At 57.6% G+C, this 57,671-nt stretch carries 48 protein-coding genes (2 of these 48 running past the window's edge); 26 read left to right on the top strand and 22 right to left on the bottom strand.

All coding sequences use genetic code 11. From position 1 onward, the window contains the following. The 7 genes from BLR44_RS11620 to BLR44_RS11590 all read left to right on the top strand — a co-directional run. Nucleotides 1–378, top strand: partial view of a radical SAM protein gene (locus BLR44_RS11620; RefSeq protein ID WP_089681977.1) — the 3' portion only. 1,023 nt of this gene lie to the left of the window's left edge; the window shows 378 of its 1,401 coding nt (coding positions 1,024–1,401); its start codon lies off the left edge, out of view; it ends in the stop codon at nt 376–378. After that, nucleotides 375–644, top strand: coding sequence for a hypothetical protein (locus BLR44_RS11615; protein ID WP_089681975.1), 270 nt, complete (start codon nt 375–377; stop codon nt 642–644). The genes BLR44_RS11620 and BLR44_RS11615 overlap by 4 nt, the downstream gene beginning before the upstream one ends. A 135-nt stretch (nt 645–779) precedes the next feature. Beyond that, nucleotides 780–1,049, top strand: a complete 270-nt coding sequence (locus tag BLR44_RS11610) for a hypothetical protein (RefSeq protein WP_089681972.1) — start codon at nt 780–782, stop codon at nt 1,047–1,049. A gap of 127 nt (nt 1,050–1,176) precedes the next feature. Beyond that, nucleotides 1,177–1,440 (top strand): hypothetical protein, encoded by a 264-nt coding sequence (locus tag BLR44_RS11605; RefSeq protein ID WP_143017244.1) that lies wholly within the window; start codon nt 1,177–1,179, stop codon nt 1,438–1,440. A 72-nt stretch (nt 1,441–1,512) separates the two neighbouring features. Further along, nucleotides 1,513–2,037 (top strand): dCTP deaminase, encoded by a 525-nt coding sequence (gene dcd, locus BLR44_RS11600; protein WP_089681968.1) that lies wholly within the window; start codon nt 1,513–1,515, stop codon nt 2,035–2,037. Between the two features lie 313 nt (nt 2,038–2,350). Next, nucleotides 2,351–5,158 (top strand): PAS domain-containing sensor histidine kinase, encoded by a 2,808-nt coding sequence (locus tag BLR44_RS11595; protein ID WP_176956005.1) that lies wholly within the window; start codon nt 2,351–2,353, stop codon nt 5,156–5,158. 72 nt (nt 5,159–5,230) lie between these two features. Beyond that, nucleotides 5,231–6,394, top strand: a complete 1,164-nt coding sequence (locus BLR44_RS11590; protein WP_245706037.1) for a formylglycine-generating enzyme family protein — start codon at nt 5,231–5,233, stop codon at nt 6,392–6,394. 12 nt (nt 6,395–6,406) lie between these two features. Here BLR44_RS11590 and BLR44_RS11585 read toward each other — a convergent pair whose 3' ends face one another. Both BLR44_RS11585 and BLR44_RS11580 read right to left on the bottom strand, forming a co-directional pair. Then, a complete protein-coding gene (locus tag BLR44_RS11585; RefSeq protein WP_089681962.1) occupies nt 6,407–7,354 on the bottom strand; it encodes an ADP-ribosylglycohydrolase family protein in 948 nt (315 codons plus the stop codon). A gap of 10 nt (nt 7,355–7,364) precedes the next feature. Continuing rightward, entirely contained in the window at nt 7,365–7,688 is a 324-nt protein-coding gene (locus tag BLR44_RS11580) for a low molecular weight protein tyrosine phosphatase family protein (protein ID WP_089682808.1), read from the bottom strand. A 77-nt stretch (nt 7,689–7,765) separates the two neighbouring features. On the opposite strand from BLR44_RS11580, the gene BLR44_RS11575 reads away from it, so the two are divergent. From BLR44_RS11575 to BLR44_RS11560, 4 genes are all read left to right on the top strand, one after another. Continuing rightward, on the top strand, nt 7,766–8,452 hold the full coding sequence (locus tag BLR44_RS11575; protein WP_089682806.1) for an NUDIX hydrolase: 687 nt from the start codon (nt 7,766–7,768) through the stop codon (nt 8,450–8,452). An 81-nt stretch (nt 8,453–8,533) separates the two neighbouring features. Then, on the top strand, nt 8,534–10,528 hold the full coding sequence (locus BLR44_RS11570; RefSeq protein ID WP_089681960.1) for a TonB-dependent receptor: 1,995 nt from the start codon (nt 8,534–8,536) through the stop codon (nt 10,526–10,528). After that, on the top strand, nt 10,516–11,178 hold the full coding sequence (gene pnuC / locus BLR44_RS11565) for a nicotinamide riboside transporter PnuC (RefSeq protein ID WP_089681958.1): 663 nt from the start codon (nt 10,516–10,518) through the stop codon (nt 11,176–11,178). Before BLR44_RS11570 ends, pnuC begins: the two co-directional genes overlap by 13 nt. Then, on the top strand, nt 11,153–12,145 hold the full coding sequence (locus BLR44_RS11560; RefSeq protein ID WP_089681955.1) for an AAA family ATPase: 993 nt from the start codon (nt 11,153–11,155) through the stop codon (nt 12,143–12,145). The genes pnuC and BLR44_RS11560 overlap by 26 nt, the downstream gene beginning before the upstream one ends. A gap of 17 nt (nt 12,146–12,162) precedes the next feature. Here the strand turns inward: BLR44_RS11560 and BLR44_RS11555 are convergent, their stop codons facing one another. Further along, a complete protein-coding gene (locus tag BLR44_RS11555) occupies nt 12,163–12,912 on the bottom strand; it encodes a LuxR C-terminal-related transcriptional regulator (RefSeq protein WP_089681953.1) in 750 nt (249 codons plus the stop codon). Between the two features lie 593 nt (nt 12,913–13,505). Between BLR44_RS11555 and BLR44_RS11550 the strand changes: the two genes are divergently transcribed. Then, nucleotides 13,506–14,213, top strand: a complete 708-nt coding sequence (locus tag BLR44_RS11550; RefSeq protein WP_089681951.1) for a sensor histidine kinase — start codon at nt 13,506–13,508, stop codon at nt 14,211–14,213. Continuing rightward, nucleotides 14,210–14,866 carry a response regulator transcription factor gene (locus BLR44_RS11545; protein ID WP_089681948.1) on the top strand — a complete coding sequence of 219 codons (657 nt, stop codon included), beginning with the start codon at nt 14,210–14,212 and terminating at the stop codon, nt 14,864–14,866. Before BLR44_RS11550 ends, BLR44_RS11545 begins: the two co-directional genes overlap by 4 nt. Nucleotides 14,867–14,869: 3 nt before the next feature. Here the strand turns inward: BLR44_RS11545 and BLR44_RS11540 are convergent, their stop codons facing one another. The 7 genes from BLR44_RS11540 to BLR44_RS11510 all read right to left on the bottom strand — a co-directional run bounded on the left by BLR44_RS11540 (nt 14,870) and on the right by BLR44_RS11510 (nt 24,856). Next, nucleotides 14,870–15,424, bottom strand: a complete 555-nt coding sequence (locus BLR44_RS11540) for an NADAR family protein (RefSeq protein ID WP_089681947.1) — start codon at nt 15,422–15,424, stop codon at nt 14,870–14,872. Between the two features lie 16 nt (nt 15,425–15,440). Then, nucleotides 15,441–17,018, bottom strand: a complete 1,578-nt coding sequence (locus tag BLR44_RS11535; RefSeq protein WP_089681945.1) for a reverse transcriptase family protein — start codon at nt 17,016–17,018, stop codon at nt 15,441–15,443. 281 nt (nt 17,019–17,299) lie between these two features. Next, a complete protein-coding gene (locus BLR44_RS11530; protein ID WP_089681944.1) occupies nt 17,300–18,961 on the bottom strand; it encodes a hypothetical protein in 1,662 nt (553 codons plus the stop codon). Then, on the bottom strand, nt 18,951–22,076 hold the full coding sequence (locus BLR44_RS11525; RefSeq protein WP_176956003.1) for a WGR domain-containing protein: 3,126 nt from the start codon (nt 22,074–22,076) through the stop codon (nt 18,951–18,953). Before BLR44_RS11525 ends, BLR44_RS11530 begins: the two co-directional genes overlap by 11 nt. A 194-nt stretch (nt 22,077–22,270) precedes the next feature. Further along, nucleotides 22,271–23,161, bottom strand: a complete 891-nt coding sequence (locus tag BLR44_RS11520) for an alpha/beta fold hydrolase (protein ID WP_089681940.1) — start codon at nt 23,159–23,161, stop codon at nt 22,271–22,273. A gap of 179 nt (nt 23,162–23,340) precedes the next feature. Further along, entirely contained in the window at nt 23,341–24,042 is a 702-nt protein-coding gene (locus BLR44_RS11515; RefSeq protein WP_089681938.1) for a DNA alkylation repair protein, read from the bottom strand. A gap of 4 nt (nt 24,043–24,046) precedes the next feature. Then, nucleotides 24,047–24,856 (bottom strand): MBL fold metallo-hydrolase, encoded by an 810-nt coding sequence (locus BLR44_RS11510; protein WP_089681936.1) that lies wholly within the window; start codon nt 24,854–24,856, stop codon nt 24,047–24,049. A 159-nt stretch (nt 24,857–25,015) separates the two neighbouring features. Here BLR44_RS11510 and BLR44_RS11505 point away from each other — a divergent pair, with 159 nt between their 5' ends. After that, nucleotides 25,016–25,549 (top strand): hypothetical protein, encoded by a 534-nt coding sequence (locus tag BLR44_RS11505; protein ID WP_143017243.1) that lies wholly within the window; start codon nt 25,016–25,018, stop codon nt 25,547–25,549. 2 nt (nt 25,550–25,551) lie between these two features. On the opposite strand, the gene BLR44_RS11500 is transcribed toward BLR44_RS11505, so the two are convergent. The 4 genes from BLR44_RS11500 to BLR44_RS11485 all read right to left on the bottom strand — a co-directional run bounded on the left by BLR44_RS11500 (nt 25,552) and on the right by BLR44_RS11485 (nt 28,737). After that, nucleotides 25,552–26,421, bottom strand: a complete 870-nt coding sequence (locus BLR44_RS11500) for an LEA/WHy family protein (protein ID WP_089681932.1) — start codon at nt 26,419–26,421, stop codon at nt 25,552–25,554. 108 nt (nt 26,422–26,529) lie between these two features. Further along, on the bottom strand, nt 26,530–26,934 hold the full coding sequence (locus BLR44_RS11495) for a hypothetical protein (RefSeq protein WP_089681930.1): 405 nt from the start codon (nt 26,932–26,934) through the stop codon (nt 26,530–26,532). A 197-nt stretch (nt 26,935–27,131) separates the two neighbouring features. After that, nucleotides 27,132–28,124: a hypothetical protein gene (locus BLR44_RS11490; protein WP_089681928.1), complete on the bottom strand. Its 993-nt coding sequence runs from the start codon at nt 28,122–28,124 to the stop codon at nt 27,132–27,134. A 1-nt stretch (nt 28,125) separates the two neighbouring features. After that, nucleotides 28,126–28,737, bottom strand: coding sequence for a DUF6915 family protein (locus tag BLR44_RS11485; RefSeq protein ID WP_089681926.1), 612 nt, complete (start codon nt 28,735–28,737; stop codon nt 28,126–28,128). A 182-nt stretch (nt 28,738–28,919) separates the two neighbouring features. Between BLR44_RS11485 and BLR44_RS11480 the strand changes: the two genes are divergently transcribed. The 4 genes from BLR44_RS11480 to BLR44_RS11465 all read left to right on the top strand — a co-directional run bounded on the left by BLR44_RS11480 (nt 28,920) and on the right by BLR44_RS11465 (nt 33,476). Then, the gene (locus BLR44_RS11480) at nt 28,920–29,876 is read left to right on the top strand and encodes an HNH endonuclease (RefSeq protein WP_089681924.1); all 957 of its coding nucleotides are present in this window, start codon (nt 28,920–28,922) and stop codon (nt 29,874–29,876) included. Between the two features lie 345 nt (nt 29,877–30,221). After that, complete coding sequence (locus BLR44_RS11475) at nt 30,222–31,994, top strand: SpoIIE family protein phosphatase (RefSeq protein ID WP_089681922.1); 1,773 nt, start codon at nt 30,222–30,224, stop codon at nt 31,992–31,994. Nucleotides 31,995–32,100: 106 nt separating this feature from the next. Next, nucleotides 32,101–32,613: a GreA/GreB family elongation factor gene (locus tag BLR44_RS11470; RefSeq protein WP_089681920.1), complete on the top strand. Its 513-nt coding sequence runs from the start codon at nt 32,101–32,103 to the stop codon at nt 32,611–32,613. A 113-nt stretch (nt 32,614–32,726) separates the two neighbouring features. Beyond that, nucleotides 32,727–33,476: an acyl-CoA desaturase gene (locus BLR44_RS11465; protein ID WP_089681918.1), complete on the top strand. Its 750-nt coding sequence runs from the start codon at nt 32,727–32,729 to the stop codon at nt 33,474–33,476. Between the two features lie 58 nt (nt 33,477–33,534). On the opposite strand, the gene BLR44_RS11460 is transcribed toward BLR44_RS11465, so the two are convergent. Both BLR44_RS11460 and BLR44_RS11455 read right to left on the bottom strand, forming a co-directional pair. Next, nucleotides 33,535–35,070: a T9SS type A sorting domain-containing protein gene (locus BLR44_RS11460; RefSeq protein ID WP_176956002.1), complete on the bottom strand. Its 1,536-nt coding sequence runs from the start codon at nt 35,068–35,070 to the stop codon at nt 33,535–33,537. Nucleotides 35,071–35,170: 100 nt separating this feature from the next. Next, nucleotides 35,171–36,157, bottom strand: coding sequence for a c-type cytochrome (locus BLR44_RS11455; RefSeq protein WP_089681914.1), 987 nt, complete (start codon nt 36,155–36,157; stop codon nt 35,171–35,173). A gap of 497 nt (nt 36,158–36,654) precedes the next feature. Here BLR44_RS11455 and BLR44_RS11450 point away from each other — a divergent pair, with 497 nt between their 5' ends. The 4 genes from BLR44_RS11450 to BLR44_RS11435 all read left to right on the top strand — a co-directional run bounded on the left by BLR44_RS11450 (nt 36,655) and on the right by BLR44_RS11435 (nt 42,935). After that, nucleotides 36,655–37,818 carry a 3-dehydroquinate synthase gene (locus tag BLR44_RS11450; RefSeq protein WP_089681912.1) on the top strand — a complete coding sequence of 388 codons (1,164 nt, stop codon included), beginning with the start codon at nt 36,655–36,657 and terminating at the stop codon, nt 37,816–37,818. 60 nt (nt 37,819–37,878) lie between these two features. Further along, nucleotides 37,879–39,105, top strand: coding sequence for a metabolite traffic protein EboE (eboE, locus tag BLR44_RS11445; protein WP_089681910.1), 1,227 nt, complete (start codon nt 37,879–37,881; stop codon nt 39,103–39,105). Nucleotides 39,106–39,220: 115 nt separating this feature from the next. After that, entirely contained in the window at nt 39,221–40,594 is a 1,374-nt protein-coding gene (locus BLR44_RS11440; protein ID WP_089681908.1) for an alkaline phosphatase family protein, read from the top strand. Between the two features lie 322 nt (nt 40,595–40,916). Beyond that, complete coding sequence (locus BLR44_RS11435; RefSeq protein ID WP_089681906.1) at nt 40,917–42,935, top strand: ATP-binding protein; 2,019 nt, start codon at nt 40,917–40,919, stop codon at nt 42,933–42,935. 42 nt (nt 42,936–42,977) lie between these two features. Here the strand turns inward: BLR44_RS11435 and BLR44_RS11430 are convergent, their stop codons facing one another. Then, the gene (locus BLR44_RS11430; protein ID WP_245706036.1) at nt 42,978–44,138 is read right to left on the bottom strand and encodes an endo-1,4-beta-xylanase; all 1,161 of its coding nucleotides are present in this window, start codon (nt 44,136–44,138) and stop codon (nt 42,978–42,980) included. Between the two features lie 70 nt (nt 44,139–44,208). After that, nucleotides 44,209–45,240 carry a LacI family DNA-binding transcriptional regulator gene (locus BLR44_RS11425; protein ID WP_089681902.1) on the bottom strand — a complete coding sequence of 344 codons (1,032 nt, stop codon included), beginning with the start codon at nt 45,238–45,240 and terminating at the stop codon, nt 44,209–44,211. Nucleotides 45,241–45,460: 220 nt separating this feature from the next. Here BLR44_RS11425 and BLR44_RS11420 point away from each other — a divergent pair, with 220 nt between their 5' ends. After that, a complete protein-coding gene (locus tag BLR44_RS11420) occupies nt 45,461–45,868 on the top strand; it encodes a hypothetical protein (protein WP_143017242.1) in 408 nt (135 codons plus the stop codon). A gap of 20 nt (nt 45,869–45,888) precedes the next feature. Here BLR44_RS11420 and BLR44_RS11415 read toward each other — a convergent pair whose 3' ends face one another. After that, entirely contained in the window at nt 45,889–48,390 is a 2,502-nt protein-coding gene (locus BLR44_RS11415) for an ABC transporter permease (RefSeq protein ID WP_089681898.1), read from the bottom strand. 217 nt (nt 48,391–48,607) lie between these two features. Here BLR44_RS11415 and BLR44_RS11410 point away from each other — a divergent pair, with 217 nt between their 5' ends. Then, a complete protein-coding gene (locus tag BLR44_RS11410) occupies nt 48,608–49,366 on the top strand; it encodes a glycosyltransferase family 2 protein (protein WP_089681896.1) in 759 nt (252 codons plus the stop codon). 111 nt (nt 49,367–49,477) lie between these two features. Here the strand turns inward: BLR44_RS11410 and BLR44_RS11405 are convergent, their stop codons facing one another. The 3 genes from BLR44_RS11405 to BLR44_RS11395 all read right to left on the bottom strand — a co-directional run bounded on the left by BLR44_RS11405 (nt 49,478) and on the right by BLR44_RS11395 (nt 53,591). Continuing rightward, nucleotides 49,478–50,542 (bottom strand): purine nucleoside permease, encoded by a 1,065-nt coding sequence (locus BLR44_RS11405; RefSeq protein ID WP_089681894.1) that lies wholly within the window; start codon nt 50,540–50,542, stop codon nt 49,478–49,480. Continuing rightward, nucleotides 50,539–52,122 carry a hypothetical protein gene (locus BLR44_RS11400; RefSeq protein ID WP_089681892.1) on the bottom strand — a complete coding sequence of 528 codons (1,584 nt, stop codon included), beginning with the start codon at nt 52,120–52,122 and terminating at the stop codon, nt 50,539–50,541. The genes BLR44_RS11405 and BLR44_RS11400 overlap by 4 nt, the downstream gene beginning before the upstream one ends. Nucleotides 52,123–52,193: 71 nt before the next feature. Next, nucleotides 52,194–53,591, bottom strand: coding sequence for an NCS2 family permease (locus BLR44_RS11395; RefSeq protein WP_089681890.1), 1,398 nt, complete (start codon nt 53,589–53,591; stop codon nt 52,194–52,196). A 339-nt stretch (nt 53,592–53,930) separates the two neighbouring features. Between BLR44_RS11395 and BLR44_RS11390 the strand changes: the two genes are divergently transcribed. Together BLR44_RS11390 and BLR44_RS11385 are read left to right on the top strand one after the other, a co-directional pair. Further along, on the top strand, nt 53,931–57,215 hold the full coding sequence (locus BLR44_RS11390) for a TonB-dependent receptor (RefSeq protein WP_089681888.1): 3,285 nt from the start codon (nt 53,931–53,933) through the stop codon (nt 57,213–57,215). Between the two features lie 232 nt (nt 57,216–57,447). After that, on the top strand, nt 57,448–57,671 hold the start of the coding sequence (locus BLR44_RS11385) for a hypothetical protein (RefSeq protein ID WP_143017241.1). The gene runs 487 nt beyond the window's last position; 224 of the gene's 711 nt are visible here — the first part of the coding sequence; its start codon is at nt 57,448–57,450; its stop codon lies off the right edge, out of view.

Below are 57,671 nucleotides of genomic sequence, written 5' to 3'. Positions count from 1 at the left end.
TACGTCGATCCGCAGCTTCTGCTGGAAAGTGGCCGCAACACCATCGTCTACGAACAGGACCCCGAGCTGCACGCGCGCGTCCTCCGCATCTTCAGCACGGGCAGCCCGGTCGACGGCCTCGCCGACGATTTCGAGTCGCTGCTGTGCTGCCTCCCGCTGGTGCAGGCGCCGGGCCTGAGTTACAGCAACTTGTTCCGCGTCATCATCATGCAGTTCATGGACGCGTGGGATTTCGACGTGCGGGCCATCAAAAAGTCGTGCGTCCACATCGCCCATCCCGATGGGCGGATTATCCCCTTCGAAACGATGAACCTCTTCTACCGCAACGACCGCGCGCAAGTCCTGGCCACCTCCCGCCAACCGGTGATGCGGGTATGAAGATGCGTAATGCGGGCGAATCGGCGGGCTGGGGATTGATTCTGGTCGTGGTGTATGCGCTTGTCAGCGGAGGAATGTCATTCCTGAAAAGAGAAGGGATGCGGGGAGCGATAATTTGGTTCACGAACCTCTTGATCCTGCATACGCTTATTTGTGTCGTGGTGAGCGTCATCAGCTTTGCCATTGGAAAGAACCAAATTGGAAAAGACTGGCTCCTGCATACGCTTGTGGGTGGCTCGGTTTGTCTGGGAAGCACACAACTATAACCGCAAGGCTACTTTTGCGATGCTGAAGAGTAGTTTCAAGATCTCTCCCGGTGGTCGAGATGACAAAATAGAGGCTGTCATCTCGAACGCTCGTGAGAGATCTTTTTTCATCATTCCATAAAAGAGTCTTAGGTGATGAAGAAAGCGGGTCGGTATACCGGATACAGTCTGCTGATGCTGTTGGGGTACATGTTTGTCGGCTTCGCACTGACGGGCGGCTCACCAACGGGAGCCGTGTTGGTAGGAGGGGCGCTGACGATCGTGCATGCCGTCTTCGGATTCCTGACTTCGCTCGGCTACTTTGCGCAGAAGAAGCCTGACCAAGGAAAAGCGATGTTGCTCAGCACGTTGGTGATGCTTGTGATCGGCGTTTCTTTGTGCCTGGGTGGCGGCACGTTAGGGTAGCGTATTCCAACTCCTCTCACAACGTTGTGCGGGGCAAAGCGTCAAAAGAACATATCTCCAAACAACCGCTTGCTTTTTTGCGTTACCGGAATGGATCTTGTAGCTCATTTGATTGGTTCGACCTTGTATGAAAAGAGCGGCCCGTTTTAGTGGCATCAGCCTGTTGGCCATGTTCCTGTGGGGGGGCATCGTGTACCTGAGTTCGGGCAGCATTCCCGATGCGGCGGCGGGCATCGGCATCTTCGTGGTACTTTTTACGTTGGGCGGGCTGATTGCCTCGCTGATTTTGTTCAGCCTGAAACGCCGGGAGTCGGCCCGGGCCATGCTGCTCAGCATGCTGGTGGTGCTGATCGTGGGCTTTTCCGTGTGCCTGGGCGGCCTCAGTTTGTGACCGGCGTCGGTCCTATTTTTTCGGGCCGTGCGGGATGCGTATGTTTGCCCGTTCAAATGACCCCGCTTGCCCATGATCCTCTCCGGTAAGGAAATTCAGAAACGCCTCGATCGCGACATTTTCATCGATCCCTACAGCCCGGCCCAGCTCAACCCCAACAGCTACAACCTGCGGCTGCATCATAAAATGCTGGTGTACGAACGCGGTGTGCTCGACATGAAAAAGCCCAACCGGGCGCAGGAAATCACCATTCCCGAAGAAGGCCTCGAACTGGAGATGAACCGGTTGTACCTGGGGCGCACCATCGAACACACCCGGACCGAAGGGCTGGTGCCCATGTTGGAAGGGCGTTCGTCGGTCGGGCGGCTGGGGCTGTTTGTGCACGTCACGGCCGGCTTCGGCGACGTGGGCTTCTCCGGGTTCTGGACCCTCGAAATCTTCTGTGTGCAGCCGATTCGCATCTACGCGGGCATCGAAATCTGCCAGATCTATTACCACACCCTGGAGGGCGACTGGGATAGTTACAAAAGCGGAAAATACCAGAACAACGAGGGTATTCAACCCAGCCTGCTCTACAAAGACTTCGAAGGGAAGTAGACCGGTAGAATGGGTTGTGAGATAAATCGTATCTTACGGTCGATGCAACGGCATCGGAGTGCGTCGACGTAGCTCCGAATAGGTTTCGACGCGCCGGAACCCCGGTGACCCCGGCGGTTCTTCGCGGGCTGGCAGAATAATGATCGTTTGTTGCAGCGCAGGGTTCGTATCGCGCCGCCAAATCGCTATCTTTCTGACTAGGGTGCACACGCCATCGGGGCGTTGCCATGCTACCGGCATGCCGGGATCAGGTCGGATTTGTTTCTGTCTGTGCGGTTTTGCATCAAGCCACCAAACCCAAGTTCTGCTTCTCATGGATTCGTTGGAAAAAAAGTCAGAGACCGATCCCAATGCATTAGCGCAGAAAGTGCAGGCACTCACCGAAGCGCTGGCACAGGCCGAAGAGCAGCGCCTGCTGCTGGCGAAAGTTACCAACGACGTGCTGTGGGAGTGGGACCTGGACACCGATCTGGTGACGTGGAACGAGCACATCCGTACGCATTTCGGCTATCCGTGGGAGGTGGTGGGCACACGCCTGGATGCCTGGGCCGATTGCATCCATCCGGACGATCACGAACGCCTGGTGGGCAGCATCTATGCCGCGCTGGAACGCGGCGAAGAGCGCTGGGAAGGCAGCTACCGCTTTCGCCGTGCCGATGGTGCCTACGTGTTTGTGCAGGACCGGGGCTATATCGTTCGGAATGCGGCGGGAAAAGCCGTTCGGATGCTGGGTTCCATGCGCGACGTCAGCCAGGAACAAAAGTCGCGCCTGACGATTACGGCCGTGCTGGAAGAATACCAGTTTATGGCCGATCACATGCCACAGATGGTCTGGCGTACCTTGCCGAATGGCGACCACGATTATTTCAACCAGCGCTGGTACGAATACACGGGCCTGACTTACGAGCAATCGATGAAGGAAGGCTGGTCGCTCGTGCTCCATCCCGACGACTACGAGCGGACCCTGCACGTCTGGCACCATTCGCTACGCACCGGCGACCTGTATCAGATCGAGTACCGTTTTAAGCGTGCCGACGGCACCTACCGTTGGTTTCTGGGGCGGGCACTTCCTTTACGCGACCACGCGGGGCGCATTGTGAAGTGGTTTGGGACCTGCACCGACATCGAAGACCAGCGGCGCGCCAGCGAAGCGCTGCAACTGAGCCAGCAGCGGGAACGCGAAGCCCTCGCCGTCGCCGAAGCCGAAAAGCAGAAGCTACACAACCTGATTGCCGTCGCCCCGGTCGGCATGGCCCTGTTGCGTGGCAAGGAGCTGGTCTTCGACATGGCGAACGATTCGTTCCTGCAGATCTTCGGGCGCTCGCGCGACATCCTGGGGCAGCCGGGGCGGGACGCTTTTCCCGAAATCAGCGGGCAGGGCATCTTGCAGACGCTCGAACGGGTTTTTGTCAGCGGGCGGGCGCAAACGGGGCGCGAGTTCAAAGCCCTGATCGACACCAAAGGCACCGGCGAACCGGAAGAGAGTTACTACGATTTTGTGTTTCAGCCCTTGCGCAACGCCGCCGGTGCGGTCGAAACGGTCCTCATTACCGCGTTGAACGTTTCGCAGCAGGTCCGGGCGCGTAAGGCCATCGAGTCGAGCGAGCAGCACCTCCGTAGCGTATTCAATTCCATGTCGCAGATCGCCTGGACCGCCTCTGCCGGGCAGGACGGCATCACGTTTTTCAACGAGCGCTGGTATCAGTACACCGGCCTGAGCGAAGCCGAGAGCCTGGGCATGGGGTGGATGAGCGTACTGCATCCCGAAGATGTTTCCATGATTCAGGTGCGCCGGACGAGCGGACGCCTGGACGGTACGCCCTACGAGATGGAAAACCGCTACCGTCGCCACGACGGCGCATACCGCTGGCATTTGTCGCGGGTAGTGCCCAACCGCAACGACGAAGGCAAGGTCGAGTTCTGGGTAGGTACGGCCACCGACATCCACGAGCAGAAAATGCTGGCGCGGGCGCTGGCCGAAAACGAAGCCCGCCTGAAAGCCATGTTCGAACAGACCGTCACGGGCATCCTCCTGCTGGACTTCAACATGCGCATCCTTGACGCCAACGAACGGTTCTGTCAGATTGCGGCCCGCCCGCTGGACGAGCTGCGGACCTGTTCCTGGCAAGACATTTCGCACCGGAGCGACCTGATTCGTAACATGGACCTTTTCCGGAAGCTCTCGCAAACCGGAGAAGCCTTTATTGCTGAGCAACGCTGCATACGCCCCGGGGGCGAGGAGGTCTGGATTTCGAACAACGTCTCCATCCTGAAGAAGAAGGACGGTGTGCCCAGAAGCTTTATGTGTGTGTGTCAGGACATTACGGCGCAAAAACGGCTCGAACAGGCCCGGCAGCAGCTTTCGCAGGAACTGGCCTCCGCCACCGAAGAAGTTTACGAAAGTAACCGCGAGCTGAGCCAGACCAACGCGCAACTGGTGCGCATCAACGCCGATCTGGACAATTTTATTTATGCCGCCTCGCACGACCTGAAAGCGCCGATCAACAACATCGAGGGGCTGATGCGCTCGCTGATCCACCGGCTGTCGCCAGAGATTCTGGGTACGGCGCGCGTGGCGCAGATCCTCAGTGCCATTGGTTTGTCGATCGAACGCTTCAAACGTACCGTGACCGACCTGACGGAAGTCGCCAAGCTGCAAAAGAACGAGGAAGTCAACAGCCAGATCGACCTGGCGTCGCTGATCGAAGAGGTGCGCCTCGACCTGGCCCATGCCCTCGAAGACGCACCAGGGACACTGGAGGTGGACGTAGCCGCGTGCGAGGCTCTTTACTTTTCTCGGAAAAACCTGAAGAGCATTGTCTACAACCTGCTGTCGAATGCCATCAAGTACCGTTCACCGGAACGCCCAGTGCACATTCTGGTGAAGAGCTGGCAGGAAGAGAAGCACGCCGTTTTGTCGGTTACCGACAACGGGTTGGGCATGGACGATACGCAGGAACAGAAAATCTTCGGGATGTTCAAGCGGCTGCACAGCCACGTCGAAGGCTCGGGCGTCGGGCTGTACATCGTGAAAAAAATTATGGAAAACGCCGAGGGGTGGATCGAAGTGTCCAGCGAAGTCGGGGTAGGCACCACCTTCCGGGTGTATTTTAAGCAATGACCGGCGTCCTCGTGCCGTTCCCTGCAAAATCCATTACTTTTAGCGGAACGGTTTAGTCAAGCATACGCGCAAATGATGTCGCTCTTTCGGAGGAGGCGTACCGCCCGTCCCACTTTTTTCTACGGTGCAACCCTAACGCTGCTGGTGCTGGCGGGGTGCCAGTCGGCTGAGGAGTCGGCGGCCGCCCGGTCGCAACGGGTCGCGGCCGATACCATCACCTGCACGAGCAACCTGCCCAGCCGTTTTGCTACGACCCCCGTCGCGAGTCCTATCGGTACCGACGCCCAAGTGGCCGCTTCTGCCGAAGGCATGGTGCTGATTCCGGGCGGAACGTTTGCCATGGGAGCCGACAACAACCAGGCCCGTCCCGACGAATTTCCTAAGCATTCGGTGGCCGTAGATTCGTTTTGGATGGACGTGACCGAAGTCACCAACGCCCAGTTCCGTGCTTTTGTGGAAGCCACCGACTACGTCACCACCGCCGAACGCAAACCCGACTGGGAGGAGCTCCGGAAGCAGTTGCCGCCCGGCACGCCCAAGCCGCCCGATAGTGTGCTGGTCGCCAGTTCATTGGTCTTCACCGCCCCGACACATCCTGTGAGTCTCAACAACTATGCACAGTGGTGGCAGTGGCAGCCCGGTGCCGACTGGCAACATCCTGAAGGGCCGGGCAGCAGCATCGCAGGCAAAGACGACTACCCGGTCGTACACGTCTCGTGGGACGATGCCCAGGCTTACGCGCGGTGGGCGGGCAAACGTCTGCCGACCGAAGCCGAGTGGGAGTGGGCCGCCCGCGGCGGATTGGAGGGCGCCGTTTATCCCTGGGGAAACGAGCATGTGGAGGCCGGTGTGTCCAAAGCCAACACCTGGCAAGGGCGCTTCCCCGATCAGAATACCGAAAAGGATGGATTCTACACGGCCGCCCCGGTCAGGTCGTTTGCGCCCAATGGGTACGGCCTCTACGATATGGCCGGAAACGTTTGGGAGTGGTGCCAGGATTTTTATCGGCCCGACTATTACCAAACGCTTCAGCAACGGGGCACGGTGCACAATCCGCAGGGGCCCGCCCAGAGTTACGACCCACAGGAGCCGACCGTTCCGAAGCGCGTCCAGCGTGGCGGCTCGTTCCTCTGCCACGACTCCTACTGCAGTTCGTACCGCGCGTCGGCCCGCATGAAATCCAGCCCCGATACCGGGCTGTCGCATGCCGGTTTCCGGTGTGTTCGCGACAACTAAGAGTGCGCCGATTCAGGCGTGGTGCGCCTGCACTAATTGCTTCAACAGCGGCTCGAACAGGTCACGGCCGCGAAGCTGTTGTCGCCAGCGTTCGGGAATGCCCTGCCAGCCGTATTGAATGCCGGCGATGCCCCCGGCTACACATGCCGTGGTGTCGGTGTCTCGTCCCAAGCTGATCGCGTTTTTGACCACCGCTTCGTACGAATGACCGGTTTCAACGGCCCAGCGGGCCGACCGCAGGCAATCGACTACGTAACCGGAACCGGAGCCGTCGGGCGGATCGTGAGGACGGACGTGCCAGGCAAGTTGTTCCCAAGCGAGCGAATCGTCCCCATAATGTTGATGCAGGGTTGCAATGACTTCGTGCCAGGGATCGGTCGCCTCCTGCAACAACCGTCGGGCCCAGAGGCAATACAGAGCACAACATACCTGCGCCCGCAGGTGCCCGTGCGTCACCAGCGACTGGCGCTCTGCCTGCCGAATCAGGTCAAGATCGCTGCCCCGGTGCCAGAGTGCCAGCGGCAACACCCGCATGAGCGATCCGTTGCCGTTGGCCATCTCGTCGCGAGGACCCGCCAGTGCCGGCGGTGTACCGGAACGCAAGGCCTGCAGCGCCCGGCTGGTCTGGATACCAATGTCGAATACTTCTCCATCGACCGCCAGGTAGCCCCAGTCCTGCCAGTTGAGCAGTCGTCGCCCAAAATCGTCCAGGTCCAGCTCGTGGCAGTGGAGGAGGGACGCCAGCAGCGCCAGAGCCTGCGCACCATCGTCCGACCACGTGCCGACGGGAACGCGGGCGTGAGCACGCTGAAAGTCGGCGGGTGGTGTCATGTCCAGTTGCTCCCGTGGCGGTAGCGCCGAAGGCGCGTGAAATTCGTAGGGAACGCCCAGGGCATCGCCCACCAACAGGCCCCAGAGGCCCCCGGCCAGGCGGTCAGGGATAGAAAGAGAAACAAGCATTGTGAAGGAGTTAGCGGAGAAGCGGCGGCACTTTGCGCCGCAGCAGGTGAATCAGATCGGGGTCCATGTACGCGTATCGGTCGGGAATGTCGAGGCAACGCACGCGCTTCCCGCGCAGGTGCGTACGGAATCGCTGCGCAAGTTTGCGGCGGTGCATCGACTCCATCACGATCACGACGTCGGCCCAGGCCAGGTGCTCGGGCGTCAGTTGCTCTTCCGCATCGGGACTCAGGCCGGCCGAAGCCGTTTGTAGGTCCGGTTCTTCTGCGAAAATTCGTTCGGCCGTTGGGCTCCGCAGGCGATTGCGGCTGCACACAAAAAGTACGTTTTTCATCTTGGACATCCGTGCGGCAAAGCAAGTGGCTGCCGCATTTGCGTACAAAGTACGGAAAAGTTCTTTACTTTCGGCACATGCCAGAGAATCAATCCATTCGGGTATCGGTCGATGCGGTCGTGTTCGGCTATACCTCGCGCGAAGGGCTGTCGGTCCTACTCATCAAGCGCAACATTCCGCCTTTTCGCCATGCCTGGGCGTTGCCGGGAGGACTGGTGCACAACGAAGAGTCGCTGGAGGAGGCCGTGACGCGGGAGTTGCAGGAGGAAACGGGCGTCTCGATTCGCTATCTAGAGCAACTGTACACGTTTGGGCAACCCGACCGCGACCCTCGGAACCGTGTGGTATCGGTGGCCTACTTCGGACTGGTACGGCCCGATGCGTTTCGCTTACAGGCCGCGACGGACGCCAGTGAAGCCGCCTGGTTTCCGATGAAGTCGCTGCCCGCCCTGGCGTTTGACCACGCTACGATCGTGGCGACGGCGCTGGAGCGGTTGCGGGGAAAGCTGACTTACGCGCCCGTAGGTTTCGAATTGCTGGATAAGACCTTTCCCTTTTCGGAGCTGGAAAAACTCTATCAGACCGTGCTGGACCGGCCCATCGACCGGCGGAACTTCAAAAAAAAGATCCTGAAACTGGGTTTGCTCGAAAAGACGTCCGAAAAGCAGCGTCACGAAGGCTCCGGCCGGCCGGGCGATTTATACCGCTTTCATGCGGAGCGGTACCAAGCACTTCAGCACCAGGGATTTACGTTCGAAATCTAAATTTATTTGTGTGAAATTGACGCAAAAATTGTGAGATACGAAGAAAAGAACTTTTATTTGTGTTGATAATACGCAAATAAAATGATGAAGTTTACGATGATATGTTGGCTGGGGTGGGGGATGGTGGGTTGGGCCCAAACGGCGGCGGTGGTCACCCCGGCCGATACCCTGAAAGAAGTGACCGTTTCGGCCGATTACAACGCTTCGCGCGAGACACCGATCACGTTCCAGAACCTGAATTCCAACGAAATTAACCAACGCTATTACGGTCAGGAACCCGCCCTGATGCTGACCCAGACGCCTTCTGTAACGGCGTATTCTGATGCGGGAAGTGCGTTGGGCTATGCGTATTTTCGGTTGCGTGGGCTGGACCAGACGCGCCTGAACATCACCCTAGACGGTGTGCCGCTGAACGAACCGGAAGACCAGGGCGCTTATTTTTCCAACTATCCTGACTTGCTCAACTCGGTGCGGCGCATGCAGGTGCAGCGCGGGGTGGGCACGTCGCAAAACGGCGCGGCCAGCTACGCCGGAAGCCTGCAACTGGAGTCGCCTTCGTTGTTCGGAACGGCCGGGGGCGAAGTGGGTGCCGGGTACGGCTCGTTTCAGACCTACCGCGTGTACGGCAAGTACCAGACCGGGGATCGGAACCAGACGGGGGCCTACGTACGGGCTTCGTACCTCCATTCTGACGGTTACAAATACCATGCGGGCAACACATCGGGGTCGGTATTCTACAGTGCAGGTCACTACCGGGGGCGCCACAGCTGGAAGCTGACCGGCTTCACCGGACGGCAGGCCAACCAATTGGCGTGGATCGGCGTGCCGAAAGAAGTCGTTGCACAAGATCCTCGTACCAATGCCAACAGTCGGCAGGAAGACGACGCTTTTCTGCAATCGTTGCTGTACCTGCAACATGGCTATCGGGTTGGCGAGCACGGTACCTGGAAATCGTGCGTTTACTACAATTACCTCGACGGTAACTACGATTTCGACCTGAATAATTTCCTGGGCCTGCCTGCAACCGATGCGCTGTACAACTACGCCTTCCGATCGCACTTCGCCGGGGTGTTCAGCAACTACACGGTCGAGAAAACGAAGTACCAGTGGGTGAGCGGTTTCCACGCCAACACGTACGTGCGGCGGCACCTCGGCTCAGAAACGAACTCCGGCACGTTGTACACCAATCGGGGCTTCCGGCAGGAGGTTAGTGGGTTTAGCAAGTTGGTGTACCGGCTGCCCCACTGGACCCTGTTTGGCGACTTGCAGCTGCGTTATACCGATTTCGTTTACCGGGGCGATGTCGCCGTGGCGCCCCTGCGCTGGACCTTCCTGAATCCGAAGTTTGGGGTAACGCGCAATCTGGGCGCAGCCACGTTGTACTACAGCCTGGGGCGCACGGGCCGCGAGCCGACGCGCAATGACTTACTGAACGGTGAAGACAACTTGCTGGCCGATTCGCTGGGGCAGCCGCTGTTGAACATCGTTTCGGCCGAGTACGTCGTGGATCATGAACTGGGCCTGCGCCTGCCGTATGCCAAGGGGCATCTGCAGACCAACCTGTATTACCTGTCGTTTCGGAACGAAATTGTGCTGAACGGTCAGTTTGGACCCAATGGATTGCCGCTGCACAGCGACGTGGCGCGCAGTTTTCGCAGCGGGCTGGAAGTTGAAGCGACTTATCGCCTCGGACGGGTTTGGGAGCTGGCCCACCAGTCGACGTTTTCGTACAACCAGATCCGGGAAGGAGAAGCACGAGTGGCACCGGTACTGACGCCGCAAGTGCTGGTCAATCAGGAACTTCGCTTTGCTCAAGGGCCCTGGCAGGCCGGGCTGCGCATGCGGTACCAGGGCACTTCCTACCTGGATTTCGCTAACGAAGAGACGTTACCCGCCTTCGTGACTTGGCATGCCGAGGCGGCGTACCGGTGGGGGGCCTGGCAGGTGCGTCTGCGCGTAAACAACCTGACCAATGTTCGGTACTTTAGCCACGGTTACATCGACTGGAGCGGCACCCCACGCTATTTTGTGCAGGCACCGCGCCATTGGTACAGCTCAGTGACATGGAACTTCTGAATACGCTTACGGACGTGCAAGCCCCTCTGGTGGACGTGTGGGGTTATCCCTTGAGCTTTATCGAACTGGTGGGGACAGTTACGGGGCTGGTCTCGGTGGTGTATGCCGCCCGCGCTCAGGTGCTGACGTGGCCGTTCGGGGTGGTCAACGTGCTGGCGTTTATGATTATTTTCTATCAGGTACACCTGTACTCGGATATGCTGTTGCAGGTGTACTTCCTGACGGTGACACTCTATGGATGGCAGCAGTGGCAGAAGAAGAAAGCCGATTCCGTCCGAATCGCCTGGCTTTCGGCAAGGCAACAGGCACTTGCCGGGGCGATGGTGGTGGGGGGAACCCTGCTGTTGGGAGCGGCGATGCAGCGGGTGCACGTGTGGCTGCCGCAGTGGTTCGTGCAGCCGGCTGCTTATCCCTGGGCCGATGCGTTTACAACCAGCGCGAGCGTGGTGGCGACAGTGCTACTGGCTCGCAAACGATTGGAAGCGTGGGTGTTGTGGGTGTTGGTGGATGCCGTCAGCTGCGTGCTCTACTTTCAAAAAGAGATACGCCTGATGGCGCTCGAATACGTAATCTTTCTGCTGATCGCTTTGTACGGCGGTGTGCAGTGGTACCTGATGCTACACGATGAAACACGGGTTCGTTTTCGGTAAGTTTCTGCCTTTGCACCGGGGGCATCTGGCCCTGATGGATTTTGCTCGCGTGCGCTGTGCGCGGCTGACCGTTGTGGTGTGTGCCAGCGACCGGGAGCCGACGGCGGGCGAACTTCGTCGGGACTGGGTGGCGGCGTCGATGGCGGCGCATCCGACGGTCGACGTGAAACTGTTCTCGTATGCCGAAGCGGAATTGCCGAACACGTCGGTGTCGTCATGGGAAGTGTCGCGCCGGTGGGCGGCAGCGTTCCAGGTCCTTTTGCCCGAAGTCGACGGCGTTTTTACGTCTGAGCCTTACGGCGATTACCTGGCCGAATGGATGGGCATCGTGCACGTGCCGTTCGATCCGCCCCGCAATCAGGTACCAGTGTCGGCCTCGCTCATCCGAACCGCTCCAATGCAGTACTGGGAGTTTCTGGCACCTGCCGCCCGACCCTTCTTCGTACGAAAGGTTGCGGTGGTCGGCACCGAATCGACCGGAAAGTCGACGTTGACGGCACAGTTGGCGCATCATTTTCAAACGGTCTTTGTGCCGGAAGCCGGTCGCGACTTGGTGCCGCAGACACGCGAATGTCGGTGGAGTGACCTGGACGCCATTGCGGTGGCGCAGGCGCAACGCATTCAACAAGCGCTGCCCGCAGCGCGGCGGGTTCTTTTCAGCGATACGGAACTGCTCACCACTAAGTCGTACGCCCGGTTCTTGTTCGGGTGTACGCTACGGGTGGCAGGCTGGGTGAAAGAGTCAAACAAGTTTGACATGTACCTCTACCTGAGCCCTGACGTTCCCTTCGTGCAGGACGGCACTCGCCTGAGTGCGTCTGATCGCCTGCGGCTGGATGCTTCGCATCGTGCCCAATTGGCGGAAGAAGGGGTGGACTATCGGGTGATCCAGGGCGCGTGGCCGGATCGGTTCCAACAGGCCGTCGGGTGGGTAGAAAAAAGTTTGCTGCCTAGCAAGGCTCCATAGCGTCGTATTTCATTCACTCAAATAATCTCGTGGGCAACGGCATAGCGTACCAGTTCGCCCATCGTGCGGCTTTGTGTTTTCTCAAAAAGGTGTTGCCGGTGTTTGCTGACCGTGTGAAAGCTGATCGAAAGCCGATCGGCAATCTGTTTGCTGCTGTAGCCTTCCGCAATCAGGGTCAGGATCTCTTTTTCGCGGCGGCTGAGTTTCTCAAGTGCATCCATTTCGTCCTGGGCTGAAAATACTTTATGACACCCGTGCTCGTGCGAGCGTACGGTGGCGGTCAAACTCTTTTTCGGTTTCCAGTGCGTAATGTCCGTGCACACGCCCAACTGGTGCGTGATGTTGCCGTCTCCGTTGATGGCCAACACGGAGTTCTGCTCTAACAGCCGCACGTACGTGCCGTCGGCTTTGCGCAGGCGGTAGTCGTATTGAAAACGATACGCCGCCTGTTGGTGGCTCGGTACGGTGCCGAGTACCGTCGCAATGCGGGCTTTTAAGGCCAGCAGCGGCTGGACATCCTGCGGATGCACCAATTGCCAGGCAAACGAGGCACCGCCCTCCCGGAACTGCTCGTGGCTATACCCCAGAATCGACTCCACGTTGCGACTCAGAAACGCGAACGTTCCTGTTTCGACCTGGAGCACCCAAGCCAAACACGGACTGTCTTTGAGCAGTAACCGCAAGGCTGAAAGAGGAACGGCCTGCGGTTGCTGCCAGAAACGAGTCATGTCTGGAAAACGGGCGAACGAATGGGCCACGGTTTTCATAATGACAATGCACGTAAATTCAAAACGGATCTTCCTTACTCCTTGGCAAAAGTCAACATCTTAGGGGGTTACTTCCAACAATGAAGTACTCTTTTTGCGGGGGGATTTTTCAGGCCAGGTAGCGTAAAACTACGCCCGAGTTAATGGGATTTTCCCGGGCGTGTTGCCGGAAATACGCTCGGAAGCCCGTTTTATCTTCGTAATCGAGGAATAGGACGGAGAAGGGCGGCGGCCCACGAAAGCGGCTGTGGTGCGAAATAGGGAGTCTAGGGAAAATCTAATAATTTAAGGGCAGGCCATTGGGTAACTACTGAGCTGGAAAACCGTAGACGCTACCAACACAGATGGAGTATCTCGGTAGCACAACCGCCGAAAATGTCATGTAACTACTGGTCGGGTTAGGTGGCAGTTTTCAGCGCCGTGTCCAGTGCTATCGATTTTTATCTGAGGCGATCTACTCTCTGACAGGTAGAGGAGCTTGCTATACCTCTCCCGAAAACAATTCGTACGCTCGGTGAGCGGTTGCCGCCGTTTGCCCAATCCGTTCGCTCCACGAGCATTTATATCCTAGCCTGCTTTCCTATCCTTATCGTATGACTCGAACTTCCTCTTTCAACCCAGCTTCCGACAACGAGCATCTTCTTCAGCGCGAGATTCTGAAAACCCACCTGGAGATGCAAGCGCATACGTTCCAGGCCCTGACCAAAGAAATTCACGATAACATCGGTCAGCTTTTGTCGCTTACCCGTCTGCACGTCAGTACCATCAAAGGTGCTACGCCCGAACTGTTCGATCAAAAAGTGGGGACCTGCAAGGCGTTGCTCGACCGCGCCATCGAAGATTTGCGCAGCTTGTCGACGCCCTTGGGAAGCGCGTTCGTGGCAGAGCATACACTGTCGGAATCTGTACAGGCACAACTGGAAACCATCCGCAAAACCGGCGTCTGCGAAACCAGTCTCCGCGTAACGGGCCAAGCGGTTGACGCGCTTGAGGCCTCACGCAAGCTGCTGGCTTTTCGAATTGTGCAGGAGGCCCTCACCAACGTGGTCAGCCACGCACAGGCTACCCACATCGTAGTGACCATACACCATACCGACGATGGCATAACGCTGACGCTGGAAGACGACGGCGAAGGATTTGAAGCCGACCAATTGACTCATCGCACCTCGCCTGCGGACGACACCGGCATTGGAGCGATGCAGTACCGGGCCGCTTTGATTCAGGCTGATTTTTCGCTGCAGAGTCGCCCGGGCGAGGGGACACGGGTCTATTTGCGCATTCCCTACCCTGTTGTGTCATGATCTCGACCACACAGACCACCACCCACGTTGTGCTGGTAGACGACCACCTGTTGTTCCGGAAAGGCATGGTCGAACTGGTGAACGGCTTCGCCGGCTATCAGGTCGTGGGCGAAGCAAGCAACGGCCGGGAGTTTGTGCAGCAGCTTTCTCCCCAGAACTTACCCGACATTCTGCTGCTCGACATCAGCATGCCCATTATGGATGGATTTGAAACCGCCCGTTGGATGGAGCAGCGGTACCCGGAGGTGAAGATTCTGGCCTTGTCGATGCACAACGATGAAGAGACGATCCTGAAGATGCTGAAAGCGGGGGTCAACGGTTATGTGTTAAAAAATGCCGATCCCGAAGAGTTGCAGGCCGCTCTGCAAGCGATAGACCAGGAAGGGACGTACTATTCGTCGCATGTTACGCAAGTGTTGTACAACAACTTGGTGCGGAAGAAAGAGGTGCAGGTGGAACTGAACGAACGCGAAGTCGAATTTTTGAAGCTGGCCTGCACGGAATTGCCGTACAAGTCGTTTTCGCCGCTGTTGCAGGTGCACCCCCGCGTGGTGGAAGGTATCCGGGAAGGGTTGTTCAAAAAACTGAACGTGACTTCGCGCGTAGGGCTGGTGATCTACGCCATCAAACACGGTATTTATACCATCGAGTAACCGCTACGCAAGCCGATCGCGTACCTCCATCAGCGCATAACCCAATAGATTCAATCCTTGCCACTGGTGCGGCTGTGCAGCGCGTGGGTCGTCGCCGGTGAGGCCAATGCCCCAGATGGAATCGACCGGGCTGGCCTCGACCAGAATGCGTTCTTTTGTCGCCACAAGGAACTCACGCAGCGGTGGGTGCTGGCTGAATTTCGCCAGGTTACCGGCGACTACAATGTCGAAACGGTGTTGTTGCCAGACCGTATCGGCATAATTCCGCACCTGTCGGCCTAACTTTTTTACTTGATGAGGATGCGTAGCTTCGAGGATTTGCGCCCGCACGTCTTCGTCGCCGAACAAACGCGCCTTTTCTGCCATCATGTAATGTTCTGCCGTTAGGTAAGTGATGCCTTCGACTTCGAAGGGCGCGGACCACCACTGGCTGAAACACTCTTTCCCGAGGGTGCCGTCTTTGCGCGGTTGATGTCCCCAGAAAAACAGGTACTTGGGTTGGTATCCTTGTGCAAGCGCCTGGAGCAGCTCGGCTTGGCTACGAATGGGGGTTGACATGGCTCGAAAGGTAAAACTACCAGAATTTCCACCAGGGCTTTTTGGCGGCGGGTGGCTCTGGAATTGCGTTGACATTGCCGGAGTCCGTGGATGCTTCCGAAGACGACGCCTCCGAGGAAGCGGTTTGCAACCACTTGCCCGACCGGGCCGGATAAGTTTTCCGGGGACGTTTTTTGAAGTGAGGCGCTACCGTGGCGATGATCCGGGCCACGCGCTCCTGCAGCGCTTTACCTTTCTCAGGATCGACCATCGCGACGAAGTTGGCATACCCGTGGATGGCGGCCACTACGTCGGGCGACGTGCCCCAGCGCTTGCCGGCAATCCCGTCCTTTTCGATCTGGAACAGCAGCGCCCGGAAGCGACGCAGGGTCGCGCGGTCTACGCCCGGTTTTTCGTTCACGACAATGCCAGTGACTTCCTGCTTGCTGCCCTTCCGCATGACGCGGCTTTTATCCGGATGTACCTGAAAGCCTTCTTCTTCCACAATGCGGTGCAGCATCACGCGTAGCGTATTGATGTGCTTCATACCCTCCGCATCGGCCGAGAACGTCAGGTCGTCGGCGTAGCGGGTGTAGGTAAAACCAAGTTTTGTAGCCAAGCCCGTGAGGCGTCGGTCCAGACGGAGGCAGATCAGGTTCGTCAGGGCCGGGCTGGTCGGGGCACCTTGCGGCAGGTAGCGTTCGCCGTTGGCGACGTAGTACGTTTGTCCGTCGAGCGTCACCTCGTCCGTATCGGGTTCGGTGCAGAGCAGCGCGAGCGGCGTAGCGATGGCTTCGGCGTACCCTAACGCGCAAAACAGCCCTTTGATGCGGGTATACGTCAGCGTCGGAAAGAAATCTTTCAAATCAAAGTTGAGTACCACCTGTCGACCGACGTGCGGCCTCGCGTTGCTGACGATCGAACGTCCTGCGCAAAAGCCGTGTACCGCTTCGTGGACCGGCAGCAGTTGCAGGAGGTGGTGTAGCACCCAGTATTGCGCGTCTTTTAGGCGCGGCATGGGGGCCGAAATCAGCCGTTGTCCACCCGTTTTTTTTGGCATGGTAAACCGCTGGTAGTGCGTCAGGGTCGAGACGGGGCGGTTGTAGGCCAGGAATCGTAATGCGTTGACCGTAATGCCCATGTCTTCGGCGAGGGCTTTCGCGTTTTCGAACCGGGGCAGCTGGTAATGCTGGAGCTTTTGCGCATCGTCGTCCGTTTGCGACAGACCGCCTGAAACCCCTTCACCCAGGTAAAGAATTTCGTGCGTTTTGCGCTGCTCCCAGGCGGCCTGCCGGGCCTGCCGTTCCCGTTCGCGTCGTTCTTTGGTTTCTTTCCGCTTCTGGCGCGATTCCGCCATCCGTTTCTTCCGGAGTTCTTTCAGCATCCGCACCCGGTCTTCCATCTTGCGGCTCTGCTCGACGAGCGGTTGCAACTCCTGTTGCAGTGCTTGCTGCTTTTCCAACAGCGCTTGCGGAATCGGGGGAATGCCTTGGCCTTTCGGCCAGAAGCCCATGCGGGCCATTTCGCGGAGCGTTACCGCTTCGCGCGACGACTGACGGACCTGATCGTAAAGTTCCTGACGGGTGCGGGGTTGCGGGGGCGTTTCTTCAGCCATGAGTGGAAAAAGCAGTGACGCGAGCCTACCTTCGAACATTCTGGGGACGGGAGCACTCAACTCAAGGCTGGTACACTACTACCCCTACGCATTGAGTTCCCGGAAATCACACTGCAATCAGGGGTAGTAGTGTACCAGCCACCGTCAAGAGTGTGCCTGTGATGCGAGCGAAAGCTACGTGCATGGACGGCGATCCACCGCCCGGGTTGCAAGGTGTGGAGGCTGCGTCACTGCGGGTTCAAATTGTTTTGATTTTCAGAAGTATACAAGTGGAAAAAGCGCTAATTCATCGACATCGGCGAATACCACCCTTTCCGTTGTTGCGCTAGCCTCAGGGCCAGCATATGGCCACAAGGGCCCTGATACAGCTTATTTTGCTGATAGAAGTTACATGTGCATTCGGCCGAGGTGATGCGCTCGTCCCGGTCGAGGTGCAGTTTCGGATGAAACGTCCGCCGTCTGTCCTCCACCCGCCCGACCAGCTGCAGCCCTTCGTCCGTACGATTTTCGGTGGTAATCAGCACCTTACCTTCCTGCACCAGTCGTGAGGCTTCTTCTTCGCGCGGATTCGAAAACCGCAATTGATCAAGGGCCAGCGGTTCCTGACTCAGTTCCCGCACGCGGTAGACGCCTTTGTTCAGATCGTAGATGACGCGGCCCGCCTGCGTGTAAGCCGCCAGCGCACCTTCCACCACGCGGTTCTCTAACCCAAGACGTTGGCTCAACGCCGTCGAAGTGCCGTACCACTCTTTTTTCAGCGCCTGGAAAATCTTTTCTTTCGTCACCAGATCGACCTGCGTTCGCGGCGCGAGCAGGTCGAAGTTCCCCGCCTGCGACCAGTCGTTGGCCGTCCAGCCCGAAAGTCCCAGCGTGAACTGAAGATCGCCCAGGTCGGCCTGGTAGAACGAAGGCATGCCTGTGCCAAGGAGATGGACGGTAAACTTCCGGGCCACCGGAACTAACCGCTCCAGAATCAGAAGCCGTCGGCGGCCCCACACGCGAATATTGTGCGCCTCGCTGCCGGTATAAATGGAGCGGGGGCATGTGATCTCCAGGTTCCAGGGCTCCAGCAGTAATTTCACTGGCTCACCGGGCGTCAGTAGGTAGCGGAGCGAACGCGGACCTATCTTTTCTTTCTGGCGACGCAGCACAAAGCACAGGTTGTGGACGTCCATCGGGTGCAGGTCGACCTGAATCATGGGCATCGTCATCGCCGAGCTTACTTGCAGAAAGCCACGCACCCAACTGTCGGGCAGGTCGATCTTGACCTCTGTAAAGGCATCTTCGTTCGTGGTTTGCACCACAAACCCGTTCGGGTCGATGTGTAGTTTGGTCTCTTTGTAGTCGCGGATCTTCTGAAACTCGTTGTACAGCGCCGCCGAGTAGTCGATGTTGGTCGTGCCACAGGCAAACTCCTGCATGTCGCGGAACACCTCGAAGTTGCAACTCAGCTTGCCGTAGCTCGATTCGTCCTGGCTGAAACACTCGAAAAAGACTTCGTCGGGATGGACCGTGATGACCGGATCGAGCACGAACCAGAGGTCTTTGTCGCGTTGGTAGATGTACTGGAAAAACTTTTGCCGGGCGTCGTAAAACGGCTTACGGATCTTGTGCATCGCTTCGTGAACCGTGCCCAACTGCTCGCGCAACCCCTGAATTTGTGCGCGCAACTCGCCCCGCCCCGCCATCAACTCTTCCAGCTGAGCGATTTCCTGTTGTGCGGCCCACGCCTTGTAGTCGGACTTGTCTCTCGGATGAAAGCGCAGGTCGGAAACGACCACGTGGTGCAGCGCCGACATGGCCTCCCGAAACGCGATGGGTTGGGCCAGTTTGCCCGAAAAGAACGTCGGCGGACGGTAGAGGTCGGGCGTAAACTGCATGTCGACCGACCGGGCCTGGCTGGTTACGGACGATTGCCCCAGGTATTTATGTTCAAACTGCATGATCAGAGGAATAGGTACGAACAGAACGAATGGAAAGCGGTTGCTCCAGATCGGGATACGCCTGGCGCAGGTCGCGTAAAATTTGCAGGCACGCGGCTTTGTCGGCTACGGCCATCGTGAGGGACTGGCGCGTGATGAGGGGCGCGATGATCTCGGCGGCCGCCCGGCTTTTGAGCGCTTCGGCTTTCAAGAAGGCGAATACGTCGCGCTTGGCCCGGCCGCTGCGGTTGACTTGCGAAAGCACGGTCTGAAAATAGGGCGTGAGTGTTTCCAGCACATCGGGTTTCCCGGCGGCGTAGTCTTCAAGGTACTGTGTTGCCTGCTGTTGCAAGGCCGGGGCGGGGTGCTGACTCAGTTGCACCAGATACGTCTGTCCGTCTTCTTTCTTAAAGTACTGATCGAGCAGCTTCCGACCGAACGCTTGCACGTCGGGCCGAGTGCTATCACAAACGGAAACCAGCAGCTCCGGTGTCCAGGTCGCTTCATCGAAATGCTGCTCGAAGTAGGCAAAGCCGAACTGCCGGGCATCCTCCCACGATGCATCGAGCAGCCGTAACGCTTCGGCCGGTTGTGTTTTCATGCGGTCGGTCTGCGCTTCGAATTGCGCCCCCACCCACTGGCGAACGGACAACATCTCGTGGTTGGCCAGCCGGACCAACTGCCGTACCGAAAGCGCCTCGCCCCGGAGCGTGGTGCCCAGCAACTGTGCACCCAATCGTTGTGACGTCGGGCGGCGGGAGGTGAGAAATTCCCAGGCCGTTTCCGGGCTGAGCTGTCGTAACGCTTCGGGCAGTGCCTCCTGTACCAGCGTCAGCAGGTCGTCGTGCAGTCCTTCATAGGTTTCTTTCCGGCGCAAGAACGGCAGCAGTTGCTCCAGTAGGGTGGTGCCAAAGTCGGGGTGACCGGCTGCCAGCCGTTGGACGATGGGCCGTACGGCTTCGCGTACTTCCGGATAGGGAGCCGTGGCAAAGGCCAGCAGCAGGTTCGGTGCGGCCAGCAGTTCGTCGTCGGTCTGTTTGCCGAACAGCGCCACGCCTACCTGACGTACGGCGGCGTGCGGCGAACCGGTCAGGGTGCCTAACAACTCCGGGGGCAGGTCGCTGACCGGCGTCTGGTGAATCAGTAGAATGCGTCCGGCCAGGGCCTGCACCTCCGGCAGCGGGTGGTGCAACAGTTGATCGATCTGCGCCAGCGGCAGGTTTTGTAGTTTCTTTTCGAAGAGGGTGGGGAGAAACAGTGCCGCACGCTCCAGACAAGGGCGATCCGCTTCCGAAGAACATTGGAGTACCTGCGCCAGCACGTGCGCCACCATCAGTTCGGTCTGTGTTTCCGGTAGCGTAGCCTGCGCGAGTTCCTGATGCGCCCGCTCCTGCACGTCGGCAAACGGACTCAATAACAGATCGGCGAACAAGAGCGTCTCGTGAAGGAAATACGCCGTTTGGGCTTCGACCCACGTCCAGCCCAGGTCGCGCGCTTCCACCAGCGGACTTTGCAACATCGCACGGACCAGCGCCAAATCCGGCGCAGCCGGGTCGTAATGGGCCGCGGCCAGTTCCAGGGCCAGCCGGTTCACAAGAAGCGACGGCTGTTGCAGCATCTTCACCAGATGCGCTACTTTGATGTGTTTACTGAACGAGGGATTGGCCCGAAACACCTTCTCGGCAAACTGCAATACGCGTTCGCTGGTGCTTTCACTTAACAGCAGCAGGATCGGCTCTGGACTCTTGTCCCAAAGCTGAGGGAAGGCCTCTTCGCGCGCGTTGGGGGCAGGTTGGCCGGGTTGGTATTCGCCCTGGCAAGTCCAGGCCCAGCGATTGCGTTTCAGTTCGTAGCGCGGACTGTTGGTGTAGAGAATGTGATTGAACGCCAGGTAGCCGGCGTAGGTGTCGTAATACTTGACTTTTTCGCGCATCATCCGGGCCTTCCAGTCCCACCACGACCGGCGGATCGTCCGGACTTCGCCCTGATCCTGCGCATCAGAAAACTGGAGCAGTACCTGGGCAGCCCAGGCGGTATAATCGGCATCACCTCGCTCTCCCAAACGCCGGAGCGTACGCCAGACCCGTCGACGCAGGTAGTGGCGGGTCCGTTCCGAGTAAGCCAGCCGACTGTTTTCTTGGGTTAGCTCCTGCTGTACAGGCACCCACTCGCCATCGAGGTAGATGCGTTGACGACGGTAGTACGACGACCCTTGCCGAAAGGCGTGCTTAGCTTTCTCAAAACGGTAGGCCAGTTGTGCAAAAACGGCGGCATCGTCCCGGAACTCAGCGATTTTGAAAATATGCCGGAGCGACCGGAAGGTGCCCGCTTCCAGTGGCATTGTACGGAGTTGCCTCGACACTACCTCGCGGGCGGCCGGAAAATCGGGTGCGAGCAGGTAGAGAAGTTCCAACAGGTAGGCATGCTTGGGACGAGCGAGATGGCGCTCAGCGACGGATCGTGCCGTTGCGGTCGAGCCCCGACGAACTTCTTTTGCCAGATCGGCGGGCAATTCGGTCAAGACGGCATCGAGTACGACTCTCCGTGTAGGACCATCCGTCAGGGCCAGGAGTGCCGCGTGGGTAATCCGCCGTACTTTTTCTTTGGTGGCTTTTCCCTGGTAAAGCTGTTCCAGTACCGGCACCGCGTCTTTACTACCGCACCGACCCAGGGCCCAAACGATACAATATTGTTGCAACTCATCGGCGCGGGGAAGCTGCTGCACCAACAGGGGCACGGCTTCGGGCAGGCGCAACTCACCCACCTGCCAAACCAGCCGGGTTAGCGGCCGCTCGGAAGTATCACCTTGCTGTAACGCAGCATGTAGCTGTTGCAACAACCGGGAAGGCGTTTCGGCAGAGACGTGGAGGGGAGGCGCAGTGGTGACGGCCGGCGCGACAGTGGTTTCGCGGTACCCTTCTTTTTTCTTGCTTGCAATGAGCTTGTCAAACACTTGCTGCGCTTCGGCTTCGGAAACGGGCGAGGGGGTTTTGGTGCCGTCGCGTAGCGTTGCTCCGCGGCGGCCGTACCGGAAATTGACCAGAAACCCCTGCGGCGTTTCTACTAGATCGACTTCGTATACTTTATCGGAATGGCCTGCCTGAAACCACAGGGTGACGTTTTGTAAGAGCTTCATCCGAGGCGAGTTACCAAAACCTCGTATGCGATCCAATTGAAAAACAGGAGAAAAATGCCGTGGCGGGAAATCCGGGAAACGAATGGGGCACGGCGGGCGACCAACCCGGTCACGTTGCTTCATGCCGCGCCTGAAACCACAAAAGGCCGGAGCGTTTCCCCGACCTTTTGCAGTTACCTAGATGTTACGAAATGTCAAATCTGAATGGCAGAAGAGGGTTCGTCCACGCGACTTGCCGACGTGCTGGCGACAGGGTGGCCTAAGAACTCCATCAGTGCGTTGTTCAATTCGGTTTTGTGGGTAAAGAACAGGCCATGAGGCGCTCCCTCGAATACCCGATAGTGGTTATCCGGAATCAGTTTCGCCGCCTGGTCACCGCTCGTTTCGATGGGCACCGTCTTATCGCTACTGCCGTGTACGATCAGCGTGGGTACGTTGATTTGTTGCACGTCATGCCGGAAATCCGTCTGGGCAAAGGCTTTGGCGCACTTGCGGGTGGCACGTGGGGACGCCAGGCCTTCCAGAGTTAGGTAAAAGTTCATCGAGGCCTGGCTAATGGGTTTGCTCAGCATGTTGACGCCAAAAAACTGCTTTCCAAAGTCTTCCAGAAACCCGAGGCGGTCTTCTTTCAGGCCCTGCATTATTTCGTCGAATACCTCCTGTTTCACGCCGTTGGGGTTGTCGTCCGTACGGGCCATAAACGGCGTCACGGCGCTGATCAATACCGCTTTTGCGATGCGTTCGCCACCGTAATTCTTAAAATAACGGGCTACTTCGCCGCCGCCCATCGAAAAGCCGACCAGCACGACGTTCTGTAAGTCGAGGTGATCGAGCAGGTCTTTTAAATCGCTTGTGAGCGAATCGTAGTCGTAACCGTTCCAGGGTTTGGACGAGTCGCCGAAGCCGCGGCGGTCGTACGAGATCACGCGGTAACCCGCTTCTACCAATGGAAAGCGTTGGTATTCCCACATGCGCTGGCTTAGCGGCCATCCGTGAATCAGGACCACCGGTTGGCCTTGTCCGTAGTCTTCGTACGCAATATTTATAGTTTCTCCCTGCGGAGATGTTTTCTCAAAGAAATTCATATAAATGAAAATTTATGTGATTGTGTGATGACGAGTTGTCCGTTTATAAAACGGAAAGGATCGATAAAGGTTGAATATTGAATGATAATATCCTGAATACACAAGTTACTATTCGAATTATTATTCAGGCGGCGTGTGAGTTGGAACAGACCGATTCTGGTGAAGAAAAACGCTAAACCTTACACGCGTCCTTTCAGGTACGCTTGCCGGAGTGGCTCAGGAAATCGCTCGATGGCGTAACGGAGCGTGGTGCGGGGGAGGCGCCGGTACTGTGCGCGAAGGAATTCTTCTTCCGCCTCCTGATTGCGTTTTCCGATTTCGCGGAGCACCCAGCCCATCGCCTTATGAATCAGGTCGTGCCGGTCGGTTAGTAGTAATTCGACCAGTTGCAACGAGTCGCGGAACTCTCCCTTTCGCAAAAAGTAGAACGTAGCGACGAGGGCGATGCGTCGTTCCCAGAGGCTGGCCGACCGGGCAAGGGTGTACAGGGGTGCGCGGTCTTTGTCGTACAGATAACCGCCAACGATGGCAGGGGCCGAATTGTCGACCAAATCCCAGTTGTTGATGTGGGCCGTAGCGCGGAGGTAAAGTTGGTACACCGTCGCTTGTGTAGGGGGTGCGCCTTTGGAAAAATGCAGCACCAGCATCAGAAGCGCCAGCATCCGGTCTTCGTGAAACGGCGAACGGAGCAAGCGCTCGACCTCCGGCAGCGGCAACGTCCGAAACTCGCGGGCCAGTGCCCGAAGGGGCGGCATCCGGATGCCCCGAAACCGGTCGCCTTCGCCGTATTCGCCGGGGCCGGTTTTGAAATAGCGTTGCAGAAACAGCGCGTCCGACGGATTACTCGCTTGTTCCAAACGTGCCTGAACAGTTGTAAGCATGGCGTCAGTCCTGAAGGGCGTGAATGTACCGCGCGGCCGATCGGCGTACCGCGGTTTTGGCCTCGCGGGCGACAAGGGCGGGCCACCACGCCCCGTAAATCCGGTCGAAAGCGAACGGTTCTACCGCCGCGACGATGTGTCGTACCGCCGACGCGGGCAGGGGAATCAGGTTGGGGTAACTGCGCATAAAACTCACGAAGCGCCGGTCTTGTACCACCTGGATGATATCGCCGGTCAGCAGTGCGCCTTGTTTGTTGGCGCCGTGGGGCCAATGCAGTACGGTACCGCCTTCGAAGTGGCCCCCACAGCGGATCAGCGTCAGCGTGTCCCACAGTGCCAGGGTTTCGCCTTCCCAGAAACGGATGCTGGGATGCGGGCGCATCACCCACGACCGGTCGGCCGCGTGCAGGTAGATGGGCGCACGGTCGAACGCTTCGCTCCACGCGACCATACTTGCATAGTAATGCGGATGGGAAATGGCAATGGCCTGCACACCGCCGAGCGCCTGTACCGCCCGGATGGTGTTGTCGTCAAGTAGCGAAATGCAGTCCCACAGGAGGTTGCCGGCGGGTGTTTGTACCAGCAGCGCCCGCTGTCCGATGGCAAAGCCGGGTTCCGTACCGATGCCGGTCAGGTGCGGTTCTACTTCTTCCATACGGTTCCGGTGCGTTTGCTGCAGGGCGTCAAGCGTAGTCCACTGTTGCCCCTGGTGACCGACGTACTGGCGTTCGTCTTCGCAGATGAGGCACTGGGCCGGCGGCGCATCGGAGGCGGCGTGTTGCGTGCCGCAGGTAAGGCAGAGGAAGTAAGGCATAAGCATCAGGGCGTGACCGACACGAAGGTAAGGGGTGCCGGCTTGTTGTGCCAGTCTGGGACAGGCCGGCGGGCGTCAACCCGGACTTTCGGGCACCGGACAATGAAAATAGCGGTGTCCACTTTTATCTTTCCGTGGCCGTTTTACGTTCGTTACGGTATGATACGTTCCTTTCTACTTGTTGCGATGCTGCTCCCGCTGACGATCCTGCGGGCGCAGCCCACGTTGACTCACGGACTCCGCACGGATGTGGGGCTTGCTTTTACAGGCTCCGGCGATCTGTACGGGACCAGCGTGTCGGCCGAATACCAGCATCGGTTCATCGACCACCTGTACGGCGGTGTGGGGGGACGTGCGCTCTACTTTCCGGGACGCAGTTCAAGTGCCTATGCCTTCAGTGGCGAGGCCACATTGTATGCCGTGCTGGCCCCGCGTTCGCCGGTGTCGGTACAGTTGGGCGTCGGGACGTACGTGCGGCACTTCACGTTTATGGCACAGCGATTTTTTCAAATAACGCCCTACTATGATGCAGGCGAGACGGAGCGGGAGTGGGGCGTGGGCTACACCGTCAAGCCGGAGCTGGTGATCCGGCCGTTACCGTGGCTCGCGTTTCATACCGGTCCGATGCTGCAAAACGATACCCAGGGCAACATCGTCTGGGTGATGAGCATCGGCAGTACCGCGCGGTTTTGAGGTTATTTCTTTCCAACCAGGGGCGGCAATCGGTCTTTGGTATAGAGGTCGATGGGGATCGTATCGCCTGGTTCGCCGTCGTGGCGCGGCACCACAATTTCCACTTCTCCCTGCAGTTCGTACTCCCAGCGTAAGCCCTCCTTCACCACTTCACCGAGGGTTTTCAACAGGTTGATGTCGAAATCGAACGGGACCGTGACGTCAGTGCTGTCATGCGCCGGAATCGAAAAGTCAACCTCCTTCCGAATGTCGGTTTCGAGGGCGTTGTCCTGCACGCGGATGTGCAGATCCACGCGCTGCACCGTAAAGGCAAACTCGGTGCGGTTCCATACGTTGAGGTGCAAATCGCCTTTCAGCGCCAGAAAACGATCCCACGTTACCTCTTTCACCCGGAACTTGGGCAGGCGGTAGGCCTTGATCTTGGTGGTGACATCTATCGGAATTTCCAGGCTTGTGCCGAGCAAGTGGTAATACAACACGCCCGTGTGGTGCAGGTCGATGGAATCCTGATCGTTCGCTTCCGCCTCCTGAAGGATGTCGAGCAAGTCCTGCTGGTCAATTGTGGCTTCGTAGCTGACCGTGTCGGTGGCCAGTGCCCCCAGCCGGAAATCGCGCTCGCGACGAATGGTGACTACTTTCTGTCCGTCGGCGTACGAATCAACGAAGACACTGTCGAAATGGATCGGCACCATCAGGTGGTTCTCCATAACGAACGTCAAGCGCTCGTACGCCTTGTCATAAACGGCCGTCCCTGAAACGTGCGTAACGTCTTTAATTTCCGGAGCGAGGCTTTGCAGCATGGATTTCCCAAACAGCCCGAGGAGCAGGAGGACGAGCACCAGGCAACCGCCCACAATAATTCCTTTCTTCATAGGAACAGAACAGCCGTGAGCGCTGATGGTTTGGAAAACGAGGGCGGGTTTGTGCCGATGCGAGCGCAGGAAGAGGCGGTGCGGATGCCCGCTTCCGGTTGCCCGGGGTCACCGCCCCCAGTTGCGGATGAACGCCGAGCGGCGGTCTTTCCGGACGGCATGGGGGCCTTTGGAGCGGCGATTCAGACCACGCAGAAACATGCCAATGCCGATGGTCAGCATCCCTACGGCCACCACAAACTGCTTGTAGCCCCGCCGGTAGGTGCCGATGGCCAGTGCCACGCCTGCGACGAGTAGAATCCCGCCGATCACGATCGAAAGAAGCGTCTGCCGCCGCTGCTGTTGCGCCTCAACGTCCTCCAACTCCCACTCGTCGATCAGTTCGATCACGGCTTTCACCACGTCCTCTTCGTGTCCTTGCGCGTACATGCGTTCGCGGATTTCGCGGTAGCTGTGGCCTTGTTGCTTGAGGAGGTAGTAGCGGTCGAGTTCCTCTTCGGTGGGGAGTGGCATGGGAAAGTTAGCGTTTGCGGGCGAGTAAGTAGCGGTCCAGAAGCCGTAAAAGTGGCTCCTTGCGAAGCTATACAAAGATAATTACTCTTGGGCGGATCTCCTCTATCGAGCGGGCGGCAATCGGGTGGATGCCCGCGGCAAACGTTGTCCGGCAAATGAAACTATACCCTGGAAGAGCTAGGGACGTTTGACGCTGGTCAGAACGTGGTGGATTCCGGATTGTACTCGCGAATTTCCTGTCCATTGACTTCGCTGACCATTGGAATGACCTCGAACGGCTTGACGCGCAGTAACTCGATCAGCCCCTGCAGTTCTTCGGGCGTGACGGCGGCCGGGGCGGGCCACTCGAGTTGAAAGAATTTCATGCCTTCGGTCAGGAAGCGGTTCGACTTCAGCTTCCGGAGTTTCGACTGGATGGTTTTCTGATTCACAGGGGTGACGACTTCGTGGGTGAGCGTCAGGCTTTGGCAGTGGGCCAGGTACGCCATCAGGAAAACCACCTCGTCCGACCAGTCTTCTACGTAATGCTTTCCCAGAAACGTAGAGTCGGGGAGGGCGTCGCGGAGTCGCAGAAACGTCGCCAGGGCCTCCTGCCAGGCCGCTTCGACCGAAGGGAACTTCGCCGTTTTGCGTCTTTTGAGGGGCTTATGAATCAGGTAATAGCCTTTTCGCGGCTGGCCGGCAATGTACGGAGAACGGGAATCCAGCTGCCCTTCTGTCTTCAGCATCGCGAACGCTTTCTTGCCCCAGAAGTCGTAGTTCCACCGGATGTAGGCATACGATTTTACTGCTTTATACTCGACGACGACGTGAAACGACGCCCCCGTGATGTCCAGCACCGTGTCCAGTTGCGCGTCGGTTGCATCCGCGGGAAGCGAAAGCTCAAAATACGTTTTATCGCTGTTGTGGTAGGTATGCTCGCGCAAGTGGTCCTCCCATCCCTGGCTGCGGGCAAACAGGACCAACTGCTGTTGCACTTCCTGCCCGTTGCTTTCGAAAAAACCGGCCAGGTCGCGCAGATAGTCCCCACTCCCCATGTTTTTCAGGGCCTGCCGGTCGTAGATGCGTTGCTGCGCCTGGGCTTCGGCCTGCGTAGCGTACTGTCCGACGCATCCGGCCAGGGTGTGGTCGGTTACGTACCATTCGTCGGTATAGAAAAACCAGCGTTTGTGTAGTCCAAAGGTTGCCATATCAGGAAGAAGGGTGAAGTAAAGAGAGGGTTTGCTGAGCGCTGGGCGGCACCCCGTGGCCGTTGTCCATCCACGGTTCGAAGCGCATCCGGCGGAAGAAATCGGCCGGCGAAAGGCTGAACTCCTGAAACCGGGGCGGACGGTTCAGCACGCGTGGGACAATCTCGTTCAGAAACCAGCTGTTGTGGGTGAACCAGAGCGATTTAAGGCGTCCCGTTTGCGAAAGGGGCGACAGCAGCAGATCGCGCAGCGGTTCGTCGTGCTGATACGCGTTGAAGAACGTCTGCAGCCGGTGGGCGTCATCCGGATTGGCTTCTACGGCTTCGGCAAAGTCGGCCAGCGTAGGGATAAAGCGATTGCGGTAGTCGGGCAACACGTGGTCCTGTTCACAAAGGTCTTTGACGTTGATCCGCTTGCCGTCGGCGTTGGTCAGCGTATGCCCGAAAATGGGAATGATCACGCGTTTGATGCCCCACAGCGTGTGCAAAATCCGGTGCCGGTTGTCGCTGCACAACTCCTTGGTACTGTCCATAAAATCGTGCAGCGGATAGTAATCGTCGCGGTGGCCTCCCCGGCGGTGGACAGAAAGTTCGGCGTGTTTAACAGCGTTCATGCAGAGCAAGTGGAATCAGGGTCGCCAAGATGTTACCTCGGTCGGAAAACAAAAAAGGCACTCCGCTCAAAACCTTACGCTGTGTGGAAAGGGGAGGAATGACGTGTGTACGGCAACACGTTGGGGTTTAGGGCTTTACTTTTATCTTTGATGGCATTCATCCAACCGAAACCTGTCAGCGCTTGCGTTCCCTTGCTTATTATCAACACGCATTTCAGAAGCTGAATCGTGGTACGACCCGTTACGGAAAAGCGCCGCACAAGCCGGTGTTGCTCCTCAGTGTGTTGCACGAAGTGGAGGCGGGGCGCATCAGAGATGGCAGGGTGTACATTACGGCGGAACTGGTTTCGACGTTCAAAGATTACTGGCGGCAGCTGGTCGATACGGCGAACACCGCCAACTTTTCACTGCCTTTCTACCATCTCAGTAAAGAAAAACGAGGCTACTGGCGGCTGGTAGAACAACCCGGCATGCGCGTGGCGCTGACAACCTCCCATTCGATTCGCAGCTTTGCTAACCTGCTGGATACCGTCGCTTACGTACAACTGGAACCGGAGCTAGCCCTGTTGATGCAGGATTCGGCGGCGCGGGAGGTGCTCCGCCTGACGTTGCTGGAGGCCTATTTTCCGCAGAAGACCCTGAACGGTACCACCACTTACCTGACCCAACTGGCGCACCACATGGCGGCAGACGATCCGGTCGCGTACCGAACCCAGTTCGAGGCACTGGCCAGAGACCTTGACCCGATTACTTACGAAGAAGAAGTGTTTGTACGAAGTGGTGTCTTTAAGCGGGAGGTGCCCAAACTGTACGGCTATGCCTGTTGTGTGTCGGGTTTACGGGTAGAAGCCACGGCCGATGTTCAACTGGTCGATGCCTGCCACATTGTACCATTCCGTGAGACGCACGACGATACCCTGACCAACGGCTTGACGTTAACGCCTACGCTGCACCGGGCGTTCGACCGAGGGCTGTTCTGGATCGACGATGCGTACCGCGTTCGGCTGGCCGCCGGATTCCGGGAAATCGGTGAGAGTCCTTATTCCATTCGGCAATTCGAAGGGCTACAAATCCGATTGCCCGACAGCACTAGCCACTGGCCTTCCCTGGAAAATTTGCGCTGGCGGCAACCGTCATGATGGAGCTTGTTCTAGTGGGTTAAGTGCAATTATATGTTTAAATGTTTTAAATGGGTCGGGCATTATCCTGCGATTGGGCTTCACTTCTCACATGCTCAGAATAGGAGAGAAGCCCTGTCGATCCTGCTACTTCTCCGCAGCTTTCTTGCGTAACACGTCACATCCTCAGCGCATTGCCACAGCATTTGCCTGGGTAAGAAGCTTCGTCGCTGCGCGGAAGTGAAGTCTGTTCTGACATGGGACAGGTCTATCCCTGAATCCCGGAAGGCCCCTGCAAGAGGTTCGTAACTTTGAAACTTTACTCGGATGTGAGGCCAAGTGACATCGAACCTCTCTTTAGTTAGTATGCATCTTTTACGAAAAACGCTTCGTACCTGGGTACGAATTTTCGCCTTCTTGCTGGTGATCCCTGCCCTAAGTGCCCCCGCCTCGCTCGAAGAGTTCGAGCAACTGCTGACGCGCGCCTTGCAGGACAAAAACCACCAGAAAGCCTCCCTCTACTGTTACGAGCTTGCCAAACTGCACGAAGCCGCGGGACGGACGACCGAAGCCGTCGACTACCTGGAACAGAGTCTTAAATGGGGCGGCAAAGCCGATGACCTGACCTTACTGTACCTGTCGAATCAACGCATGGGCACATTGCTCAGCAAGGAGGGTAATCACAACAAAGCGGTGTCGTACTACCAGAAAGCGCTGAAGTCGGCTCAGGAACTCAAAAAGACGACATGGATCAAACAAAGCTTGGTCGACGTAGGCCTAGGATACGTAGCAATGGGGCGGGCCAAGCGGGCACTAGAGCCGTTCGAAGAAGCCCTTTCGCTGGCGATTCGGGAAGGCGATGCGGCGTTGCAGGAGAAGTGCTATGCCTGGCTGGCCGACGCGTACACCCGAGAAGGCGACGCGACAAAGGCTGCCAAGTACCAGGCGTTGTACGAAGGATTGGCTTCCAACGAAGCGCATCTGAAAACGCTGCAAGCGCAGGCGAAACAAGCCGGACAAGAGCGGATTGCGGCTACCCAACAGCTGCGCCAAACGGAAACCACGCTGCTGGCTACCCAGACGTCATTGCAGGAAACCGCGCTTTCCCTGCGGGAGGCGGAAGCTCTTAGCGAAAACCAGCGACTGGAGATTGACTTGTTGAGTAAGGAAAAGGAGTTGGCGGCTTTGCAGATTCTGGAACAGGACGTTCGTCTGCAAAAGGCGGCCCTTTTTCGTAACGCCATTCTGATCGTAGCACTGATGGCGTCGGCCCTGATCGGCGTGATGGTCTACAGCTACCGAAAACAGGTCACCGCCAACAAAGAAATCGCCCGGCAACACGACGACATCGCCCGCCAGCACAAGGATATTCAGGGCAGTATCAACTACGCTCAGCGCATCCAGGAGGCCATGCTGCACCACAGCAACGTCCGTCGTGAGCAACTGCCCGATTCGTTTGTCCTGTTTAAACCGCGCGATTCGGTGAGTGGTGATTTCTACTGGATCGCCGAAGTGCGTCGCGATACGCACGCCGACGTAGCGTTTGCGGCCGTCGACTGTACGGGACACGGCGTCCCCGGTGCCTTCATGTCGATGATCGGCATCAACACGTTGAATGGGATTGTTGGCCGACAGGTACATGAACCGCACCACATACTCGACCACCTCGACACGGAAATCCGTACGGCGCTGCAGCAAGAGACCACGGGTAATAAAGATGGCATGGACGCTGCCCTGTGCGTTTACCGATCTGCCGAAGGTGTCGTAGAATTTGCCGGAGCCAAGAATCCACTGGTGTACATCCAGAACGGCGAACTTTACCAGATCAAAGGCGACGTCAATCCCATCGGGGGAAGTCTGGAACGTCGAAAAGCAGGAGGATACAAGAAACACATCATCCGGATCGATCAACCCACGACGCTCTACCTCTTTTCCGACGGATTTCAGGATCAGTTCGGAGGGCCGGACAACGGCAAGTTCATGACCAAACGCTTCAAACAGTTGTTGCTCGACATCCACCAGCAACCGATGGAGAAGCAGCAGGAAGTGCTTCATGCTACCATCGAGGCCTGGAAAAATGGGGGCAAGCAAACCGACGACATCCTAGTAATGGGCTTCCGCCTGGGTGCTCCCGCCTGAAACGAGGGTTGGTGAGCCTCTTGGGCGTTGATACAGGGGTAAACGGGCGATGGTAAACCCGAAAGGGGCGCGGTGCGTTGTGTAAGAAGAGTCAACGCTTTTTGTTATGAGTACCGCTTTTCTGAAAGAAGATGCCCCGGATCGCAAGGTGTTTATTCCGCCCCGGGCCCCCCTGCCGCCGGGCGTGACCAACTACGTGACGCCCCGGGGACTGGCTCGGTTGCAGCAGGAGCGGGCCGACCTGGAGGCCGAACGCACACAGGTGCAAACGCACGAGACCGACGAGGCCGAACGCACCCGCAAACTGGCCGAACTCAACGGCCGTTTGGCCGAACTGCAACCGCGCCTGGCCAGCGCCAAAGTCCTGGACCCTCAAAGTCAGCCGCAAGACGAAGTGCGTTTTGGGGCGACCGTGACCCTCCATCCGGTTTCCGGCAAAGGCCAACCACGCCAACTCACGTTTGTCGGCGTCGACGAGGCTGCGGCCTCCGAAGGGCGCATTGCGTTTACCGCCCCGATTGCGCACCAATTTATGGGACGTCACGTCGGCGATCGGGTCACATTACGGAGCCGCACCGGCGAAGAGACCATGCAGATCACCGCCATCGCTTACGACTGACCCAACGGGCTATCTGAAACTGATTAACATCATTCTTTTTCCGGGGGATCGGTCATTGAAGGAGCGCCACTTGGGTGCTTTTTTGCGACCGTTCAACCTGAATCGGAATTTGCATGTTACCTGTTTTGCTCTTCTTTGCTGCCCATTGGTACCTCTCGCTTTTTGCCCAAACGTTTTTTCTGCACCGCTACGCCTCCCACGGCATGTTTACAATGAGCCGGGGCTGGGAGCGTATTTTCTACGTGCTGACGTTCGTGTTCCAGGGTTCGTCGTTTCTGAGCCCGCGGGCCTACGGCATCATGCACCGCCTGCACCACGCCTACGCCGATACGGAACGCGATCCGCACTCGCCTCGGTACTCCAAAAACTTGTTCGAGATGATGTGGCGCACCAAAACCATTTACAACGACATTCTGAACGACCGGGCGGGGCTCGACCCGAAATTTGAAAAGGGAGTGCCCAACTGGCCGTTTATGGAATGGTTGGGCGACCGCTGGCCGGTGCGGCTGGCCTGGGGAATCCTCTACACCCTGTTTTACATTCAGTTCGCGACGACCTGGTGGCTGTTTTTGCTCTTGCCGATCCATTACCTGATGGGGCCGGTGCATGGTGCCATCATCAACTGGTACGCCCATAAAGTCGGATATACCAATTTCAAAGTAGACGATACGGCCAAAAATCTCCTGCCCTTCGATTTTCTGATGATGGGGGAGAGCTACCACAACAACCACCATGCCTTTGGAGGGCGGGCCAACTTTGGCTTCAAGTGGCATGAGTTCGATCCTGCCTACCCGATCATCTTGTTATTCAATGCGCTAGGAATCATTCGGTTGCGCCGCAACCGGGACCGCGCCTACATGTAACCGAAATGCCGATCGCTTCTTTCGAAAGGATCGGCATTTCGCGGGATGTACAAGGGCGTTACTCGACGACGACCATTCGGCCGTGGCCAGTTCGGGTTGCGGTGTGCGTTGTCGCCATTACCTGATAATTGTAGGTGCCCGGGGCCAGACCTGCGGTTGCTACTGCAATTTGTTGTACCCCAGTGGTTTGGATGGCCGTCCGATAAGGTGTCAGCACAAGGCGCCCCAGTGCATCGTAGAGCTGAACCTCCACCTGTGCGGGTTCATCCAATCGGAACGTCAACGTAGTCGCTCCTCGGGCCGGATTGGGGAAGCACGATAACTGTTCTACGCCATGCCAGGACTCCGGTCTTTCTTCAAGAGGGGTGACTTCGCTGTTCACCAGCATGAACGATGCCGTATCGCTCCAGGTATAGTGCGAACCGTCGGTGGAAATGACCCGGTGGAAAACCGTCAGGCCTTCGGCCGGCGGGAGGGGCGCGCCCGGATACAGGGCGATCAGGTCGTTGTAGAGTTCGTACGCCTGCGCCACGGTAAAAGGAAGACGCGTGCTGTCTGTGCCCAGATCATAAATCAAAGATTTGGCGGGCACGTGCCCGAGATGCTCCTGGCGTAGCGTGGCCTCCCAGAAGTAATGCACCGGATGCTGGTCCGGATCGGTAGCTTCAGAAAATTCGACCGCAAACAAAAGGCTATCGTTGTCAGGAGCCGTCGAGGCAGAAAAGACAAAGCGGTCGGCCGGCTCCGGGGCCAGCATCTGAACTTTGCCGGGAGTGTGGTTCGGGAAGGTGTAGACTTGCCCGCGCAAAAGACCCTGGTTGCTCATATCTCGCACGCCAATGTGCAGCTGACCGGCAAGCAGTGCATCGCGTTCCTGCGCACTAAAGGGTACTTTGTGCATAAAGCCACTGGTGTAGTCAGGCGGGGTGGGTAGCGAAAGGCCCAGGTTCACCAGCAGCTCGCCGTCTGAGGGGAAGGTGCCTTTGTACAAATTCACACTGCCCCAGGGCGTTTCGGTCAGAAAGAAACCGAACAGGTACAACGAATCGCTCGCTACGTAGCCCAGTGCGCTGCCGGTGCGGCGCGGGCGTCCCTGCCAGATGGTAGAGAGATGCGTGCCTACCACGGTAGGATTTTGCAGCGGTAGGGGGAGTAGCGCGCCCTCCAGGTAACGGGCCGAGTCGTTCGCAGCCAGGGCAGTGACTTCAATGTGGAAGTCTCCCTCGTGGAGTTTCTGTGCCTGTTCAGCGGTCGGCACAAACGAGTATTCAAAGGTGCCCTTCACCACGCCCGGCATGCCGAGCGAAGAGACGATGTAGATCGGAGCTTCGGCTCCGATGGGCCCCGCATATAGTTTGACACTGCCCCATTCGGTGGTGCCGTGGAAGAATCCGATAAGTTGTGCCGTATCGGCCGTCAGGACGGCCAGCACGTTACCGCGGGGTTCGGCGGTTTGTCGGGTACGCAAAGTAGCTTCCAGCACGGTTGGCGTGGTTTGGGCGGTGGCGTGCAGGCTGGAGAGCCAGCAGAGGAGCATGGCAAACAGCGCAGGTAGGGGCGTCAGCGTGCGCGGACGGAGAGGGGTGGGTTGCATGGGTCTAGGTAATTCGTGGTTAAAAGAAAGGAGTGGAAAGGACAGCGTAAGCCCATCCTTCCTGGCAAAAGGAGTGAAGTATAGAAAATAAGGAGATGGTTTAGTCGGCGGGCTTGTCCTGGTAAGACGGACCGGTAGCATTCGCGACGGGAGAGAGGCTATTCAGGTACCGGTAAATGGCCCGCACGTCGTCGTCGCTCATGCGTCGGAAGGCCATCCAGGGCATGTGCGAGCCTTCGAAGGCTTTTCGGGGTACACGGAACCGGGCCACGAACTGCTCCTCTGTCCAGTGGGCAATGCGTCCTGTCGCTGCGTCGGGAGTCAGGTTGGGTGTCACAAAAATCTTATCCGGGTTCTTCTCGTCTTCCATCACCATGCCCCCGGCAAACGGTTCGCCAATAGCTGAGCCATCCATCGGGCTTCGTTTGGTATGGCATCCGGCGCAGTTTGCCACGCTGTTCGCCAGGTATTTGCCCCGCGCAATCGTCGGGGCCTGGGCCGGGCTGGTCTGCGGAGGCGTTCCTTCGGGGCCTTGCGGCTCGATCAGAAACGCCATGAGGCCTTTGCCCATCATGGTCAGGTCGTGATTCGGCACTTCGTGCCGGACCGGTTCCCGCGAACGCAGGTAAGAGATGATCGCCGTCAGGTCGTCGTCACTCATGTTCTGAAACGGCATAAAGGGCAGCGCAGCCCGTCCGTCGGCACGTACCGAGTGGCGTAGCATCCGGGCCAGCTCTGCGTCGGAGCGCCGTCCGATGCCCGTCTCAACATCGGGAGTCAGGTTGGGCGTAATGAACGTACCGACCGGTAGCACAAAGCGGTTGCCTCCCGTCAGGGGGAGCACCGCCCCGCTGTCGAGTGCCGGCCATTGATCGGTCGTCGTGTGACAATACGAACAGTGAGCCGGGCCGTTCACCAGGTAACTGCCGCGGGCGACCACCGCCGAATCGGAGCTGGCCCGGATTTCCGGATAAGGAGCTTCGAACGTACGGTCCCAACGCAATTGCGCGGTGCCCACAAACCCGGCCAGGGCCAGACAGGGAACCGCCAGGGTGCCCAGAAGAATCTTTTTAACGAGGGGTTTCATACATAGCGGATCGAAAGAGGTTGGAGGCGCGGAGGCGACGACCTGCCGAAAGAGAGAAACTGGTGCGCCGCACAATCCGTAACGCCGGTACAAAAATGCTTTTTCCGTGAGGCGCTACGTTGTAGATTCCCGACGCTTGCGGTCGGTGGCGACGCAGGGCGGGCGCTTACTAACGACAAGACCGAGAGGGGGTAACAATCTGGTGAGCTGTCAGAAGTATTTAGGAAAAGAAAAGCGGCAGGAAACCGAACGGGGAGGGGAAGAACGATGCTGCAAATGCTATAGGAAAACGAATGTCGGTGGTGCTTAGCAATGAAACATCATATGACCTTACAAACGTCGTTTTCCGGTCCAATGCACGAACTAACTCCAACGCAAAAAAATGAAATTGCGTAGCCGATAAATGAATTTCACGTAACTTTCGTTGTAGAAATAGCTGACGGCCACTACGTTTCAAGAACGCAGTGTTATCTAGCTTTGCTTTTTGTTTCAATCGCATGCAGACGCTTCACCAGAACTTTACGGTTTCGTACCACTACCCGGTTTATTTTACCGAGGGCCTCTTTCACCCCGACAATACGATTTTGGCCGATGTCCTGGCCAGTGCCCGTACGCCCAAAGCCTTATTTGTGGTGGACAGTGGCGTCGTGGAACACCACCCGGCGTTGCTCAAACAGATAAAGGCGTACGCCAAGGCCCATGCGCAGAAGTTTACGTTAGCGGGGGAGCCGCTCGTGGTGACGGGCGGTGAAACGGTTAAAAACGATCCCGATTTTGTAGACCAGTTGCTGAAAGCCGTCAACGTCCGGGGCATTGACCGTCACTCGTACCTGATTGCGATCGGGGGCGGTGCGGTGCTCGACATGGCCGGTTTCGCGGCGACAATTTCGCACCGGGGCGTTCGTCACGTACGCATCCCGACCACGGTCCTGTCTCAAAACGATTCCGGCATCGGGGTAAAAAACAGCGTCAACGCTTTCGGCAAGAAAAACTTCCTCGGCACGTTTGCTCCCCCGCAGGCCATCATCAACGACTTTGCGTTTTTGTCGACCCTTGACGACCGCGACTGGCGTGGGGGCATCTCCGAGGCCATCAAAGTAGCGCTGATCAAAGACAAAGTCTTTTTTGACACCATTCAGCGCGATGCGGCCCGTCTGGCAGCCCGCGAGGCAGCACCCATGCACCAGTTGATTCACCGGTGTGCGGCCATGCACCTGGAGCACATTGCCGGCGGCGATCCGTTCGAAATGGGTTCGTCGCGTCCCCTCGATTTTGGCCATTGGTCGGCGCACAAGCTGGAAACGCTCTCTGGCTTTTCGGTACGACACGGCGAAGCGGTGGCCATCGGCATTGCCCTCGACACCGTCTACTCACACCTGAAAGGCATGCTGACCACAGCGGAGCGCGACCAAGTGTTGCAACTGCTGCGTACGCTGGGTTTCACACTTTACGTGCCTGAACTGGGCGGTGACGGCGACGAATGGCCGCTGCTGGCAGGATTGCAGGAATTTCGTGAGCACCTGGGAGGCGAACTGACCATCATGCTGCTCGAACAGCTGGGAAAAGGGGTGGAAGTGCACGAAATCGACGAAACGTTGATGAAAGAAGCGATCCTGTTTCTGGAAGCCTACCAGCGCATTCCCGTTTCCATCCAATCCTGAATTTGTTAACCTTGTGGTTCCGGGCGGTTCATGCGATCGTTCCGCAACTTTTCAACGCCGATGCGGCTCTCTTCCGACTACCACCTGACGTATTGCACCAACATTCACCCCGGCGAATCGTGGGACGACATGGCGCAGACGTTGCGTACGTACGTACCGACCATCAAGGCCAAATTGCACCAGCCCTTTGGCATCGGACTTCGCCTGTCCGACCAGGCCAGCCGTGAGATTCTGGAGCGGGACGAACTTCCGAAGTTCAAGACGTGGCTGGCCGAACAGCACTGTTACGTGTTTACGATGAATGGCTTTCCCTACGGTGGGTTTCACCGGCAGCGCGTCAAAGCCAACGTCCACAAGCCCGACTGGCGCACCCGCGAACGGGTCGAGTATACGCTTCGCCTGTTCCGTATCTTGGCGGAACTTCTTCCGGAAGGCATCGAAGGCGGCATTTCCACGTCGCCGATTTCGTACAAACCGTGGTTGACCGATGCTGACGCGACGGAACATGCCTTTCGTGTGGGAGCAGAGCACTTGGCCGAAGTCGCTGCAGAATTGTACCGCATCCGCCAGCAGACCGGACAGGTGTTGCACCTAGACATCGAACCAGAGCCCGACGGGCTATTGGAAAACACGCAGGAAGTGGTCGACTTTTTTAAAGGCTGGCTGTTGCCGGAAGGAGGCGCCTACCTGCAGAAAGCATTGGGCCTGACATCACAGGAAGCGGAACAGTGCCTGAAAGATCACATTCAGCTGTGCTATGACGTATGCCACTTTGCCCTGGCCTACGAAGCGCCCGCTAACGTTTTTTCTACGCTGCGCAAAGAAGGCATTCGCATCGGAAAAATTCAGATCAGCGCGGCGCTGAAGTGGTTCTTGCCGACCGATCCGGTACAACGGCTAACGGCGGCAGAGTCGCTGCGCCCCTTCGTCGAATCGACGTATTTGCATCAGGTCGTAGAACGAACCACTTCGGGCGCGTTGGTGCAGTATCCCGATTTGCCGGAAGCCCTCGATCAGTTGACTAAATCCGATGCGGTCGAGTGGCGAACCCATTTCCACGTACCCATTTTTTTGAAGAGCTACGGCGCGCTGAGTTCCACACAGGAAGACATTGTCGCGGTGCTGAAACTGCTCAAAACCCAGAAGGTGACCCGCCACCTCGAAGTCGAAACGTATACCTGGGAGGTGCTGCCCCCCGAAATCCGCATGAGCCTGGCCGAATCGATTGTCCGCGAACTGCAGTGGGTCGAAGAAACCTGGCAGGAAACTAGCAGCGCGACCCGGTAAATAACGGCGGGACTGGAAAGCACACAGGCCGTACACTTTTTTAAGACCGACAGGTTAGCCCTTTCGGTCTCAACCAAATTTGCAAAGCGCCGTCAGGCCATTTGAACGAACGTCCATGAAAAAAACCGTTGTACTGAACGTTGTGGGGTTGACGCCCGGCCTCATCGGCGAACACACGCCCTTTCTGAAACAGTGGCGGGAGCAGGGAAAAGAAGTCTCGGTCGGGCCGGTGCTGCCGGCGGTGACCTGCTCCACGCAGGCTACGTACCTGACGGGCAAATGGCCCAGCGAACACGGCATCGTGGCGAACGGGTGGTACTTTCGGGACGAGTGCGAAATAAAACTCTGGCGTCAGTCGAACAAGTTGGTGGAAGCGCCCAAAGTATGGGACCATGCCCGCGAGCGGAACCCCGAGTTTACCTGTGCCAATCTGTTCTGGTGGTATAACATGTACTCTACCGTCGACTATTCGGTGACGCCACGGCCCATGTACCCGGCCGATGGTCGCAAACTGCCCGATTGCTATACGCAGCCGATGGAGTTGCGCGACCGCCTGCAACAGGAACTCGGTCAATTTCCACTGTTTAAATTCTGGGGGCCTAATACCAGCATCGAGTGCAGCGAGTGGATCGCCGAGTCGGCCAAGCGGGTGGAAGAGTGGCATGCCCCGACGCTCACGCTGATTTACCTGCCGCACCTCGACTACAACATGCAGCGTCATGGGTTGGATTGGACGCGCATTACGCCCGATCTGAAAGAAATCGATAGGGTTTGTGCCGATCTCATTCAGTTCTATGAGGCGCGTGGTGCGCAGTGCATCGTGCTGTCAGAGTATGGCATCACCACCGTGTCTCGCCCCATTCACATCAACCGGCTGTTGCGGGAGCACAAGTACATCACCGTCAAGGTGGAGCAAGGCCTGGAGCAGTTGGATGCCGGGGCCAGCCGTGCGTTTGCCATGGCCGACCATCAACTGGCGCACGTCTACGTAAACAATCCTGCCGACCTGCCGGCCGTTCGGGCACTTTTGGAGAAGACTGAAGGCATCGAACTGGTCCTTGACGAAGCCGGGAAGAAAAAGTATCACCTGGACCATGCGCGGGCCGGCGAGTTGGTTGCCGTAGCCGACAAAGATTCGTGGTTCACCTATTATTATTGGCTCGACGACGCCAAGGCTCCCGACTACGCCCGCACGGTCGATATTCACCGGAAGCCGGGCTACGACCCCGTCGAAATGGTGCCCGATCCGGCCATTCGCAATTTGATGTTGACCGTCGGCAGCAAGCTCCTGCGTCGCAAGTTGGGTTTCCGGGTGCTGATGGACGTAACCCCGCTGGACGCTACGCTGATTCACGGCTCGCACGGGCGGCTGGAGGAAGCTCGTGAGCACCGCCCCTTGTTGATCAGCCCTCGCAAGGACTTGCTGACCCAGGATCACGTAGAGCCCACGTCAGTCCATGACCTGATGCTGGCCCACCTATTTGAGTAGGGCAGCGCGCACTTTTTTGGAAGGATACCCGCTTCGTTTCTGTAGGTAAGGGTAAGGAAACGTAGTAAAAATACCGAGGCGAAAGGGCGTAAGGGGAGGGCAGAGTGGCGAAAGACTCTTCGTGAAGCAAAATCAGCTTTTTGAGGGTCAGCGACTTACCAGATTTATCACTTTGCGGATAGACTTCCTTACATGCGTCACTTCGTCGTAATATCAAAATTAATAACAATAATTTTATATTTTATCTTTGATTGCTTTTAGAAATAAGGAGAGTGGCAATGCTTGCTACTCGGCCTAAACAGTAATCAAGCATTACCCAAGTATGAGTGCTACGTCAGTACTAGAGTGGATTCCTCCCGTAAGATCATCAACCGACGAAGAGAAGCGAGTACAAGCCTTACGCAGTTTCCAGATTCTCGACACGCCCGAAGAAACCGACTTTGATCAAATTGTAACGTTACTGGCTCAGACATTTCGAACTCCAGTAGCGATGCTCGCCTTCTTTGACCGCAACCGCAACTGGATCAAAGCCAAAGTCGGGTTACAGTCCGACGAAGCCATTTGCGCCAACGCCTTGAACGCCTACATGATTGGCTCTCAGGAGACCCGAGGCGTGGTTGCCGTGCCGGATATCCAGGCCTGCCAACCTTACCGCGATATTGCCTGCGAGTCTCCCTTCCGGTTTTACGCCGGCGTTCCCCTGATTACTCCGGGGGGGCATCTGATTGGCAGTCTGTGTGTACTCGACCATCACGTGCGCGAGTTGTGCGCAGAACATCAGTTTGCGCTGGAAGTGATGGCCAAGCAGGTGATGAACCTCCTGGAGTTGCGTAGCAAAAACCAGCGCCTCCACCGCACGCTCGATCAGGCCCAGCTCATTGGGAATCTGGGCGTGTACGAGATCGATCTGGTCAACCATCGCTGGTTTGCATCGGAACCGTTCCAAAAGCTTTTCGGGCTGCCACCGGCGACCTCTTATCCGTTGGACGATTTCTGGAAGCTGATTCACCAGGAGGATGTAGGCGCACAACAACTGTGCTTTCGGACCAAACTGGGCGTAGAAAATAAGTTCGATTGCGAATTCCGATGCGTACATCAACAGACGGGTAAGGTATTTTATGTCCGCAACATCTGTGAAGTAATTCGCAACGAGGCTGGGCGGGCCGTTCGGATGGTGGGCATCAAACAAGACGTTTCCGATCAGGTAGCTACGCTGATGGCCCTGCAAGAGAGCGAAGAACGGTGGCAATTTGCCCTCGAAGGTGCGGGAGACGGGGTGTGGGACTGGACGGTAGGCTCCGAAACGGTCTTTACGTCCCGGCAATGCAAACGCATGCTCGGCTTCGAAGAGCACGAGTTAGGCGATGCGCTAACCGATTGGCTGGCGCGCATTCTGCCGAGCACGCCTGTCGAGGTGGAGCGGTTCACCTCGTCGTGGAATCCTAAGCAGGAGAGGGGATTGATGAAAATCCTGCAGGTGCGGGCGAAAGATGGCACCATCCGCTGGATGCTGACACGAGGGAAAGTGGTGGCCTGGAAAAGTAACGGAGAGCCGCTGCGCCTGATCGGAACGCTGAGCGACATTACCGAGCATAAAATGGCCGAAGAAGCCTTGCAGGAACGCAATACCGAACTGACGAAGGCTAACCAGGAACTTGACAATTTTGTCTATCGCGTTTCTCACGATCTGCGTGCCCCGATTTCGTCCATTCTGGGTCTGATTCACCTCATCAAAAACGAAACGGACCTGGATGTCATTCAGCACTATACCCAGCTAGCCGAACAGAGTCTACAGAAACAGGACCATTTTATCCGCGATATTCTCGACTATTCGCGCAACACGCGCCTGTCGCTGCAACCGAAAGAAGTGGATTTTCAGGAGATGTACGAAGAAACGCTGCTGACACTCAACCACACCCCCGAGTTTAAGCTGGTATGTTCCGAAGTCCGCGTAGAAGCCGAAGCGGGCGTGATTTTCCGGACCGACCCGCAGCGGCTGAATGTGGTGCTCAACAATTTGGTAGCGAATGCATTGCGCTACATGAATCCACGGCAGGAGCACTCGTATCTACAATTGTCTGCCCGCGTGGAGGCCGAAAAAGCCGTACTGTGCGTTCGCGACAACGGCATCGGCATCCACCCCGAGCACCTCGATAAAGTCTTCCGGATGTTTTACCGGGCTACCGATCACAAGCCCGGCTCAGGGCTGGGTCTGTACATCGTTAAAGAAACGGTCGAAAAGTTGGGTGGAACGGTGCAGATCAAATCACAGCCCAATGTGGGCACTGAGTTCGTCATCACGTTGCCCAATCTGGCACCGTCGGAGACTAAAACTGCGTAGCGACCGGGGCCTTGCTGCACCAGAAAGCCTGTTGGGAAGACGTCAGAACTTGACCACTTCCCAATAGGCTTTTTTCGGTTTCAGGTTTTCGTCGAACAGCAACGGATAATTTTTTCGCCCTTCGACCGGATAATGGTCGAGCCAACTGTAGCGGTCGGAGATATTCCAGAACGTGACGCTGGTCAAGACATCTTTGTGCTCCCGAAAAATCGCGAACACCTGTTTGTACTGTTCCAATTGCTGTTGCTCCCGTTCGGCCGTGAAGGCATCGGATTCACCCTCGCGCAGCGGACGCCGGAACTTTTCCCAGGGATAAACCGACACATCAAGCTCCGTCACCTGCACATCCAAGCCCAGCGACGAGAAACGCTCGATAGCGGTGCGCAGCTCCGCGGCGGTCGGTTCGTAGATCGACCAGTGCCCCTGTAGCCCCACGCCGTGAATCGGCACGCCGGCATCCACCAGTTTTTTAAGCAACTGGTAAATTCGCTCCCGCTTTTCGGGGCGTTCGGTGTTGTAATCGTTGTAGTAAAGCTGTGCATCGGGGTCCGCTTCGTGCGCCCACTCGAAGGCTTTGGTGATGAACTCTTCTCCGCAGATCTGGTACCACGCCGAGTTGCGCAGCAGTTGCGTGCTGTCGTCGGCAATGGCTTCATTCACCACATCCCAGGCGTAAATTTTTCCTTTGTAGCGCGTCACCACGGCGTCGATGTGGTCTTTCAGGCGTTGCAGCAGCACTTCTTTTGTGACCGTATCGCCCTGCGCATCGGTAAATAACCAGGGCGGCGTCTGCTCGTGCCAGCACAGGTTGTGCCCGCGCACTTTCAACCCATGTTCCTGTGCAAACTGCACAATGGCGTCGGCATCGTCCCAGAAATACCGGTCGGGTTCCGGGTGGATCGGCCCCATTTTCATGGCGTTTTCGGGCGTGAGGCTGTTGAATTGCTGCAGAATCAGCTCTGCCTGATCGCCCTGCAATGAGCGGGGCGCTACAGCCACTCCGATGGGGAAGTAATCTTTGTAATAGTCTTTAAGGCCCTGGACTGCGGCGGTAGAGTCCGCTTCCGCAGAAGTAGACGTGGATGGAGAGCCGCAGCTTTGCAGGGCAAGCCCGGCGGCTATTACCAGCGAGCCAGAAAGTAACGTACGGTAAAACCGATTCGGGAAGTAGGTCGACATGGAGAGCGTGAGGTGATGAGGCACGAAAGTACAGAAACCTCACGGCTGATGCAATCGGTTGCAAAGAGGCGATTGGGCTACCGCACGATGCGCTTCACAAGGATTTTCCGCGGCAGGAAGAGGCGCGAGCGATGAGCTCCGAACGGAGAATGATGGTGTTGGTGGCATCCAGACTTTCTTTGCCGTTCAGGTGGTTGATCAGCGTTTTGACGGCGATTTCGCCCATTTGCTGACCAGGGTAGTGCACCGTCGTCAGGTTGGGCTCCACAACGCGCGAGACGGGATCGTTGTTGAAACCGGCAAAGGCGATCTGTTCCGGAATTTGCACGCCAGCTTGTTTAAGCGCGATGATACAACTCACCGCACACGAATCGTTGGCGACAAACACGCCGTCAGGCATCGGCGCCAGGTGTTGCAGCCATGCGGCAGCTTCGGTGCCGGCTTCCGGGCTAAGGTCTGTGGTGCGTACCAGCGTTTCGTCGTAAGGCAGGCCGTGTGCAGTCAGGGCGCGTCGGTAGCCGGCCAGCCGCTCTGCGTAGACGTTCCGCCGCAAATCGCCGGTCAGGTGCGCAACCCGCCGACACCCTTGCGCTATCAGGTGGGTCACCGCCTCAAATGCTGCCTCTTCGTTGTTGATGACGATGCTCGTGCATTGCTTGTGTGCCAGCACGCGGTCGAAAAACAGCAGCGGAATGCCTTTTTTTACATACGTCTCAAAATGTTCGGTCTCTTCCGTATCGTAAGCCAGCGACACCAGCAACCCGTCTACGCGGCTGTTAAAGAGCGTTTTGGCGTTGGCGATTTCTTTTTGTGCTGATTCCAGCGACTGCGTGATGATGAGGTTATAGGCTGCCTCGTTGGCTACTTTCTCCATACCGGCCAGCACGGTCGACATAAAGTAACTGTTCAGCCGGGGAACAATAACACCCAGGGTGTTGGTGCGCTGGCGGCGCAGGTTACGGGCAAACGTGTTGGTCCGGTAGCCCATCTCCTTGGCTTTCTGCGTGATCAAAACCTTGGTGTTGCGATTGATGGCCGGATGATCGTGCAAGGCTCGGCTGACCGTGGCAGGAGAGAGGTTGAGTTGCCGGGCGATGTCGTAAATGGTAGTTTCTTTCTTCCCCATGAGTAGCGCGTAAGTTACAAGGCAATGGGCATTAGGGGGGACGTGCCAACCGAACGCTCCGCCTCTGCAGTGAGCCAATGGCGTGTAATATGCTCATTTTTCTGGTGTGCGCGTGTTCCTGATTCCGGAGACAGCCGCGCCCCCCACGCGGTAACGTGCTGAGTGTAAGTGTGCTACGGAGTGGCGGCGTATAGCGTATTTCTTTATCTTGTTGAGCGACATGGATACCCACCCCCCACCGACCAATCAGGAACGACGGCATCGTCTGGAATACAAAGCCCGCTGGATGGCCGTTCTGCCGGCAGCCGTCGTAGCGGCGGTCGCGGCAGAAGTGGCGGTGTGGGGTGCGTATCTGCTCTTTACCGACGCCTCGGCCTACTCCCGCGCGTTCATCCAGTCGGGTGTGGGCGCGTATGCATTCCTCCTGGCCGGCATGGAAGCGGCTCCCAACCATAAGAAATTCGCCGGGTTGGCGCTGACGCTTCTGTTTACGTTGTTCGGGGGCTTGATGCTGATCGTGGGGTTTGTGCAACAGACTTCTTCCGCCGAGATTCTGGGGAAAAACCTGCCGCGAATCGTGATGATCTGGCTGGCGTACGCACTGTTGCGAAAGCAAAGTCGCTACTGACCAACCTCCCCAATCTCCTTTTATTCGTTGCGCAGACTATCGACCGGATTGGCCGTGGCCGCCCGGATGGATTGCAGACTCACGGTAAGCCAGGCGACCAGAAGGGCCACTACGCCGCTGACCACCAGAAAGAGCCAGGTCTGGTCGATGTGGTAGGCGAAGTCCTGTAACCAGCGGTCGGTCGCCCACCACGAAAGCGGAAGCGCCAGTACCAGTGCCACCAGGATCGGACCCGTAAAATCGCGGGCCAGCATCAGCACAATGCCCGAAACCGACGCCCCCAGCACTTTGCGTACGCCGATCTCTTTCCTGCGTAGCAGCGTCAGGTACGACGCCATGCCCAGCAGCCCCATCGCCGAAATGAAGATGGCCAGAAACGCGAAGGTGCCGATGATGCGTCCCAGGCGTTGCTGGGTATCGTAGAGCCGCGCAATGGAGTCATCCAGAAATTCGTAGACGAATGTTTTCTGCGGGAAGAAGTCATTCCACTCGCTTTCCAGAAACTGAAGGGTGGCGGGCACGTCGTCGGGTTTGATGCGGATGGAGAGGGTCGTGAAAATGGAGGGCGTTACGTCGAAAATAAAAGGCCCAATGGGCTGACTCAGCGGATCGTAATGAAAATCTTTCACCACACCAATCACTTTGCCTTCTTTTCCTTCCCGGTTCAGCGTCTTGCCGATAGCCTCTTCCGGGGTGCCCCACTGAAACTCTTCTACCGCTTTTTCATTGACGATGAACGCTTCTAGATGATCGGTGCCCGCTTCTTTGGAAAAGCGCCGCCCGGCCACCAATTCTAAATCGAACGCCTCCAGAAAATCGTAATCGACCGAAAGACCGGGAAAAAAGAGGTTGTCTTCGGCGGTAAATCCCTCGGGAACAGCCCCCCGGCGCACGGCTCCGCTTCCCAGCGGGTCCGACGAGAGTGTGCTCGCCACCACGTTCGGGTTGTGAGCGATCTTCTCCTCGAACGAATTCAGCCGTTCGCGCAACTCTGCCGAAAAGCCTCCGAACACGTTGTTGATGCTGTTGGCGAACAGCGGCAGTTGCAACACGTGTTCCTGCTGAAATCCCAGCGGGCGGCTGCGGAGGTATTCCAGTTGACGGAACGCCACCAACGCACACCCGATCAGCGCAATGGAGGCCGTAAACTGCGCCACCACCAGCACCTTCCGCAGCGAAAAGCCACGCCCCTGCCGCGCCAGCCATTGGCCGAAATCGTTCCCCGTGGCCTCGGGAGCGACGCTCCGCGGCAGGCCCCGGCCCAGATTGCCCTTCAGCGATTCGACCGGGCGATAGTTCGAGATCACAAAAGCCGGATAAGCGCCCGCCAGCAACCCGGTCAACAGGAAGACGCCTACAAAACTGAGGAGAAGACCAGGCTCCAACAGGTAGCTGAACGTCAGTGACTTATCGGTAAGCGCGTTGAGTTCGGGCAGCAGCAGGTGGACCAGCAGAAGCGAAAGTAAAAACGACAGAAAACTGAGCAGCAGCGACTCGCCCAAAAACTGGCCAATCAGTTGCGTACGCTCGGCACCCAGCACTTTGCGCATCCCAACTTCGCGGGCGCGTTGCAACGAGCGGGCGGTAGTCAGGTTGATGAAGTTGATGCAGGCGATCAGCAGCGTGACCAATGCAATGGCAATAAAGACGTAGACGTAGGTGATGTCGCCGGTCGGTTCCGAAACGGCCTGAAACGCAGGCGCATGGAGGTGAAGATCAAGCAGGGGTTGCAGCGTAAACGTCTGCTGGTCTTTGAGGGGAGCGGTGCTGCGTTGGTCCAGAAAGCCCCGCATTTTTGCGTTGACGGCCCGGTACGATTGCTGTGGATGCAACAGCACGTATGTAAACGAGTGGGAGATGATCCAATTTTGCGCCAGGTTGTCGCGTCCGCCCTCGGGCAGGGTAGCCAGCATCGACTCGTAGTTGGCCAGCAGCGGAAAGTGGATGTGCGAATTATCCGGATAACTGCGAATCACACCCGTGACGCGGAACAGGTGTTGCCCGTCGAGCAGCAGCGTTTTCCCAACGGCATCGGTCGTCCCGAAATACTTTTCCGCCATTTCGTCGGAGATCAGGAGGGTAAATGGCTCGTACAGAGCGCGTTCCGGATTGCCCGCTACAAAATCGAAGTGAAACAGGCGGGTGATCGACGAGTCGGCAAAGGCAAAGTGGGTCTCTTCGTAGCGCTTGGGATTCTCGTCGGTGGTCGAAAGTCCGGCGGCGCGCACAAAAATACGCGCCGTAGCCTCTACTTCCGGAAAGTACTCCTGCATGGCCGGGGCGATAGGGGGGGGCGTGCGGGCGATGTTGATTTCGTTGCCCTGCATTTCGATGGAATAGTTGAGGCGGTAGAGGCGCTCTGCCCGGGGCTGAAACCGGTCGTAACTCAACTCATGGCGGACAAACAGTAAGATCAGCAGGCAGCAGGTCATGCCCCCGGCGAGGCCAATGACGTTGATCAGGGTATAGCCGCGTTGCCGGACGAGGCTGCGGTACGCGACTTTGAAATAGTTTTTGAACATAGGAGGCTGGCGCTAAAAAGCCCTGATTTACCGTTTTTTAGGATAAGACACGCTGAAAATCGGCTGAGTGGATGCAAAATCGGATGGAAGGACGAAGCAAAACGCAGGAATGGTAGCGGGTTACCACCGGTTGCGCACAACTTTATACCTTTGTCGCCGTTTTGAGTGATCTTCGTTGGGGAACGTGTTAACCACCCGACCGAAGTGCCCGGCTTCTATGAATGTAACTGACCCGCTGGCTGAAACGCCACATCCGCCCCGAAAGCTCTCGATCGTCATTCCCGCCTACAACGAGGCCCGGACCATCCACCTGATTCTGGACAAAGTACGGGCGGTTGTGCTGGACGGTGATTTGCGCAAGGAGGTAATTGTTGTCAACGACTGTTCTTCCGACGACACCGAAGGGGCGCTGCGACGCTACCAGGACGCTCATCCGGAGTTGGATCTGCAGTACTTTCGCCACGAAGTAAATCAGGGAAAAGGGGCCGCGCTGCATACGGGCATTGCGCGTGCTACCGGCGACGTGGTGCTGATTCAGGACGCCGACCTGGAGTACGATCCCCGCGAGTACAACATCCTGCTCCGCCCGATGCTGGAAGGCGTCGCCGACGTGGTGTACGGCTCGCGGTTTATGGGCGGCAAGCCCCACCGCATCCTCTTTTTCTGGCACACGATCGGCAACCACTTCCTCACGTTCCTGTCCAACATGTTTACCAACCTGAACCTGACCGACATGGAAACCTGCTACAAGGTGTTCCGGGCGGAAGTGATCAAGGGCGTCGCGTTGCAGGAAAAACGGTTTGGGTTCGAACCGGAGGTCACGGCCAAAATTTCCCGCATTCCCCGCATTCGCATCTACGAAGTGGGCATCTCGTACTACGGTCGTACCTACGCCGAAGGCAAGAAAATCAACTGGAAAGACGGCGTACGGGCCATCTACTGCATCCTGAAATACGGGCTTCTGGGAAGCAAATGAGTAAGGAGTTGAAGGCTTAACGCTTAACCCGGGAAGAGAGCAAGCGCTTTCGCCTTACCAATGTGTAGACACCAGGGCTACTTCTCTGCACGCTAAGCCTTCAACCCGCACTTACTTGCCGGGGCCGTACTGATCCCAGTGGTCCGTTAATTCCAGCACCACTTGGCTACCCACCCGATAGGCCGCGTCGAGCGCCGGGAGAAAGGCCGTATAGCCTTTGCCCTGCAACTTCTCCCCGCTGAGGCTTTCTGCCGCCGTAATGCCGTCGTACTGCATTGTATAATTGCTGGCCGTACGCAAGACCAACACCCGGTCCAGGTTGGCCCTGCCGTCCTGCGCCAGAAAAGAAAGCGACTGCAACGTGCCGGTATCTTCCATCGCCGACGTTACGAAGTTGCCTTTGCCCTGGGTCCAGTACCGAGTCCAGTCGTTAGCCCACTGGTTCAGAAGTTGGCCGTGCCAGTAGGTGCTGGCCGCCAGTTGATCGCCCTTCAGCACGAAGGGTGGCTTTTGTGCGTTGGGATGGCTCTTGTAGAGGCTACGCAGGTTGGCAACCGCTTCGTTGTCCTGCAACTCCGTGTCTTTCGTCAGTTGATAGGCCCAGTCGACCAGCTCCGGATTCAGGTGGTAAAACGCGCCCTCCGGATCGTCGGGCAGCGGCTCCTGATACGGCGTGGCCGCGCGCAGAGGAAGGAACCCCGTTGCCCAGTCGTCGGGAATTTCACGCGCGTCGATTTCGTGCGACAGGTCGCCGTCGATCAGCCATTCGGCCCAGGCTGCCGAACCTGCCGAGGCGTCTTCCGGGTCCACCCCCGCAATGCCCGCCACCAGCCAGTAGGCCTGGCTCAGGTCGAAACGCGGGTCCATGCCCAGCGCCATGACCGACGCGGCGGCCCGTGCCGTCCCCATGCCCGTCACCATCCCCAGCACCTGTTTTTCGGCGTTGTAACGCAACTGCCGGTAGCCTTGCGGAAATTCGATGACGCTGTCGAGAGGCAGGCGTTCCACCCAGTTCTGAAATTCGCCGGGCCGGTCGCCGCTGTCTTCCCCGTTTTCAAACATGGTGACAACCACCACCCGCACCGGAATCTGCGCAGCGGGTGCTTCCGCAACGGGCTCGGGCGTTGCACAAGAAATAACAAGAAGGACAAGGGGAACGAGAGAAAAATGCTTCATGGAGTTTGATTCAAAAACAGTTCGGCTTCTTGGATAAAATTGTTCCAGGCGGCTTCCCACCGGGCCAGTGCGGCCTGTTTGCGTTCGTCGGGTAAGCTGCTGTACAACAGCGAGTTTTGGGTCAGCTTTTTCAGAGCCCGCAGGTCGAGTTGCCACGCCAGGAACGCCGACCAAAAATCGTAGCTCAGGCCGCTGTAGCCAAAAATGGCCGGATCGTCGGAACTGAGGGCGATCTGCACGCCCCGCCGCAGCAGGTAACTGGCCGGATGCACGCGCAAGTCGCCCACATAATCCAGCATCTGGTTGCTGAGCGGTGAAACTTCCACGCAGATGTCCTGTTGTTTGATCCGCTCTTGCAGCGACGGAAAATGGTTGAGGTTGAAGCCGTGCCCGATGCGGCGACTGTTCAGCAATACGGCATCGTAAAGGTTCAGCAGACTGGCCCAGTCGGTTTCGCCATCGTGCAGGTAGAGCGGCATATCGACGCCGTACACCTGCGCCAGCGAGTCCATCTTCAGCCAATTGTCGAGGAAAAACAACGTTTCGTGTCCGGCATCTTCGTTGGCGACCAGGTCGAAGCCGCGCACAAAATCAGGGTACTTCCGGCGAACGCGGTACGCCTGTTCCAGAATCTGAAACGTTACGTCAACGGGCAGAAAGCGCACATTGGTGTAGATCAGCATGAGCGAAAATTCCGGGTGCTGCCGCTGCACCTCTCGCTCCAGTTGCGCCAGGTACAGAATGGACGAGTCGGCGGTGTAGTAACCCGACTGGCGCGGGTGGTCCAGGTCGTAGAGCCCTTCCGGAAAAGCGCGCAGCTCCACGTGTTGAATGCCGTCGGCCAGTAGCGAATCGAACATAACGCGGTGGTAGGCTACGAAGTTGGGCTGGTAAGCCGTAAAGCCCCCCAGGCGTTGAAAAATCCGGTCGAATTCGTCCCAGATGTCGAGCGTATCCTGCATAATTTCTGCCGGGTCCAGCACCAGCAGTTCGTACAGGTCCTCCCGGAAAGAAGCATCTTGTTGTGCCAGTTCATGGGCGGGGTAAAAGCCGTCGGGCTGGGTGCCTTCCCGAAAGTAATACATCTCGCCCCGCAGGTGTTCGGCCGTATCGTCTTGCCAAAAAACGTAGCTGTTCGGCTGCGTCACAAGGCGCTCGATCAGCCAGTGAAAGTCGAACGCCGCCGAGCCGTGCAGGTGTAGCAACCCGCCTTTCGGCAGGTGGCGGAAGAGTTGGAAAAGGGGCGTCGCCTCGATGTGCGACTTGGACTTGTAAAACGGATGGGCCGGAGGAAAAAAGCCCAGGGCTTTGTAGCCTTCGATCATCGAGTCGCGCAGCGCTACCAGCTTCCGGTTCACCGCTTCTTCTTGCGGCGAAAGCACCACGTCCGCGTCGAACCGCATCAGGCTGTCTTCCCGCAGCAACGCTTGCCGCGCCTCCAGGTACGCGGCCCGGTCTGCGTACGGCATCGGAGCTGCCTCACGCGGTGCATCCGTCGGAGCTACGGTGGTCACCCGCGGCGCACACGCCTGAAAAAGAAGCACCAGCACCAGACAACTTCCGGGAAAACGCACGTTCATGAAATGGTTTGAAGTTGAAAGTTTAAGGTTCAAAGGGGTTTTACGTGTTAAGCGTTAAACGCTACACTTGCCTACGTCATGATGAATTTGATGATGAACAGTACGGCAATGATGGCCATGACCGGGTGCAGTTGGCGGATTTCGCCTTTGGCCAGCCGCAGCAGCGCGTAGACGATGATGCCCGCCCCGATGCCGTTGGCAATGCTGTACGTAAAGGGCATCAGCACGATGACCAGAAACGCCGGCACCGCTTCCGACAGGTCGTCGAAATTGATTTTGCGGACCGAGCCCAGCATCAGCACACCGACCATGATCAGGGCCGGCGACGTGGCCGCCGTGGGAATCAGACCGGCGAGTGGCGACAGAAAAATGCAGAGCAGAAACAGTCCGCCCACGACCAGGGCGGTGAGGCCCGTGCGCCCGCCCGCCACGATGCCCGTCCCGCTTTCGATGTAGGTCGTCGTGGTGGAGGTGCCCAGCAGTGAGCCCAGCGTGGTGGCGATGGCGTCGGCCAGCAGTGCCCGGTTGATGCGTGGCAATTTGCCGTCCTGGTCCAGAAATCCGCCTTTTTCGGCCGTGCCGTAGAGCGTGCCGAGTGTATCGAACAGGTCGACCATGGTAAAAGCAATCAGAATGGCCAGCAGGTCCAGCACCTTCCGGAAGAAAGAGCCGTCGGCTTGCCCAAACAGTTGCGTGAAGTCCAACTTCAGAAACGTAGGTGTGAGGTCGAACTGGAAGCTCAGCGCCCGGTTGGGTAGGGGTGTCAGGCCGGTGACGAGGCTCAGCACACTGATGGCGACGATGCTGATCAGAATGGCCCCGGTCACGTTGCGCAGCATCAGCACGGCCATCAGCACGAATCCGAGTACCGCCAGCAACACGTTGGGGTCGTTCAAGTTCCCGAACTGCAGGATTTGCGGCGGGGCCTGATTCACCAGGTCGACCAGTTGTCCTTTTTCCTGCCACGCGTCCGAAAGCACCAGGTCGATGATCGGCCCCTGGTTCACGTCGATGATCCCCGCGTTGTTCAGGCCAATCAGCGTGATGAACAACCCGATACCCGCCGGAATGGCGTGCAAAATGGCGGGAGGCAGGGCTTCGGCAATGGCTGCCCGCCAGCCCGAGAGCGTCAGCAGAATGAACACCACCCCCGACACAAACACGACGGCCAGCCCTCCCTGCCACGTGTAGCCCGCCTGAAACACCAGTGTGTAGACAAAAAAGGCGTTGAGGCCCATGCCCGGTGCCTGCGCAAACGGGTAGTTCGACAGCAGGCCAGTCAGTAGTGAGCCGGTTGCCGCCGCCAGGCACGTCGCCAGCATCGCGCTCTGGAAATCCATGCCCGCTTTGGACAGAATGGCCGGATTCACGAAGATGATGTACGCCATCGTCGAGAAGGTGGTCAGCCCGGCAATGATTTCCTGCCGGAGGGAGGTAGAATGGTGCGCTAAACGAAACAGACGAGTCATCTAATCAACAAAGGTAAAAACGGACGCAGGCGGGCCAGACGGCGTGCTTTTTTGCCGAAACCGACACAAAAGGCGGTGGCAGAAAAGGCACGAAACGATGGTGGGTGACGGCGGCCGCGCGGCTGGGCCGCGTGGCGCTAAGGCCGCGTAAAAATGTCGAATAGTTCATTAAGATAATATTTCCTGAAAAAAAAATTAATGTTTTGTAATCTCTGCCCGGCGTGCTTACTTAGTGGTTTCAACCTACCTCGGACTGGCAGTACCCTCCCACCTTCGATGAGTCTTGCATAAGATTCTGACCAGTTCTCTCGGCGTCGCAATCACTAACTCCCTTATTCTATGCGAAAAACGCTACCCTTTTTCGGCCTGTGGGCTGTGCTGTGTATGGTGTTTACAAGCCATGCATGGGCCCAGGGGGCTACCTCCGCCCGGATCACCGGCGTGGTCATGACCGAGGGCGAACCGTTGCCCGGTGCGACGGTGATCGCCGTCCATCTGCCGACCGGGTTCGAGTACGGCACCGTCACCAACGCCGACGGACGCTTTACCTTGAACAACGTGAACGTAGGCGGTCCGTACCGCATCACCACGTCGTTCGTGGGGTTCGACGAATCGGTGACCGAGGGCATGAGCCTGTCTCTGGGACAAACACTGGACCTGCCCGTGGAGCTGAGAGAATCGTCGGTGACGCTCGAAGAGATCGTGATCAGCGGTTCGGGCATTTTTGATGGTAACCAGACGGGGGCCGAAACGAAAATCAACGAAGAAACCATCACCAGCATGCCGACGGTAGAACGGGGTCTGAACGACTTCACTCGTCTGACGCCCCAGGCGTCGGTGGGCAATGCGGCGGCGGTGAACAGCGGCGCGATTTCGTTTTCGGGCATCAACAACCGCTTCAACGCCATCTTCATCGACGGCGCGGTGAACAACGACGTGTTCGGGTTGGCCAACTCGGGGACCAACGGCGGGCAGGCGGGTATTTCGCCCATCAGCCCCGATGCGCTGGAGCAGATCCAGGTGGTATTGGCTCCCTACGACGTGACGTTAGGAGGCTTTGCCGGTGGGGGCATCAACGCCGTGACGCGCAGCGGTACCAACGATTTCGAAGGGTCGGCCTACTACTTTTTCCGGAACGAGGACCTGACCGGTAAAACCCCGACCAACAACGAAAATGTGGAGCGGACCAAACTGGCTCCCTATACCGTGCAGACGTACGGCGCTCGCCTCGGCGGACCCATCATCAAAAACAAGCTCTTTTTCTTTGCGAACGTAGAAGTCGAAAACCGGGAAGAGCCGCGTCCGTTCATCATCGACGACTACCTGGGCGGCGCCACCCTGGCGGACCTGGATGCCGTCCGGCAGGCACTGATCGACCGGTACGCGTACGATCCGGGAGGCTACCTGAACAACGCCCAGACCACCGACGGGCTGAAGATTCTGGGCAAACTGGACTGGAACATCAACCAGAACCATAAGCTTTCGATGCGGCACAGTTATGTGAAGGGCAACACCAAAATCTACCCGCGCCCCAGCACCACGTACCTGTCGTTCGAAAACGGCGGCTACATTTTCCCGTCGACGACCAACTCGTTTGCGGCGGAACTGAAAAGCAACTTTGGCTCGCAACTCTCCAACAACCTGATTTTTGGGGTGACGACCGTGCGCGACGACCGCGACATTCTGGGGCAGCCGTTCCCGAGCATCATTCTACAGGACGGTCCGGCGCAAGTGGTGGTCGGTACGGACAATTTCTCGTATTCCAACATCGTGTTTCAGGATGTCTACACGCTGACCGACAACTTTAACCTGTACAAAGGAAAACACACCTTTACGTTCGGGACGCACAACGAATTCTTCAAGATTCAGAACCTGTTCACGATCTTCTCCACGCCGCAGTATCTATTCAATAATGTCATACGTGATGCCGAACAAGTGTCTGGTGTGAACCGCTTTCTAAACGGAGAGCTACCTGACCGTGTATTATTCGGGCATGAACAATTAGCGCCCGGACAATCACAGATCCGGCTGGGCGACAATGCACTGAATTTGGGACCTACGTTCAATGCCATGCAGATGGCGTTCTACGCGCAGGATGAATTCCAGGCATCCCGCAATTTGAAGCTGACGCTCGGCTTGCGGGCCGACATTCCGGTTTTTCTGGAAAATCCACCGCTGGAGAATACGGCATTCAACACCACGACTGTGCCGCTTCTTGAGCAGTATTACGACCTGAAAGGTGCGCGCGCCAGCAATACGCCGAACACGCAGGTGTTGTGGAGCCCCCGGGTGGGCCTGAACTGGGATGTAAACGGTGACAAATCTACCCAGTTGCGGGGCGGGGCCGGCATTTTCACCAGCCGGGTGCCGTGGGTGTGGCCGGGCGGTATGTACATCCGAAACGGCCTGAACAGCAGCGTGTTTTTTGGCGTGAACACGCCGATCTACGCCAACCCGGACCAGTGGCGGACCAACCTCTTCAACAGCACCAGTCCATCGGGCGACGTCGATCTGTTCGTGGAGAACTTCAAGTACCCGCAGATTTTCCGGGCCAGCGCTGCCGTCGACCAGCAGTTGCCCTGGGGATTGGTGGGGTCTGTCGAGTTGCTATACACCAAGACGCTGAACAACATCAACGTCAAGAGCGTCAACCTGAAACCTTCGGAGACAAATTTGCAGGGCGCTGACGACCGCCCGCGCTACAACTGGAGCGATGCCAACGCCGGTCGGGTCGATCCGACCTATACCAACATCACGCTGGTGGACAATACCAGCGAAGGATATACCTGGAACTTCACGGCGCAATTGCGGAAGACGTTCCCGAGTGGCCTGACCAGCGGTGCGGCCTATTCGTTCACACGCGCCTATTCTCTGTTCGACGGGCTGGGCTTCATCAACTACGAGAACTGGGACGATGTGCTGAGTGTCGAGGGGAAGAACCATCCTGCGTTGGGCCGCTCCGACTTCGATGCCGGTTCGCGCGTAACGGCGTTCCTGTCGTATCGCCAGTCGTACCTGGAACATGCCGCTACCTCCGTCTCTCTGTTTCTGAACGGGCAGTCGGGCCAGCCCTTTTCGTACGTCTATAACGACAACAATGCCCTGACCGACGAGTCGAACAACAACAGCTCGACCAACCTGATCTACGTGCCTGCCGCCCAAAGTGAAATTGTGCTGGTCGATCAAGTCAACGAGACCGGCGACGTAGTGAAAACCGCGGCGCAACAGTGGCAGGAACTGGACAACTACCTCAACAACGACGCCTACCTCAGCACCCGCCGCGGGCAATATGCCGAACGCAACCGCTCGCGCACGCCGTTTGAGACGGTGGTGGACCTGAAGCTGGCGCAGGACTTTTTTGTCGAAACCAGTGGCGGGACTAAACACACGCTGCAGATCACCCTGGACGTGTTCAACGTCACAAACCTGTTGAACAAAAACTGGGGGCGTCGCTACTTCGTGAGTGGAGGGGCTTTCCCGCTGATCAACTTTGTCGGCTTTGAGGAAGGTACCAACGTGCCCACCTTCACCTTCAATGATCCGGGCACGCCCTATAGCATTGTGCAATCGGGCATCTACAGCGCCCGCTGGAACGCGCAATTAGGACTGCGGTACAGCTTCTAACGATAAATAACAACCTTTTGAACAAGCCGCTCGGGTGCAGAACCGGGCGGCTTTTTTGTTGGGGCAATACAGGCAGAGAAGAATAATAAAGTTTATGAAATTTCTTTAAGGAAGTAGTAGCTCTGTGCAAATGAGGAAATCTATGCTCCTGTGGGTACTGTTGCTGACACTTGTTGGGGCTGCGCAAGGTTTACATGCGCAGTCTGTCCTTTCTTTACGTCCTCACTATGGCATGCAAGTGCTCACCTGTTCGCTAGAGGACCGTGATGGCAGTCCGTCGTGGTTCCGCTATAATAACTTTGAAAACCACGTCCCTTATGGGTTGCTGTTGCACCTGCGGCTCAACGACCGCTGGAGCGTAGCGTCAGGCTGGTACCGAGGGGGAGCCGGATGGAGTTATAAATTCAAAAATCCCCCTGGCGTGCATCAGCGGCACGCAAGAGGAGGCGAACTGGA

The organism is Catalinimonas alkaloidigena, assembly GCF_900100765.1.
GTDB lineage: Bacteria > Bacteroidota > Bacteroidia > Cytophagales > Flexibacteraceae > Mooreia > Mooreia alkaloidigena.
This window is presented reverse-complemented; position numbering and strand designations above follow the sequence as displayed.

Bases quoted from the DNA above. Each gene is read 5' to 3' on its own strand.
- BLR44_RS11615 (WP_089681975.1), top strand. From the start codon at position 375: ATGAAGATGCGTAATGCGGGCGAATCGGCGGGCTGGGGATTGATTCTG.
- BLR44_RS11610 (WP_089681972.1), top strand. From the start codon at position 780: ATGAAGAAAGCGGGTCGGTATACCGGATACAGTCTGCTGATGCTGTTG.
- BLR44_RS11605 (WP_143017244.1), top strand. From the start codon at position 1,177: ATGAAAAGAGCGGCCCGTTTTAGTGGCATCAGCCTGTTGGCCATGTTC.
- dcd (WP_089681968.1), top strand. From the start codon at position 1,513: ATGATCCTCTCCGGTAAGGAAATTCAGAAACGCCTCGATCGCGACATT.
- BLR44_RS11595 (WP_176956005.1), top strand. From the start codon at position 2,351: ATGGATTCGTTGGAAAAAAAGTCAGAGACCGATCCCAATGCATTAGCG.
- BLR44_RS11590 (WP_245706037.1), top strand. From the start codon at position 5,231: ATGATGTCGCTCTTTCGGAGGAGGCGTACCGCCCGTCCCACTTTTTTC.
- BLR44_RS11585 (WP_089681962.1), bottom strand. From the start codon at position 7,354: ATGCTTGTTTCTCTTTCTATCCCTGACCGCCTGGCCGGGGGCCTCTGG.
- BLR44_RS11580 (WP_089682808.1), bottom strand. From the start codon at position 7,688: ATGAAAAACGTACTTTTTGTGTGCAGCCGCAATCGCCTGCGGAGCCCA.
- BLR44_RS11575 (WP_089682806.1), top strand. From the start codon at position 7,766: ATGCCAGAGAATCAATCCATTCGGGTATCGGTCGATGCGGTCGTGTTC.
- BLR44_RS11570 (WP_089681960.1), top strand. From the start codon at position 8,534: ATGATGAAGTTTACGATGATATGTTGGCTGGGGTGGGGGATGGTGGGT.
- pnuC (WP_089681958.1), top strand. From the start codon at position 10,516: ATGGAACTTCTGAATACGCTTACGGACGTGCAAGCCCCTCTGGTGGAC.
- BLR44_RS11560 (WP_089681955.1), top strand. From the start codon at position 11,153: ATGAAACACGGGTTCGTTTTCGGTAAGTTTCTGCCTTTGCACCGGGGG.
- BLR44_RS11555 (WP_089681953.1), bottom strand. From the start codon at position 12,912: ATGAAAACCGTGGCCCATTCGTTCGCCCGTTTTCCAGACATGACTCGT.
- BLR44_RS11550 (WP_089681951.1), top strand. From the start codon at position 13,506: ATGACTCGAACTTCCTCTTTCAACCCAGCTTCCGACAACGAGCATCTT.
- BLR44_RS11545 (WP_089681948.1), top strand. From the start codon at position 14,210: ATGATCTCGACCACACAGACCACCACCCACGTTGTGCTGGTAGACGAC.
- BLR44_RS11540 (WP_089681947.1), bottom strand. From the start codon at position 15,424: ATGTCAACCCCCATTCGTAGCCAAGCCGAGCTGCTCCAGGCGCTTGCA.
- BLR44_RS11535 (WP_089681945.1), bottom strand. From the start codon at position 17,018: ATGGCTGAAGAAACGCCCCCGCAACCCCGCACCCGTCAGGAACTTTAC.
- BLR44_RS11530 (WP_089681944.1), bottom strand. From the start codon at position 18,961: ATGCAGTTTGAACATAAATACCTGGGGCAATCGTCCGTAACCAGCCAG.
- BLR44_RS11525 (WP_176956003.1), bottom strand. From the start codon at position 22,076: ATGAAGCTCTTACAAAACGTCACCCTGTGGTTTCAGGCAGGCCATTCC.
- BLR44_RS11520 (WP_089681940.1), bottom strand. From the start codon at position 23,161: ATGAATTTCTTTGAGAAAACATCTCCGCAGGGAGAAACTATAAATATT.
- BLR44_RS11515 (WP_089681938.1), bottom strand. From the start codon at position 24,042: ATGCTTACAACTGTTCAGGCACGTTTGGAACAAGCGAGTAATCCGTCG.
- BLR44_RS11510 (WP_089681936.1), bottom strand. From the start codon at position 24,856: ATGCCTTACTTCCTCTGCCTTACCTGCGGCACGCAACACGCCGCCTCC.
- BLR44_RS11505 (WP_143017243.1), top strand. From the start codon at position 25,016: ATGATACGTTCCTTTCTACTTGTTGCGATGCTGCTCCCGCTGACGATC.
- BLR44_RS11500 (WP_089681932.1), bottom strand. From the start codon at position 26,421: ATGAAGAAAGGAATTATTGTGGGCGGTTGCCTGGTGCTCGTCCTCCTG.
- BLR44_RS11495 (WP_089681930.1), bottom strand. From the start codon at position 26,934: ATGCCACTCCCCACCGAAGAGGAACTCGACCGCTACTACCTCCTCAAG.
- BLR44_RS11490 (WP_089681928.1), bottom strand. From the start codon at position 28,124: ATGGCAACCTTTGGACTACACAAACGCTGGTTTTTCTATACCGACGAA.
- BLR44_RS11485 (WP_089681926.1), bottom strand. From the start codon at position 28,737: ATGAACGCTGTTAAACACGCCGAACTTTCTGTCCACCGCCGGGGAGGC.
- BLR44_RS11475 (WP_089681922.1), top strand. From the start codon at position 30,222: ATGCATCTTTTACGAAAAACGCTTCGTACCTGGGTACGAATTTTCGCC.
- BLR44_RS11470 (WP_089681920.1), top strand. From the start codon at position 32,101: ATGAGTACCGCTTTTCTGAAAGAAGATGCCCCGGATCGCAAGGTGTTT.
- BLR44_RS11465 (WP_089681918.1), top strand. From the start codon at position 32,727: ATGTTACCTGTTTTGCTCTTCTTTGCTGCCCATTGGTACCTCTCGCTT.
- BLR44_RS11460 (WP_176956002.1), bottom strand. From the start codon at position 35,070: ATGCAACCCACCCCTCTCCGTCCGCGCACGCTGACGCCCCTACCTGCG.
- BLR44_RS11455 (WP_089681914.1), bottom strand. From the start codon at position 36,157: ATGAAACCCCTCGTTAAAAAGATTCTTCTGGGCACCCTGGCGGTTCCC.
- BLR44_RS11450 (WP_089681912.1), top strand. From the start codon at position 36,655: ATGCAGACGCTTCACCAGAACTTTACGGTTTCGTACCACTACCCGGTT.
- eboE (WP_089681910.1), top strand. From the start codon at position 37,879: ATGCGGCTCTCTTCCGACTACCACCTGACGTATTGCACCAACATTCAC.
- BLR44_RS11440 (WP_089681908.1), top strand. From the start codon at position 39,221: ATGAAAAAAACCGTTGTACTGAACGTTGTGGGGTTGACGCCCGGCCTC.
- BLR44_RS11435 (WP_089681906.1), top strand. From the start codon at position 40,917: ATGAGTGCTACGTCAGTACTAGAGTGGATTCCTCCCGTAAGATCATCA.
- BLR44_RS11425 (WP_089681902.1), bottom strand. From the start codon at position 45,240: ATGGGGAAGAAAGAAACTACCATTTACGACATCGCCCGGCAACTCAAC.
- BLR44_RS11420 (WP_143017242.1), top strand. From the start codon at position 45,461: ATGGATACCCACCCCCCACCGACCAATCAGGAACGACGGCATCGTCTG.
- BLR44_RS11415 (WP_089681898.1), bottom strand. From the start codon at position 48,390: ATGTTCAAAAACTATTTCAAAGTCGCGTACCGCAGCCTCGTCCGGCAA.
- BLR44_RS11410 (WP_089681896.1), top strand. From the start codon at position 48,608: ATGAATGTAACTGACCCGCTGGCTGAAACGCCACATCCGCCCCGAAAG.
- BLR44_RS11405 (WP_089681894.1), bottom strand. From the start codon at position 50,542: ATGAAGCATTTTTCTCTCGTTCCCCTTGTCCTTCTTGTTATTTCTTGT.
- BLR44_RS11400 (WP_089681892.1), bottom strand. From the start codon at position 52,122: ATGAACGTGCGTTTTCCCGGAAGTTGTCTGGTGCTGGTGCTTCTTTTT.
- BLR44_RS11395 (WP_089681890.1), bottom strand. From the start codon at position 53,591: ATGACTCGTCTGTTTCGTTTAGCGCACCATTCTACCTCCCTCCGGCAG.
- BLR44_RS11390 (WP_089681888.1), top strand. From the start codon at position 53,931: ATGCGAAAAACGCTACCCTTTTTCGGCCTGTGGGCTGTGCTGTGTATG.